Source organism: Megasphaera stantonii, from assembly GCF_025567065.1.
Lineage (GTDB): Bacteria > Bacillota > Negativicutes > Veillonellales > Megasphaeraceae > Megasphaera > Megasphaera stantonii.
The window spans coordinates 1-53,486 of sequence record NZ_JAOQKD010000015.1 but is presented as its reverse complement, the minus strand read 5'-3'; the positions used below and the strand labels follow the sequence as shown (position 1 = coordinate 53,486).

Here is a 53,486-nt window from a genome sequence, read left to right as displayed (position 1 = left end):
CTCCTTTGTTGATGATTTCTCGCAAAACCATTTTAACATGAAGCTTCACTATGGATTTTTGTTTTTTGATTACCTGTTCAAATTCATTTTACAATTAACCGTATTTTCTTATTCTCATTATTTCTAAATTTATTGACAATATGACAATTTTTATAGGCCTCATCCCCCCTTTTTTATCCACTCTACAGTGGGCAAAACAACTAGTGCAAAATGGGCAAGAGTATCCGTTGCCTTTATCCTTTACCACTGCTTTTTGCGGTGTCGCGAATGACATTGGATCTGGGACAAGACTACTAGGCGTTGAACTTCGCACATCTACTTTTATCATTTACATAAAAGATAATCCCAGCGGAACTATCCAACTTATAGCTATCGGCCGATAACAATATATTCTGCTGCCGGGCCTCCAGTTTCAGAGGCTCTAAACAGGCAGCTGACAATAGTTTTATGATTACGCAAGATACCTCGTACAAATGCTTGGGAATCATCCTCCAAAATGCCAGTAGCTACCCCAATATAGTCGGTATTTGAAAAGGCAATCGCAAACGTTGCCGTTGCTACGAGATTTTCGTATGGTGCTTTTCCCCACTGTGTCTACCATCCTATAGTAATATACCAGGTAGTGGCGTTGGCATCATAGCTACCGTCAAGTGAAAATGTGCTAAATCCGATTTGAGTTAAACTATTAAAATAATTTTGTAATTCAATTACAACCACCGGTGCAGCACCAACATGAATGCCAATACCAATTTTAAAATTTGTATACGATATCGGCAAATTAACGACAGTTATATTATTGCCTAAGTATCCCCACTGTCTACCGGCCAATGATTAACACAAATGCGTCTATGTGGTTTGCAGGGGAATTGGCCGAAGCTGATGCCCATATCGTTAATGTTGTTTTATCGATTGCCGAGATAGATATCGTCTCGCTTGAGCTTTGTGCAACATCACTATTGCCTGTAACAAACAAATATACCTCCGTAAGAAATGAAATCGGGGTACTTATCGTTGCCTCTCCTGAATAAATCGGATTACTATATTCTGACGAATCGTAATTCTCTGACAATTCAATGGATTGTTTTATCCACTGTTCGGTACAGTGGGGAAGTTTATTGGGAGTTAAAACATTACAAACAATTACATATCAAATTTCATTCACAAATTTTGCCCGTGCCATTGGTGTAAGTTCAGATTTAACTATTATAGCAGCAATTCAAAATGAATCTGTTCTTAAGTTTGATGCTGTTTTCCCGTCGCAAAGCCAGATCACATCGTTTCGTTGGGTCGCTATCGGTAAGTAAACAGTGGACAATGCAGTACTGCACAACCGCAAACACCAGTTATCTTATAACTTTCCCGCTAACTGTAAGCTCAATTTTATGGGCTAATTCCACGGCATTTCAAGAAGCAAACGCGCCTGCAATTGCCTGGATAACCATATTAAATAGCAATAATTGCCATGCCGCGTGCAGTTTAGGTCAAACCAATATATTTGTTTGGAGCATTTGCCGATAAGCACAGTGGAAATAGTGCTACGCCGTGGGGTTTCAACTGGATAGCTATCTGCCGATAACGACAACTCTGTAAGTACCTGTATACTCAGCTGGAGTGCTGTCTATTGTGCATGATGTTGTTCCAATTTCTGTAACTACGGCATCATTTGTCGGCATGCCAGCTGTCCCTAATTTTGTTGTCCCGACTAAAGCAATAAAAGGATTGCAAGTGACGGGATAGTAAAAAGTAGCTCCGCCCATGCCGGGGTCGTTCGTAGATAATCCCCACTGTAGCGTACAGTGGGGAAACGAGACTATACCGACTGTGTTAAGTGCGGCAATTAATCTACCGGTATCTGTAACTACGATATATTCGGCACTTGCGATAGATGGCGGCGCAGGAGCATATAGCTTAGGCGTCACTATTAATGGCGCCACGGCAACAGTCTACCAAAATGCCAGACAAAATCCGGATAATTTAATCGCCGAAATTTATTTTCGTTACATCATGATTTGCAAATAGCTACCCACGATAGTTTAAAATTATTACCGGCCGAAGAATACGTCTTGAAACTCGTTACTGATGGATTAACGCCAATTGCTTGCAGCTGATCGCTCGCAGTCGCCCCCGCATCGATAGCTACAAGAGCGAGTATCGTAGCAACCGTTATCGGATAATACACGTCCCAGTTATTGCCGGCAGCTTGCATTCCCCACTGTACAATTAAGCCGCCGAAATTCGGTCCGAATTGGATATACCCGTTTTGCGCCATCAGTCCACTGATACCGAGCTTTGCATTCGTGAATTTAGTGCCGCTCCATTGCACATCGGATCCGCTCGCGAGATTACTAACCAGTGTGGCCAGTGTTGCAAGGCTTATATCCGGGGCATCATACCAGTTCCCTTTCCCAGTCACATCCCGAAATCTTCTCCCGAGCCCCGATAAGAGATTGACAAGCATATCCGTATCTTTGGTCGGGATGAGCGAATCGTTCATCGTCAGAGTTAAATTCGAGTGCGCTGAAGAATCTGAATTATGTTCAGATAGGGATTCACTCGATGCTGAGTTATCGAATAAGTACTTTAATTTTTTATCAGCCAGATTCATCCAAGCATCAAACATGCCTCTGTCTGGTGGTTGAGCGCCGATGAAGTTCCACCCTCTTAAATAATTGTCGTCTGAAAATACATACGGATCCAAAGGCGAATTTTGCGCCCATATTTTAGAGAAGTCCAATACTTCAGCCATAATAATTACTCCTTTTTTTTATTGATCAAGACAAATTAATCGCATCAGCAAAGCTTCCTTGTTCAAATCCTTTTGCATTGCGTTGACCTAAAAAACCAAAATAACTATCGTAATTAAACATAATCGACCGATTCAACCCAACGCCTCCTGCTCGGATAACCAAATCAACGGCACGGGCGAAGGCAATGTCATTTACATTTAATATTTTACCGATACCGACCATGATTTTAGCATTGCCGATTTCTGTCAGCGTTACATATGGTGCATCCATAATTCTTTGTATACTATTTATGGTATCGTCTGCGGTTCCTTTTGAAATATCTTTAAAAACTTTTAGCCATAATATTTTTCTATATTCGGGATCGGTTAAATTGACACTTTGCAGCCAAGGCTCCCCTCTGTCGTAAAAACGACCTTCTTCAAATCCTAAAGAATTTTCTTGCCCCATAAATCCAAAAAATGATATTTGAATGGCTTCTGTAATTTGACGAGACTGATTAATAATTGTTCCTATGCCATCTAATTGCACGCCTTCTGCCGTGTCAATCCATCGTTTCTCCAGCAGGTCAGAAAAGGCCTGGTCCAGCTCGTTCAGCTCTTCGCCCAAGGCCTCAATGATTACCTGCAATATCTGCTTTCCTTGAAATTGTCCAATCAGGTGGTTTTCCATGCTTTCCGTACGGTTACTACTCATCTTGTTTGGACACCTCGATTCTGGACTCGTCAAAAACAGCTATTTGACGCTCGTTAATTTCTATGTTGTTTGTTGTGTAGGACGTAGCTTCGTCTCCCGTACAAGCCGTCAGGTTGATGTATCCAATACCGGTGGTTGCGGAAAAAATAGCCGCAAAATACCGTTGCAGGATAACATCTTGCCCCACTTCCTGTAGGTTTCCTTTATCAAGAACGGCTTGCGCAATTTCAGTAATGCCGCCAGAAGGAAATATTTCATCCGGATTTGTTCCTACGACAATCTTCATCCAGACTTTGACCTGCTGCGGGCGGTTGAAGTATATTGTATGCTGCACGCCCTGCGAATCCGTAGCGACGCCGCTGCTGTCGCCGAAAGTGTCAATCCCCCCGGCTTTGCGGTTCCAAATCTGCTGCGCAATGTCGTTTTCCAGTCCGCCGTCAACGACGGCCTCAATGGAATGCGGCGGGCGGCCTTCCTCGTCTTCCGTATCCGTATTGTTTTCGTACACTCGGCAGGTCGTGACGCCCTCGACGTTGGAATAAACTGCCGCGGCAATCGAATCTGTCATGGCCGAAGCACGGTCATATAAGGACGAGCTCCACCGCTGCCGCAGGCTGATGTCGGATTCCGCATCCCGGCCGACGGTCGTCGCGACATTATTCGACACGCTACGCCATCCGGCATACGTCGTCAAAATCTGGGTAATCGTGCCGAGGGCCGGGTCAATGGCTCCGGCCGTGGTGCACCGGAAATTCACCGGCGAGCCAATTTCAATGATAGATACGCCGGTCGCGGCAATCGTAAAGGTGTTCTTCTGGTTGGCTGTTGCCAGCGTCATCGTATCGTTGGTCACGGTAAAGGATTTATCCGTAAAACTAAACTGCGACGATAGGCCGACCAATACCACCGCCTTATCGTCGCCGCTTTTTGCCGTATAGGATTTTTGCACGCCGTCGATGGCCAGCGTGTACTGCGCGCCCTCAGACACGTCAGAAGCTATCTGTATGGACGCATACGACGCTTTCCCGGCGTCTATGTATGAATCATTGTCCATACATGTCCAAACCGTTGCATCGGCGTCTGCGGACGAAATTTGCGAACCGTACGGAACCGGTGTCCCGTTGTCACCGTAGCAGGTCGCTACGAGCGAGCTTCGCTCCGCATCAATGAGCGTAATTCCGGCCAAGGCGGCCGCATTGGAGAGGGAAACGCCTTCCGCCGTATTGGGGTACATGGCATTGTAGACATTTTGGGCCAATTCCCATAGGTCAGACAGCTCATAAGCATAAACGCCGTGAAGCTGCCCGAAAATGGAATTGCTCCCCGTCTGGATTTCCATGCCCAGCTTGTCCGCGACACGCTTATTCAGGCTGTCGAGTATTTCCGGCAGCCGTTTCCGCTTGAACCCGTCCCGGGTTAGGCCGTATTTAATTTCTGGCATAGCCGAGCAGCTCCTTTCGTTTTATCAGTCCGTACGTTGTTTCCGCCTCATACTCCACGGCCAGCGTGCGGGAAAAATTGTTCATAGCCAGCGTCATCGATGTGACGGACGACACCCCTTCGACGCTGCCGATTTTTTCCATGAGAATTTGCCGGATATGGTTTTCGTTCGGATTTTTGACCAGTATGTACTCTAAATAAGGCACGCCGTCCCGCGTATCCAAAAACCATTCCCCGAGCCACTCCCGCAGCGTAATCAATATCTGCTGCGCGACCCGTTCGGCGTGATCGATGAGCACGAGGTCGCCGTTCTGGATGACCAAGTCGCCGGTACTTACGTTCATTGCAATATCATAGGCCATGATGTGATACCTCCCTTTATTCCGGCGGCCCGGTCTTGCTGCCGCCCGACATAACGCCGCCGTGTGGATGCTTTGTCAACGAAATGCCGTTCACGACTAAATCGCCGCCGGAAAACGAAAAATTCGTTCCGTCGGCCAACGTGCCGGAAAATCCGCCGCTTCCCAGCAGCACCAGCGATCCGCCGTTAAACAGGCAGACGTCGGACGCATGGGACACATTCGACGGGGCCGCCCCGCTGTACAGCCCAGGAATACACATCGCGTCATTCATGTCGTGTTTCCGGGTATCGTCGCTGTCGCCGCCGCTCAGGTAGTCATCCAGCTGCGATTCCGCAAAAATGAGCAGGCAGCCGTCACCCGCCCGCAGGGGGAAGGTCACGCCGGAGCTGCCGCCGCAGCCCATCGGGAACTGTACCGGCACGTTATGAATAACGGGATAGTCGAAGGAACGACCGTCGTCGAGCTTGTACTTGCCGAAGGGCTGCACCTGCGCCCGATTTGTCGCCGGGCTGTAGGAAACAATCTTGCCAGGAAGCGCCGTATGAACGGCCGCCAGCTTGTTGTCTGTCCATCCTTCGACAATTTCCTTGATTTGATTCGGTCCTTGATTACTGTTGTTCATCGGTATACGTCAGCCTTTCTATAAGATTCATTTCGCTGATCCAGTCGCCGCCGTAAGAATCGCCTTGATGCTTGACGGATTCGACGCGGAACCATCCCGTAATGATGCGGCTTTCGACCTTCACCGCATCGCCCGGCGTAACCGTCGGGGCCAGCAGCGTTTTGATTTTCCAGCCGGACTGTTTTTCCGGCTTTTCTTTTCGTGCCTTCTGCCGGCGCCGCCGCTTCGGCGTATCCTTATCCGTCTTTGGATTGGCCCGAATAATCCGCTCCGGCGAGCCGATCAGGCCGCTTCCTGCGGAAAAGACAAGGCCGCGGTTTGCAAAAACGCCGCCGTTCATGATGACCTGTAAGGCGTCGTTCTGCACGCTCCACGAACAGCCGGAATGATAGCAAACACCGTCCAGAGCTTCGCGCGCCGTGCCGACGAAGGAATACCCGTTGACGAACGTCCCGAACTGCACGCCTTCACCCAGCACCAGCGGCAGCCCCATGGCGTTGGCGATTGTCTGTAATACCCGGTTCCCGGATGTTCCCGGTGCAAAGGACAAGGAGAAAGCCGTGTCCCGGATCGCCACGTTCCCGTCGGCCAGCGTGAGCTTCGTTTCTACGTCCTTGTCGTTTTCTTTCGTCTCGCTCTGTGTGACCGTGCCGACAAACAGCCGGACAGGGCCAGTATTATCCTTGTACCCCGCCCAAATCTCGACTTTGCGGTCGGCAACTTCTATTCGGTTACGAGAATCTTCCGACAGATTGTACAAGGACAGAGCGCTTTTATTGGTTTCTTTCGTGAGGTCTTTTTCCACGGCAAATTGGACGCGGATCGTGTTCGCATATTCCAGATTGATTTCCGGGAAGATGACTTTATACTGTCGATGCCATAATGTCATTGAGTTCCGCCTCCGGGATGTAGACCATAGACGCCTTGCCGGTGATAAAATCCGTCCGGCCGATTTTCTCGTTCCCCGTAACCGGCGACGTAATGACGGCCACGAACTCCCCGCCGGGAAGGCCGACATGACGGCGGTACTGGTGCAGGAGCGGAAAATTCGGCACGAGCGCGATGCCGCGAACAATATCCGTGTTTTTGCTGTCGCGAACATCCATGGCCCAGGACTGGGCATGGTCGTTCCAAGCAAAATGCAAATTGTATTGGACAGTATCGATGATCACCGTCTCGTAAAAATCGTTGGCGTCGGTCATTGAAATCGTAATCATTAGAAAAATGTCCCTGCCTTTCCAATCGACTGATAGACGGAATAGGCGGCCATGTATGCCGTCGCTTCCGAGCCGGTCGCCATGGCCCCGAGCTGGCCGAAATCGATATTGTCCGTATTGATTCCCAGAATCCCGCCGCCCGCGCTTCCGGCCGAGGCGTCGACCGTTTGTAGGCCCGTCCCGATTTTCGTCTGGGCCGCGGCTCCGCCGTCTTTTTCCGTCGTTCCGGCTTTCCCGGCTGCGTCGTTGGCGGCATATTCTTCCGGCACGTCTTCCGTCCGCTGCACCACACGGCGCACATGCGTAAATTCGAGTTGGCAGCGGTAGCAATAGCCGTTTTCGACGTTCCGGGGCAGCGGCGCCGACGTCATGACCATGTCGGTATAGATGGCGTCCACTAGTGTAATTTTTACCGGTTCGCCTTTCTGGTAAATCTGCATCAGCATGTTCGTAACGGCATTCAGCGTTCGCCCGCCTAAGAAACTATTGCCCCAAGTAACCGGCGTTGGCGTAAATACGACATCCATAGACAGCCGCATAGGCTTTCTGACGACATGGTCAGCGATGGGGAAGCCGTCTTCGACCGGATATTCCGTGACTTCGCTGTCGAAATTCGTTTCCCGGGACATGACGACGTCGACGGTCAGGTAGTCGCCGATTTTTGCCGGTTGCGTCGGCTTCGGCATTACCCCGGCGGCGCGGGACACGAAGCCGCTGCCGCCCAGTAAGCTGCTAAGGCTCGGCATATATAACCCTCCTTTCTGTTATCAGTAGCTTAATTGAAACGGTTCTAGTCCATACGAAGTGGACTGCATAGCTGGTGCGAGCTCGTCGGAAGAGGCTAAATTGAATTGATTGCTCTGCTGCGTATTTACGTTGATTACCCGCTGCGAGAAGGATTCTGCCGCACTACCGGCAGCATCGAACTGAGCTTTTAAGCCGATAAATTCCAGTACCTTATTGACGACGGCAGAAAGCCAATCGTACAGGGTGCGGACGGCACTGGCAACGGTATTGACCAAGTCGCCCAAATCACGGAAGACCCGCGAGCCAATCGTAAAGAGTGAGGTAATCGCTGCCACCAAAGCCGACCCGATAATCGTTGCAATTCCTTGCAATACCGGCTTGAGCGTCTCGAATGCTTCCGTCCATTCTGCAACGCCCTGTTTCAGCATCTGTAGGCCCGGCTCGAACGCCTGCATGATCGGCTCCCAGTGTTCTTTAATCATATCGATAGCAGGAGCAAAAACATCGCTGATGTATTGGCCCGCAACGCCCAATGCTTCAACGATTTTATTCAGCCCAGCCGCCACCTGCGCCAATGCCGGATTTTCGGTGACGGTCTGCTCATATTCAATTTTATTTTTAGCCGTTTCTTCCGGCGTCCGTCCTTCCATAGGGCCGCTCATGATGGTAAGCAAGGCGTCGCCTTTATCGACGGCGTCGCTGATTTGCTTACCTACCCAAGAAAATACCTTTGACTTGGTTTCGATATACCAAATAAAGCGCCGCCATAGGTTTGTAGATTTTTGCATGGCTTGCCCGATAGTTGTCGGCATTTTAGAAAATTCCGCATCTACGGCTTTACCACTATCCAGAATAGCTTGAATAATGACTTCACTGGTAAGCTCACCATTCTTGCCCATTTCTTTCAAGTCGCCGATATTCTTACCCATAGATTCCGCAATATGCTGCATGAGAAGCGATGCGTTTTCATCCAAAGAATGTAATTCATCGCCTTGAAGAACGCCGGAACCCAATGCTTGCCCCAACTGTAGAATAGTAGAGGAAGCCTCTGCGGCAGATGCGCCGCCGACGGTCAAGGACTTTGAAACAATATCCGTAACACGGGAAACATCTTCCATCGTAATTCCGTATCGTTTCCCGGCCCGGGCAACTTTAAAATACAAGTCACCCATTTCAGTAAGCCCTTGCCGGTTTCGTTGGCTCATCGTGTAGAGTTCAGTTTCAACCGCGGCGCGTTCTTTTTCATCGTCGTATAGGGTCCGCAACCGCCCGTCAAGATTCATCAGTTCATCCGCAGTTTGCACCGCACTATGAATAGTAAACGCCCCGGCAATAGCCGCTCCTAATGCGTTAAACTTACCGATTAAAGCCGCAGCTTGATTATTGACGGCACTTAATCCCTGCCCGAAGCCCCGCATATTAAAATTGACGTTGCTGTTCCGGCGCAGCCGGGCCAAGGCATAATTGACGTTGTTCACGGCCCGGGCGGCCATTTGCGAGGCAGGGCCCGCCCGCAGGAAAGCCCGGCTCAGAGAATCCCCGGCAAAGGTGGCGCTTTGGGCCATTCGCCGCATATTCGCCTTCGTCCCGTTGATTGCAGCTTCTGCCCGGTGCTGGCTGCCCCGGTTAAGCTCATATGAAATTCTGATAAGTAATTCTCTTACCGCCGACGCGGCCATGGCTGCCCACCTCCTTTCGGCATTTTCTTCGTCATATTCCAGTATTCAATATCGGATACCATCGTCAGATAGTCATTCATACGGACGAGTTCGGCCAGTGTGACCCGGCCTTCTTTCACGTCCCGGAATGTCGTCATTCCTTCTCGGATCGCTCTCCAGATAAAGAGGGTTGACTCGAAATAGCGTTCAACGCGTCCTGGAACATCGATCGGATCGCGCCCCAAATCTCGAGGAACCCATCCGGGATGCTGGAGAGCTTCGAAAAATCCGCGAAGTTCACCGCGGCGACCTGACACATCAGCACGAGCATGTCAATAGGCCGACCAGAAAAGACCTCATTGGCAACGGATTCCGTAAATTTCACAAAATCGCCGTTTCCTTTCTTCACGTACACGTATTCCGGGTCAAGCAGCAATTTTGCAATCCGGAGCAATTCGTCCCCGTTCAGCTGACGCGCAAGGGCCGTAAACCCGCCGGTCGCAATGTTGGCCAATAGTGCAAAATCCGACGTATGCTTATCGTTCGCCGGTGATTTTCTTATTGCATCAAAGCCACCATCCAGAAGAGGAGCGACCACTTTCAGCAGGTCGCCCCATACCTTCATGGCGTAAAACGGGTCAAATTGCCGGATATTGAAGGTATACGCGCCCTGCTTATACTCTTTGATTTCTCCACCGCTATACATTAGTCATTACCTCCGATAATCGGGTCCGTTACGGCCCCTGTGTTCAGCGTCCAGTTTTGGGCCCCGATTTGCCGCCCTTTTCCGGCTTCGGGGAAATTCTGAACCCACGCATCATTTGCGAAGAACAATGTCGATCCGGACAAGTCTTTTATCATAAGTGGCTTCTTGCCGCCGCCGTTGTCGCGGTCTTGGTTATAGGCATTGGATAAATAGTCGTTGCTCTTACTCGTAGATGCAAGGTTTATTTCTACCTCAAAACACGAATTAGGGTCGATGCTGCGCCCGACTTCGCCGTCCGCGCCGACGTAAATGGTCATGCCGTCGCCTAGCGGCCGAATCGTAATCATGTCGTCTTCGGAAAAGCCCGTAAGCTGCTGACCGCCAAAAATGACTAAAAGCTTTTTCGGGTCATAGGTTAATACGCTCATTTGCCATTATCTCCTTTCCTTATGCCGCAACAATCAAGTTTTCATAGGTCAAGTTGCCCGTAATATTGACGACGTGGATAGCGCCGGCCAGACGAGCCGTAAACTTAACATCATTCAAGATGCGCAGCGCTTTTTGATTCGGCGAAATACTCGAGGATAACGGCACAGATATGGTAAAGCCCAAGTTTTGGTTTCCGTTTTCGTCGTACTCTGTCGGCGCAATACCGCCGCGAGTCTGCCCGAGCGTCAAAGCGGCGCGAATTTGGGATTCGATGGCGGCTATCCCCGCGTCGGTATACGGCACTTTGTCGCGGTTAATCAGCAGATTAAAGACATTGACCTTAATCTCTTCGGCCAGCCAGTCCCGGAAGCGGATAACATCAATCCATTCGCCGGCCGCCACTTTGCCATTCTGCGTAATAGAAATATTACGGAACGGTTCAAACGTGTTGCCGTTCTTTCCTTGTACGGCCAGCGCTTCCGTTTCGCTCAAGCTGTCCGTCGTAATGCTGGATAACTGCTTATTCGCCCACGTTTCGCCGCCCGGGTTGATGGAAAAACAGCGAGCCATGATAGCACATTCCGGATATTCTTCAGCAGCCAATGCGTGGTAGAACCAAAATGTGCGGTAATAATTTTTATCCTGAAGCTTGCTGCCGATGTCCGTCGCAATTTCACTATTTTTGGCACCGTCCGCGTCCGTGGCTGTGCCAAATAATTTTTCGTTTGCCTCAGCCCATTCTGCCATGTCGAGAATATCATCATCTGTTCGGCTTGCGAGAGCAATACCGTAAAAATCACTGTCCGACGCAGAAACAGCGGCCATTGTATTAGCGATGTCTTCCGTAGTTGCATCCATAGACGTTTGCAAGTTGCTAGTGACTTTTACTGAAAAAGCCGTTCCCGTGTTTTTAGCTTCAAGATGCAATTCGGTTAACATTGGTTCAGAAGATTGTTCCTCGTTATCAGTAATAACGGCTTCTTCGTCATTTGTAATTTCTTGCAAAATGCCCTTTAGGATGTCAGAGGTAGTTCCAGAACTATTTGTATATGTGTAAGCCTTTTCTCTTATTGTCCCGTCAGTAAGCACATTAGATACTGTCAATGTATAAGTGCTTGTCGCTCCTACTTGCCCAACAGTTAAAGTGAACCCGTCTACCTGCTGTCGGCCGACCTTAACCTGTGCCGGGGACGGAGTCTGTGCAAATGCAGCAGAAACCATTCGATATAACGCATCGTCTGAAGAAAATCCGTCGTCAATCATCTGGTTGGCATCTGTATACGTGCTGACTCGCGTCAATCCGTACATGTGTGGACCAACACAAAGCAATGTACTAAATCCTAATGTCGATATACCAGTTGTATTTAACGCAATTTGAACGTTTACAATGCGATCTAAACTCGCCATGTTTACTAATCCCCTTTCACATTAATATTCGTTTGATGTTCCCCTTCTGCGGAATTTATCATAATTCCGGTTGCATTGACTTCGTTGATATAGCCGACGTCGTCCGTCATTTCCGACATATACCGGATGCTCAGGTCAACCGCGGCCCGGTGTTCCCAGGCGACGGCGCCGAGCGTAAAGGATACGTCCTGAACCGGCCCGGCATTAAAAAAGGCCACCCGGGCAGCCTGACATCGGTCTGCCACGGTTGGCTTTTCAAGGCCTCGAACCATTCGTTCCAGCGTTTCAAGGGGGTTCTGCTTCTGGTTGTCGGTGTACTGGACTTCAAGCATTGCCGAGGTCGGTACGACGATGTTCATGATGCCGGGCGTGTCCGTCGGCCGCAGCTCTTCGGCCGCTTCCCGCTGCGCATTGTACAGGCGCAGCGTAGCATACGCTTTCATGGGCCGCGGCATGTTGTTTTGATTGGCCCAGATGACGGACGGCTTGGGAATGTTCAGCAGTTCGGCGATAAGGTCATGAACAAATCGTCTCTGGTCATTTGTCATCCGGCATCACCTCCTGCGCGATGGCCTTGTAGTGGCTGATAACGCCGCTCTGGTACGGGTCGCACTGGATGACCTGAAACCGGCTGCCCTGCCAGAGTATCGTATCGGCCTCCCATGGCCCGGAATCTTCCGTATTTGCCCATCCTGCCTCTTTCGCAGGGTGTAGAGGGGTGTTGGTATAGGCCTTGATGTAACGGACGTTTCTGGCCCCGTCTGCGGCAATTTGCGTGTATTCGTTGGCATTGAGCGGCTGCACGGAGGCAAAAATCGTCAATTCCTGCTCCGTTCCCGGGACATAATAGCCGTCGTCGCCGACGGAGCCCACGGCCCGGCGCAAAATCTTGACAGGTTTGCGGAATCCCATCGTGGTATCATCCTCTCTTGATACGAAAATCAACACTGTTCCGCAGGCGGCCGGTGTCGATGAGCGGGCGACTGGATTTTTTCCGGGCGATCGTCGCCGGTGAGTTGGGGGCAAAGTCGCCGCGCGTGAAGATAGCTTGAATATCCCCCTTGGCCTGAGTTCCGAGCAGTTCGAGTGCCTGCTCAGCGGACATGCCGTTAAGAATGAGCGTGACAAGCCGTTCCGCTGTGTCGCCCCATTTATCCATATTGGCGTCGGCCGCCTGATGCATGAACGGCCGGGCCGGAATATGAATCGTCGTCTTATTGGGACTCAGATGAATGCCGATGGTGTGCAGATACCCCCGCATCCGCGGCGTAACCGGAATATCGACGCCGTACTCATTCCAATAGGCCACATCAGCCACTTTGGTCTTGCCGTCCTTTTCGGTTCCAGCGTTGGCAAATACGCCGGCTTCTACGCTCTTCCCGTCCAGCTGTTCCAGATCGCCGATGATCTCTTTGTACCCCAGGTCAACGTCAATGACTTTTGTCATGCTTCATCACCCCATCCGCGTCATGACCGGCACGATGCACATGCTGCGAAGCGTTAAAAATTGCAGACCATACACGGTCTTTTTGAGCAGGGAATCCATGTCGTCGCCCGAAGAAGACGACGCCATTCCGCCATAAGAGCGCTGCAAATCGCCCTCCCGTTCCGAGACAAGAGCGCCGGATGTCAGCGACGTCGCCGCCCCGGCGTTTTCGTCGTTGGCAATCAGGGTCTGTAAGGTAAACTGATGGGCCGCCAACAAAGCGACGGCCCGATCATACATCTTGCCAAACCGTTTCTTGCTCAGAATATCGCCGACAAGATCCAGCATTCCCTGCACTTCGTCGTCGGAAATTTGCTGAAATTCCGGGGCGATTTTTCGGAATATCTCAAGCTGCGTCATGACTACTCATCCGCTTCAGCGGCCTTGATAAGATCGAGAATGTCGGCTTTTTTCAAGCCGTTGGGAATCTCAATGCCTTTCTGCGCAGCATATTCTTTGAGGTGCTCTACCGTCATATCTTCCAACGCTTCGGCAGCTTTCTTTGCTTCTTCCCCGCTGATGATGTGAATGTCGCCCTTGTCAATCAAGGACTTGATGCGGGGATAGAGCTTCAGAAACGCGTCTTTATCCGACTCGACTTCTTGCGGCACCTCCGGCACCAGCCGATACTCCCCGGCGAAGATGACGCGGGCCGTTTTGTTCATAAGAATCATCATGATAGTTTCCCCCTTTCCTTAGCAGCCTTCGGCCTTAACAAAAGCGAACGGCATCGTTACCGTAACGCCGGCCGTGGATGCAACGCAGTTAATGACATATTCCAAATTGCGGTATTCGACAGGCAACTGGTCGAAGCGAATCGGAATTTCGAACTTGATGTACGTCGGGTCAAAGTATCCGGCAATCATGACGTCTTTGCCGCTTTCGCCTGCGCCTTTCAGCTCGCCGACGCGCATGATGCGGGTGATTTCCGGATGCGCCTGTCGGAAGAAATTAAGGTACGTCGTTTCGGTGTAGCTCAGGCGCGTTGTGGCCAGATACGAGTATACGGACGGCGGAAGCAGCAGCGTATTCGCCTGTTCGACGTCGTTCGTCGCTTCCGGGATAGATTCGATAAAATCGTTCAGGTCGCGGAAGACCTGCTCTTCGGTCTTATCCTTTAATTTCGTAGAGCTGCTATCGCCGCCGTCGGCCGGAAGGGTAAATTCCGAAATATTCGGGTTATCCAAAAAGCCGACAATCTTATGGGCGGCGTCGCCGTGCCATGCGATCGAGTTCAGCTTGTAATCTACGGCATATCTGGCAATCCGTCCTCTTTCAGCGGACAAGCTGATACCGGCAAACTGCGCATTCTGTACTTCGCGGTAATTGTAGCCGTAGGCGTCGCCGAGCATTTTGACCGTAACGGCTGATTCCTGGGCGAGCAAGTCAACGCGCGGAAGGTCGTCCGCCCAGTTGCTAATGATTTCGGCCACGCCGACGCTGTCATAGACGCGCTGCAATGCCGTTTCTGCGCCAACGGGAATATCCGTCGTAACGGGAAATACATCAAAGGAATTCAGCGCGGCCTTCTTGACGCGCAAGACCTGCGCACGAATATGCGTAAGCTGTCGAGCCAGAAAGACGCTACCGTCAGCATCGAAGTTGCCCGTATGCACGATAGCGTTATAATCGCGGTCATCGTAGCGAATGTTGTTGTCTGTAGGCATGTTGGTATCCTCCTGTAAAAAAAATTAAGCGCCTGCCGTGTATGTTCCGGTAATAGGCGCTGTCGTCGTATCGTCAGACATCGTTGCCGTGCCCGAGATCGTCGTTCCTGTAATATTGAGTTCGATTGTTTTGATGGTCAGGCCGTCCTTTCCGGCAGCCCCAGGCGAACCTGTGGCCCCCTTCGGCCCCTGAGGGCCTTGATCGCCGGTGTCTCCTTTGTCACCTTTTGCCCCGTCGGTTCCGTCGGTCCCTGCGGGCCCTTGCGCGCCCGTAGCGCCCTTCAAGTTCTTAAAGGCAAAAGCAAATGTCCGGGCCTGCTCCGTGCCGCCCATCGTAACCTCTACGGTCGGCGTTCCGACGTTGGCGTCTACCGTTGCCGTCACGTCGGTAATGGTAGCGGCGGCTCCAGCGGGCCCTTGCGCTCCGGGATCCCCCTTCGGCCCAGGTGTCAATTCAATATCTGCAATCCCGTCCTCAATATGATTCATGTCGGCAGCGGTGATTGTGTTGCCAGTTTCCCATTTCTTTGGTTCGTATGCCATGCGTTAACACCCCCATTTCAACCTACTATCGCCGAACCAACGACGGCTGTACCGACGATATTGTTGGTATCCGGCGTTACTCCCCCGCCGTAACGGTAATGGCAGCAGCGTTACGAATACGGACACGCACGACGTCGTTTGCTGCGCCGGACGTCAGGAACATGTTGCCCGACGGCGTCGTTTCCGTGCCCTTGACAAATCCTTTCGTCGTGTCGTAGGCTACGGCGTCGCCTGCGGCCACATCACCGCCAGCCGTTACCCATACGTCGCCACTGGTCAGAATCGACAGAGAATAGCCATCTGGGAAATACGCTTCCGCATCGCTTTCGGGCGGCTCTTTGTGGATGTGAAGGGCAATGCCAATCGGCTTACCCGATGCAGCGGCCTTCTTGGCCTGATGTTCCGGGTCTGTGCCGCGGACTACGGGCTCGCCAGGATTGACGCCGCCTTCGCAGGCAAACGAATCGACGACGTCGGCCGTCGTATTGGCCTTCATGCCGGGGAATCCCGGCGCCATGCCCTGCTGATACCACGTAAAGGGTTTCTGTTGTGCCATGATAAATTACCTCCTGTCCTTTCCTATACCGGTTTGCTCCATGCGTTCGCTTCGTCTTCGCGGAGCTTGGCCATAGCAGCATTGACGTCGTACTCGTCTACATGGTCCTCTTTCTGCTTGCCCTGGCTGCCATCCCCACGAAGAACCGTCTGTCTCTGCCGGGCCATGCCGTCCTGCCGTTTCTGCTGGCTCTGTTTGGCCATGTCGAACATTGCGTCGATGTAATCGTCGCTCTTGCCGTCCATGTTGACGTAATCGCCGTGAACGGCCTTGATGACGGCCTTTTTGATGTCGGCGTTGCTCATCGTGTCGGCCTTATCGATGTTGTGATTCTTGGCAACCTCCAGCATGTCGACGCGTTCCTTTACGGCGGCGGTGAATTCCTTGTCTTTCTGCTCCATGGCGTCCTTGTGGGCTTTCTTTTCCTTATCTAAGTCGCTGATGGCCGCGTCATACTTGGCCTGGAGCTTATCCATTGCGGTTTTCGAATCATTTCGTTCCTGCAACAGCTTTTCAATGTATACTTTGACTTCCGGGGCGGCGTCGTATTCAATGCCGCTGTCGGTTCTTACTTTTGTCATGCTCATCTGGGTGTCTCCTCCTTCATCTTCTTCGTCGATTTGGTCGCCGTCCATGTTAAGCCGGGCTACTCCGGCCCTGCCTTTGTCTACGACGGCGACGTGATTGTAGCGGATATTGCGCTGCACGGCGTCGTAATGCTGGCCGTCGGGCGTCGTGCCGGGCGTCTCGTCGAGATCTAGCTTGTAGCCGCAGGACAGTTCCCGGGCATTCGTCGGCAGGTTGTAGATGACCATGTCGGCCACGATGTTGTTGCCATCCTGCCGACCGGCCGACAACACGGAACCGATCGGCTGTACGGCGGCCGCATTGGCTGCGGACACCATGGCTTTATGGCCTACTGTGACCGGCTTACCCAACAGGCTATTTAGGCTGTCGGCATTAAACGCCTCTTCCGGCGGCCGGTATTCTATCCGCTTCGTGCCGTCGTGGTTGTAGTACGTCATGAGGCCAGTACGGCCAATCACAGGCGTATCGCGGATAAAGCCCTCGTCGGTTTTTGTTGCTCTCAATTCGAATCTGTCGTACCTTAGCACCTGTTCTCACCCCCTTTCATGGCATAAAAAAAGAGCAATATGAATTTTCTTCACATTGCTCAAATGCGGTATTTAATTATTCATCGGTTCCGAGAACCTCATCCATATACTGGAAGGTTTCCTCTGTCGTAGAGATTCGTATTGTATCTCCTTGTACCAGCGCTACGAAGGGAAGGCCAGTGCAGCTATCCGGCTCGTCTTTGCTGTAAATCAAGGTGTACACGTCGTACCCCCGCCATTTACAGCGGAATTCTACGTCTTCATATCCCTGTTCTTTGGCAAATTCAAGAATCTTATTCAGCGTCATTTCGTTTCACCATCCTCCGCAGCCTTCATGATTTCGTTGACTACTTTTAGGTTAAACTCTTTATCATCCACACGCAAGAGCTCCGGCCCATACCATTCCCCGGCGCTGCGCCAGCGAACGCGGCCAAACCACCATGCAAGGCCGTCGTCTTTTGCGGTCTTCCCTGCCCGGGTATTGGTTACGGTCGTTTTGGTATATTTCCACGCCGTTTGCGGATCATATATTTCAAGCTCCCCGGCAGCGTTACGGCCTATCGAAACGATATGTCCGCCGCCGCGCTTCCAAAAGACCTGTAAGGTATACCGCCGCCCGCTTTGAATGGTCTTTTCCAGCCAGGCGATATATGACTTGCCGGTTTTGCTGTTTGGATGCGGAATGAAGGAAGGAATTTCTTTCGTTTTCGGGTCAATCCATGCCAGACGTGTATTGCAAGACAGCTGAAACAGCATGGAGCCGACTGTATTCGGCAGGGTTTCCACGTTATACCCCCGCAGCCGCGCCTCATAGGTAACAACGCAGCTCTGGCAGTTAATGCGGTACCGCTGACTTTCTTCGAAATGCGGGTTCGGCCGTCCGAAGTCGGCTTCATCCGGCGTCATCGGCTCGCCCCGTGATACTCCGGCCAGCTGTTCCGGGAACATGGCGCTGACCTCTGCGGCTGTCGTTGCGGCTGCGGCCGCTGCCGCCGGGGCCGGTTTCGGTGCCGGAGCCTTCGGCCAATCTACGTATTTAAAGGTGCCGTCTTTCAGCCGAACAGGTATCTCATCCAGATTGATGACCGGAAGGGCTACGCACCGACACCGGATAGGATAGCCTGGGTGCCCGTCTGGCGGCGGGTTCGACCATTTGTATATCTTTCCCTGCCGTGGCCGGTGTGAAGGCCGTACGCGGGAATCTAGGGCCGTTTCCCATTGGTATTCGGAAATCCCGGCATGTTCTTGCCGGTACTGTGTCAGTCTGCCGTTGAGTTTCCCTACTTGGTCAACGCCGATCAGCGTCGCCCGGTTTACTTCTACGCCGGCAATATCCCGAATATCTTTGATGAGGTACTTTGTCAAGTCGCCCATGCTGACGTTGGCAATGATGCGTTCCATCATCTTGTCCTCAATGCGACGCATGGTATCGGCGTCAATGCTCTTGATAAGGGCCAGATTCTGGCGTACCCATGCCATTTTTAGAGTTGAGATGTCATCATCAAGCGTTGCGTCCGTGCGGTACCGACCCGCGCTGTCAGTATGCGATATTTGCGATACCGGCACGCGCAGCGGAAACCCGAACAAGCTTTTCGTTAGGGCATCGAATTCGCTGGCGTTGTAGCGGTTCACGGCGTCGAACATGTTGTTCATGGCCCGCGTGAGGTCGTCGGCGCTCTCCATGTCCCGCTCGATACGGTCGAGAAGTACGGAAATCTGCGCGCTGACGCTTTCCATCAGGCTGTCGTCGTCCGTTCTGACGGCGTACTGGGACACAGTGTCGATGATTTCCTGCCGGTGCTCGTCAATAACAGCAAATTTGCGCTTGACGTAGGTGACAAGCTGCTTTGCGTACTGCCGTTCTAAGCTCATGGGATAGCGCCATTTCCGTTTCGCTACGACTTTCATTATTCGTCATTCCCTTCCGTGTTGGGCTGCGGCTGTCCCGGTTCAAGGCCCAGCCGGGAATTTTGAATCGTATCGTCAAGGCTGCGGTCGAGCTCATAGTCGCCGTTCTTTTCCAGCGTGTCGCGCATTTCCGAGCCATCCAGCGCGTTCATGTCGTAGTAGGTCTTGGCCGTTGCGGCTTCGCGCTCTTTGGTCTGGGCCTTCACATATTCCGTGTCGGCCTGTTCCTTTTCGGTCAGCTGCCAGAGCGGATTAAATTCAAGCGTGTATTTATCCGGCAAAGCAATACCATAGTCGCTACATTGGCCTAGCAAATCAATAAGCCGCGACAGCTGCGGCTTGAGTGTCCGTTTTTGGATACGGCGAACCATGTTGTAATAATTTTCAAAATCGGCTTTGCCTGTCGCATTTAACCCGCCCGGGGAGATGCCAAATAATACCGTAATGGGAATATCCGTCGCCGCCGAAATAGCTGTCTGGAAGCGGTCGATAATATCCGTAATACCGTTGATTGTCATGTTTTTCTGGTCATAGGTGTCCGATTCGTCAAGAGCCATCGTATTCATCATATGGCGCGCCATATCAATAAGCTGCAACCGCCGCATAACCATCTTTTCGCCTTCGGCGTATGATAATTTATCGGCCAGGCCGGCCAATTTAAGTATGCCCTGGGATAACCGTGACAACGCCATGAGAGCTAACGACAAACCGCTATCATATCGCATGATGTCGTTGAACATTTTTTCGTAGATTTTCGCGCCCCAATCATTGCGACGCCGACGCTCTTCTTTCGGCAATACTCCGCCACGAAACATAATCAACCGGCTTTCATGAACGGTAAGGCGTCCGCCGTAGTAGCCGGTTATCTCGTAAAATTCGGGCCGGCCGTATAGCTGACTTTGCGGGTCGCTGTACAGCATGGCGTCGTTTGTCGTAATATCCGGGGCCTCGACAACAACAAGCCGTTCAATATTTCGCAAATTTGCTTCGTTAAGCGGCGTATCTAATGCCGCCGTCCCGTCATCTGCCAGCATTAAAATAGCGCTGCCGCCGTACAGTCTGTCCCACGAAAGAGCTTCTGAAAACCGCTGCTCCCATTCCAGATCTTCCATTACCGACAGTACCGATTTTGTTTGCTCTTCCATCGTTTCCTCGCCGTCTTTCAGCGTAAACCCTTCTTTTACGGCCTCATCGGCAGGCGCTGTAATAATTTTCTGCGCAATGCCGTTGTACGTGAAAAGCTCCATACATTCTTGGTCAGTCATTCTGCGGCTCGGCGTATAAATATAACTGGCAAACGGGTCGCGCCGGCCAGTGCCATGTCCTAAAAACGCATTGATAAAGCCGTCGGCATGTGATGCTCCCATCTGTAATTATCCCCTTTCTATCATGAAATTAAAGCCGACCAATCGGCCGCGTTGGCTACGGCCTTAAACGCGTCGCCAACGGCGTCTATTTGGTCGTCATGCTGGGCGTCTGGGAATCCTTCCGCTTCATCAAAAAAAGCTTCGTTCCAATCGCCGGCCAATACTAATATGCCCCCATGTTGCGCTTGCGCCGCGAAGGGTTCAGCTCTCGTAATTTTATTTCCCGTGACGGTATGTGTTTTTATAGAAAAGCCGCTCATCATTTTTGCATAGCTTTGCGCCTGTTCCTTGCCGGCCTGCCCCGGGTCTTGTGGAATCAATATCGTATTGCACCGGTATACTGCCCGGTCAGTAATAGCAGTCTGCCTGACGAGTTCCCGTACAGACGCCGCATTGATTGCCCGACGCCGAACGTCTAAAATAATGAACTGTCCGTTTCTCAGCCTTGCCACTAAACCGCCGGCGGTGCGGTCTGGATTCGGAGTTTCCGGCGTAATCGCCGTTGCCGCCAAGTCCCAAGCTCGCGCTACGCTGACAATCTTATCCGGTATTTCGTGGACGACTTGGAACATATCTCGCTTGAAATATAACCCGGCCGCCGGCCTTATTTTCCAGTTACCGGAAAGAAGCCGCTCGCGCTCTACAAGGCTCAACGAGTTCAATGTCGCTAAATAGCCGGGGTCCGCAGCAAGAAGAATCTTATTGTCAAAGACGCTTGAGCTGATAAACGTCACGCTCTTGCAAAGTTCCGGTTGTATGCCGTACTTTTCCGCCAGTTCCCGCCGCGAATCGCCCCAGATAATGTTGTTGTCAATACGGATAAAATAGCGAATTACGCCTGACCGCTCAGGAATCGCATATCCTGTTTTCTCGTCGATCCACCATGCGATGAAGCGGGCCACCCAAGAATCCGAATCGGAATTGCACGTAGCCCGTACATATGGTTTGACGCCGCACGTTGTACGATTACGCGACAACATATAGAAAAACTGTTTTTCCGTAAAATGGGTCAGCTCGTCAAACCCAATAAGCGGGATCTGCGCCCCTTGATAGCCGTGCACGCTTTTTTCTTCGTGTAGATGATTCAACGTCAATTTGGCCCCGGAACGGAATATGACGCGCTGCGGCGAGCTTTCCCGGAAAATAGGACGCAATCCAGCGTATACTTGTTTGGCGTTATCCCATAATCCGCCTTCATTCGTTATTTGGCCGCTATCGCGACGGAAAATAACTGCCCCAAAGCGGGGATTATCAATATGGCGCAACGGTTCTAGTAACAAAGCGTAGGTCTTGCCTAGCCGCCCCCGGCGGCGCCGCCGTATATCACAATATCTGCCGAACTGGATAGGAACTTTTCCTGCGGCCCCTGCTGGGGTCTTAATATTGACATATCATCACCGCCTTAGCCTCTGCCGTTATCCGGCAAATAAATCTGTACTATCTCTTCGCCTTGCGATTCGTCCGGCGTTTCCGCCTTCAATGCTTTAAGCTCGGCTTCGAGTTTTTGTATTCGTAGCTCCTGTTCGCGTTTTGATTCTGTCGACGTATACGCATAGCGTTTGAGCAATAGCTCGGCGGCCTTTAGCCGGTCTTTTTCGCCGATCTTCTTCGTAATGACCTTGGCTTTAGAAAACCCTTTGCCCGTGCCTTCCACAACGACTACATCTTCATTTAACTCGCCGCGCACGGCCGCAGATAGATGTTGCATAACTTCCTCCGGCGTTGCCGTTTTTTGCGCTTCGATTTCTTTTAGCCGTTTTTCGATAGCTTTTTTCACATTAGGTTTTGATAGGTTTTCAACGCCTGTCACATGAGCCGTTTTCTTGCTGTACCCGGCCCGTCTCGCCGCCTCTGCGGCATTTCCCGTTTCAATAAACGCTTCTACAAACCGCCGCTGCCGTTCCGTTAATTTCATTACATGCTCACCACCGCCTCATGTATTATTGATAAAAAGCAATAAAAAAAAGCCCATCACATCGATGAGCTGATAACTATTAAACTTGGCAGGACGGGCCCGATTCGAACGAGCATTCACGGTTTTGGAGACCGTTGTTCTACCATTGAACTACCCCCCTGTATGGCGGATGGTGCAGGATTCGAACCTGCGGCGCGTGCTGCTTGGCACGTGCTTCATTTTAGCAAAATGCTGCCTTTAACCTCTCGGCCAACCATCCAAATTTCCACGCTCTTAGTATAGCACAAGTTTTGCGTCATGTCCTGCCGAAAAGTGATACAAAATCGTACAAAAACGCCGAAATCTGTCGAAAACTGCTCATATTCTGCCGATTTCTGTCGAAAATCGCCGCTCAAGCATTGTTATTCACAAATTATCCACAAATTCAGTACTAAAGTACGGTTTTACTACTGCCATAAAAATCCCATATATGTCCAATGAACTTTATTTTCCAATAATAAAAAAAGAGCAATATGAGAAATCCTCACATTGCTCTAATGAGTATGCAGTTACTTCATGCCCGGTATAATCCCGTACTTTGACCACGCCGGCGTAGCCTTTTCAAAATAATTCGGCGCTTCTTCGCTAAATACCCCGAACATGGTTTCCAGCTGTTGTTCCGACGGTATCGGCGCATTAAATAATCGATGCATGTTACGAACGACCGTGCCGTCCGTCAGTACGATATAGTCAATGAACCCAAGATTAAAGCCTAACCGAGCCCCGACTTCCTTCATCGTTCGCCACCTGCCTTCGCCAGCTTTGCGCTTTCCAGAAACTTATTGATAAAGTATATCTGGCCTTTTCCAGTGACTTTCGGCGTCTTGCTGATAGACGTATGCCCGTCTGAATGGCTGACAACGGTTTCCTTGACCTCGAATAAGCCCATTTCCATGGCCCGCTGCGTCGGCATGTTGTAGTCCGTCCCTTTGCGGCGAATCAGATAGCTTTTTTCCCTCAGCCATTGGAATAACCGATTCTGTCCCATAGGTACGCCGTTTTGCTGCAACAGCTTTGCCAGCTCACCGATGAGTATACTCGTATGGCTTACGCTGACTGAATCAGCGAATAATACTTTCGGCTTGTCCTGTTCGATTTGCTTTTCAGCCCGCTGCCGCGCATCGAACTGGTCTGCCCACGCTCTAGCCGCTTCTGCCGGATTGGCAAAATTAGGAAGATGATACCCTCCTGTCTTTCTGATGGACGGCAGCACTTCAGACGTCACCCAGCGTTTGAATTTCTTCGCCGTCGGTAGTCTGGAAGATAGAACTAAGCTATATAAGCCGCTTTCGTTGATAACGGTCAATCCTCGTGGACTTTCAAAACTGTCATTTTGGCAGTTTTGCTTATCTTCAAGATCTACATGTTTCTTCAATGCACCAAAAGTGTCTGCGTATCCAAGAATGCTTGCTACATCTTTCCCAACAAACCATGGCTCATTATTAATAACTACCGTTCTGAATTCGCCAAATTCAGTGCTTTTGAAAACCTGCAACGTGTTTTCCATGTTTGTAACCTGCCTTTCCTAAAATTTGCACATACTTCTGCAAAATAAGCAACGCAAATTCATTTACTTTTCGGTAAAAGTAGGCTACAATAAAGTTGTTTCTAGGTTCTTTATTGTAGCCTTTGGCCGTCTGCTTCTGCAAAAGCAGGCGGCTTTTTACTTTGCCGGAATGAAGATTTCCGATTTTGGAATATTCTTCATCAGTTCTGGATACCGCTTTTTCAAGTCATCGTAGACCAGTTCCCCGATGTAAATAGCGGCGGTAGTGCGGTTCGCTGTCGTATGGTATCTCATAACGGCTCCCAGACTGCACCCCAAACGTAAATTAGGCCTTACAATACTCTGTGTTTGTCTCATATGTATCACCCCTAATATATCCAAAAAGGATTTTTAACAATTAAATTATATCCTGATAAAATAACTTTGTCAATATCCATTCAACTATTTACGTTTGACGTATATATTCTAATAGGATATATTATAAACAAAGGAGGCGTTTACATGAATTTTCAAGAACGACTAAAAATGTGTCGTAAACAAGCAGGCTACTCGTCTGCAAAAGATTTTGCTAAAGCGTTGGGAGTACCCTATCCTTCATACATGGCATATGAAAATAAAGGCAGAGAACCAAAATATGAAATCTTATGTAAAATAGCAGATACACTCAATGTATCTATTGACTATCTCATAGGTCATGAACCTTCTGAATTTAATCGTCTGTGTAGCATTTTAACCACATTAGGATTTCAGATTGAAAAATTGAAAGACAATAGAATAAAAATTAAAAGCAAAAATGGATTTCCATATGCCGAAATGGAACAGGAAGACTTTATCAAATCTGTACAAACCATCGTAGATCAAATAATATCTTTATCTAATCCCCTAAATTCTATAACGTTATCAAATAAAATTATAAACTGGTTACACGATTGTTGGAAAAAATCACGTAATGAAGGGGCAACGGCTACATCAGCTATCCACTTTACCCCTGAAGAGAAAGAGACATTGCGGAAATATGAAGAGATGTTGAAACAACATCCTAATAGTCAAGCATATTTAGAATACTTTGGCCGCCCCGCAAATGAAGATACAAATGATGAAGAATAACCCTCCACCGCAGAAGCCCCCGCTTCTGCGGCATTTTAATGATAGCGTACCTATATAGTAAATCCCTTCACCCTAAATCATACATCCGCCTCTAAAAATACTAGCTCCGTTTGTACCGGCATAGCCTTAGGGCCAAACATCATGCTCGCCAGCGTTTCGATGATCTTCGGCAGCCGACGGCGGCAGTAGCCTTCACTCACGGCGTTGTCGCTTGCGATCATTCGCCACGATTCATTGTAAATCATGCGCCGGGTTACGATGTCCCGGTCGGTTTCGTCCAGCGCCTCCAGCGACCGGCTCAAACGTTTTAAAACGGGCTCTATCTTCGCGATGTCCTTCTTGAGCCGCTGAATTTTCGCCACGATTTCTTCCTTCTTCATGTATTCCCGTTCTTCTTGGCTGATATTTTCCCCGCCTCCTCCTCCGCCGGAAGGGGATAATACGGGAACCTTGGGCGCGGCCGTCATGGCAAGCTGCTGTTCATAGTCGGCAATATCCGCCTTGACGTTTTCGACGTAGGTTTTAAAACGGTTATATCGTGCTAAATACTGCCGAACGACGACCGTATAATCATTGTGATGCATAGCTATCCCCTCCGTATGTTTCAAAATAAAAATCCGTTGCCCTGGCTAATGGTGCGATTCGATAAAATGCTTTAGCTCATCCCCGTTCGTAAGTACCGGAATTCTTTCCGTTATGGCCGTTTTGCGCTCTTCGGTGCATCCCCGGCTATATTGATATGCCCCGGCCATATACACGGCGTCACAAGCGCAAAGAAGGCACTTGCATTGCTCCAATATCTGTTCATAGCTGAGTGCGGCATATTCGGCGTACCGCATCGCATCCAGCGGGTTGATGAACAGGGTATCCGGGTATTTCATCGTCAGCGCCCAGGCGATGTTATTCGCCCGCCTGCGGTTTTCTTTCTCGTCCCCTGAAAATGGGTGCGAAATATAAATTCTGAGCATGTTATGATATGGTTTCATGTTCTTTCCAACGTCCTTTCCCTTTATGATTCCGCCGCAGCGCTTCCCGGAAGGCTTCTTCGGCAGTCTTCCGCCGCTGACTGTAGCAAATTTGTTCGTTGTTGCACTTCTTCACGCGTTGGCCAAACTCGTCATACATCCAGTGCCATTCGTAAGCGTCCAAAAGCCGCCCGCAAAATGCGCAGCGGCTCCGGGCGCTTTTTTGATAGTGTCGGCCCTGATCTGTATTCTCTTGTTCCGGCTTCATCCATGAAGGAAATGTCTTCGGCCTACGCCGGCGGTTCTTCCTCATCGTTTAGCCATTCCTTCGGCGGCTTCGGGATGGGCGCCCAGCAAGTTACTTCTTCAACATCCACCTCCACGCCGTGGGGCTCCAAATCATGTGTAATAAAAAGAGAGTATCCGCCGGGTTGGTAAGATTCTAAATGTGCAATATAAAACGCCCCATCTTGACAAATCAACACATTATCAGAATACTTTCCGCCCGGAAATGGATATTTCGCCTCTGGCAACTCATCTTGCGGTCGAATCCATTTCATCACTTATCTCCTCCACTTCAATTTCAATCCGCGGCCGGTCACTGTAAAACTTCCCGGCCTCAATCTGTACGATACAGCTGTCATCTTTGACGACAAATCCATTTAATGCGTCGAGAACGCCCTTTACGTAGTTGTCCGTATCGGGCCTGCTCGTCGGCCGAAGGATATTGCCCAGGGCAGCCTCTTTCTTTTTCCGGCTCCACGACTGGGGTATGCCCCGGAAGATGTGAAGCTTTAACCGGCTGGCCGCTTCTATCGCTGTAAAGCCTTTGTAGAATAAGGGCTGCGCCTCCAGCTGGATCAGCTGCTTGTAGTTTCTCGACTTCTTCGGGTCGATGGCCTGCACATGGCCGTTGATAGTCGAGAAGCGGGGCCGACCCTGCGGGACGGGCTCGCCGAATACCGTCATTTTGACGATGGTTTTGCCGTTGACCTGCTCCCATGTAGCACTCATTTTTCTTTACCCCTCCATTGCTCAATCGGTTTCATTGGTTTCGTCCTCCTTCTCACGCTCTTTCTTGCCCACGTTAATCACCTTCTATTTCTTTTAGACGTTCTCCAATAGCTCTCGCAACATTTACCGTTACAGCGTTTCCCGCTTGTTTGTATAGTTGCGTATCGCTTACGCCTGCCGCCTTTGCCCTGTCGAAATACTCGTCCGGGAATCCTTGCAGACGCCAACATTCGCGGGGCGTTAATTTTCGGATTCGTATGCCATCGGTAATCCCGGCGTCATGTTTTCCGGCTTTTAACGTCCGGCTTAAATCAACCAACGGCGGATGGTGAAACTCTTTGCTAACGCCCGTATATAGTCCGCGGATCCCGTTCGGGACTTTATCCAGCCGCGCCGCTTGTTGCGTCCCCGTTTCATTTATTTTTACCGTCGTTGTTTTGCCGTGTGTTTTTTGTATGCATACGACGGCATTACAACTATTTGCCGACAATCCTTTGTAATACCTTGCTGTCACGGTCCCGGCGTAGTCTATGCCTACGTTTTTTATTTTCAGCGCACCAGTTCCGCCCCTTGTCCCGACCGGCTTGTCTATGACGCATAATTCCTGCGATGTATACAAGCCTGTTTTTCCTCCCAGTCCGCCGCCTTCGCTTTTCAGCGTCTGGGCTAGTCCTTTATGGTCGTATACACGGTATGCGTCTGCTACGCCGTGCGTTATTTCCTGCAATTTGCAAGGATTTTCTCCGTTTGTTCCGTCGAGAGGAAAAACTTTTCTGGTACCTCCGTCTCCAAAATGTCCGACAAGGAACACTCGCTCCCGGTTTTGGGGTACGCCGTAATCTTTGCTGTTAAGTATCTGCCATTCGACGCTATACCCCAATTCCGCCAGGGTTTGGAGGATAATTCCGAAAGTTCGCCCGTTTTCATGAGACAAAAGTCCTTTGACGTTTTCACAGACAAAATACCGCGGGCGGATAATTTTAATAAATCGGCAAATCTCAAAGAAGATATTGCCTCGCGGGTCATTAAAACCTTGTTTTTTCCCTGCGACACTAAAGGCCTGGCAAGGGAATCCTCCGCAAATAATGTCAATTGTTCGAGTTGCGGCAAGTTGCCGGATTTCTTCGTCTGTAACTTTCGTAATATCATGCGCTCCCCATTCCCCTTCTGTGTTGTGAATTGCTTTATAGCTTTGCAATGCGAATTTATCAAACTCGCAAAAGCCGACGCACGTATGCCCGGCTTGTTCAAGCCCAAGCCGTATACCACCAATACCAGCGCAGAGGTCTATAAAATTCACGTCAATCACCCCCAAGACTCGCGCTTAGTATCACCTTTTCAGCAATTTGAATGGCTTGCTCGCCGAAAACAGTTATTTTAACAATCTGTACCGCGGAGCCATCAGATCCTCCCGCTTGATTCTGGCATTTTGCTGGTATAAGGTGGTCAGCAACTTGTAACACTCGCCGTCACAGCTTGCTTTCTTTAGTCCGGCGCCGCGGGTTCGCTTCGGCAGCGGAGCCCCGCAAATGACGCAATGCGTCTTGATGGGGTATCCTGCTTTTGCCCACTCGTCTAAGAATTTGAAATACTTGTCCCGGCACGTATTGCAGTATTTTTGAGCGTACGAAGATCCGTAGACCTCGAAGTCGTTCCCGCAAATTGCACAGGTCTTTTTCCAAAGTTTGCCCATTGTAATTCTCTCCTTCCTTTAACCTAATGTATGGCATAATACACACCGGCTATGATTGTAATCCAGAAGATAAGCAGCCCGGTAAAAATAATTCTCCAAACCCATGCTCTTGACATGTTGCTCATCTCATTTCATTTTGCGGATGCCCGCAATATGTTCCTATCGGTACACTTTCCCCGTCCTGACGTTCTTCAGGACAATGCGTTCCACCAGTTCAAACCCTGCCGCCGCGAAGGCCATTTTTGCAATGCGAAGGGCGTCGTCCATTCGCCGGGCGTCCGCTGCGTCGGCCTCAGCCTGCAATTTCTTGATGGCGTCGTACGGCGTCGGGTCTTTATAGTGCTCATGATTTCGCTTGTTCATGGAGTATTACCCCCTGTCAGCCGGGGCGGCGTGGTACCGCCCGGCTGGTTCATGTTCATTTTTTCTTTCAGCATCCGCACGGCCCCGGCAATTTTCTTCTGGTTCCCGCCCTGTATAATGGCCCGGCGAAATTCCTTTTTCTCAGCCCGGCGGGCTAAATTCTGCTCGTAGGCCCGGCGGAACTGGGCCCGCAGGATCGGCGTATCTTCGACGGGCGTCTGGCAGATCTCCTGCCATCCCAGGCTGTCGACGGTTTCCATAAGCGCCTCGCTGTCAAACTCCGGCCGGGCATAGTAGCCCACGCTACGTATGGCCCGCTGCACCTGCCCCCATGCCTCGTCAGCGTCCAGCTCCGCCGTACCGCACGCCAGCCCTTCCAGTGTGGCCGCTGCGCTGCGTATTTCTGCGATCGTCGGCAGGAATTTCGAGGTCTGAATGAGCTTGCGGACGGCTGTTTCCAAGATAGCCGGGTCGATGTCGCGCAGCATTTCTACATAAAAATCAAGTTGTTCCTCGCTCAAATCTCTGGTATAGGCCAACTGCAAAAAAGCCAATGCCTGCAAGGTCTTAATTTCCGCCATCGTCTTCTTCCTCGTCATATTCTTGCGCCTCCTGTTCGTATCGTGCCATTAAATTCTGTACAGCAGAAATAGCCTGCTGCTTACCTGCCTTTCGCTGGTTATGTTGGGGATTCCGGGAGTTATAAGCGGTGTCGTCGTCATATCCTTCGGTCTCCCAACGCCGCAGAATGCCGATAATGTAGCCCAGATTCCGCTTGTTCCGCATGACCGCTCTTTCGATGGCCTTGCATACCCACTCGTCCCCATAATGGTCTATCAAGTCCAGAAGCCTATCTTTCTCAATCTCTGAACTGATGGGATGAATATTATTAGCGTAGATTCGGAAGGCCTCATATGGCGTTGTCGCCGGATCCTTTACTACGTCTACTTTCCTTTCCTTTCCTCTACTTTCTTCTACTTTACTTTGTTTCGAAATGTCTGCATTTTGGTTCGAAATGTCTGCATTTTGGTTCGAAATGTCTGCATGATGTCGGCATTTTTTCTCGGAATGGTAGCACGAAGTAGACCGGCGAATTTGCAAATTTTTGAAGTCCGATGGATCGACCAATAATAGGCGTTCATCAATCTCTATTTTTTTGCGCCGTTCGCAGGCTTTAAAGTATCTTTGCTGTATGCCGTGCGATGTCAAAACGCCGAACGAGTTAAGAAGGGCCTTATCAAAAAAGCCGCGCTTAGCCAATTCATCCACAATTCCGTTCACTAAGTCAGGGGTAAATCCGTTGCCCGCAACTTTCGCAAATAGATATGGTGCGTCTTCATCCCACTTTAAGAAGTACCCGTTACGATAAATTCGCGTCAGCAAACGTATCGCACATACTTCGCCTTTAATTCCAAATCGAGCGGATACATACTGTATCTTCTCGTCATCGAAAAAGTCGACATCAAAAGAGAAAAAATCAAGCCCTCTTTTCATGGCGCTTTCCTTTCATTGCAATAGCAACATAGTGTTTGTAAATTATCTTCCGTGTTAAGCAGCTCTACGGGATATTTCCCATGAGCTGCCTCATATACGGAATGGATGTGGTCAATCGTAAGATTTTCTTTTCTGCCGCAAATTTGGCAAGAATACCCGTCTCGTCGAAAAATAATGCTTCGAACATCTATCCTTTTGATAAAACTTGATGATGAATTTCTCAGCGCCTTATAACGGACGGATAAAATAGAGGAATTTATTTTCTGCTTAGTTGCCCTTTGCGGTTTCCACTCAGGGAATTTCAAGGTCTTATATCCCTCAAATTAATTAAAAACCGCTTTATTTTCTGTAGAGGCGGCCGCGATCCGTTCGCTGCGTGCCGTTTCCGTGTGCACGCCGGAAGCAGGAGCCATATTGTCGGCGCCGCCAGAAAGGTCATCGTCTTCCTCATCCTCAAACAGGCTCATCTGGGCCCGCTTGCCGGTAATATACATATACGCCTCGGACAATACTTTGCGGATCTTATCGGCCGTGCCCGCAGGGAAGGCGTTGGTAACGATGTCAGAATTTTCGTCGGTCATTTCAACCAGCATCGGCGTATTCAGGGCTGAATAGCTGTTGTAATGGCTGATGTAGAGCTTGACTGAAATAATCGCTTGCAGCGCGCCGTCCTTCGTCGTTCTGACCGACGAGACAGAATACAGAATAATTTTTGATTTCATAACATCATCAAATTCAAAGATTTCCGCACAATCCGATCGCAAGGCTTCGAAAGCTTCGGCAAACTCCGGCCGGGGCGGCTCGGAATAGGTCGCCTTGATTTCGGCTGTGTTGCCGTTGACGTTCTTTTCAAAACTGACAACTATCTTATCCTTATCCGACGAATGCAGGTATTTGACCGATTTGATATTCATTCCTTGTAATACTTCACTCATGATTTATTCCTCCTCTTGCGTCTTTTCATCCCAATACGTTGCCTGCATGTCTGCAAAGTGCAGGAGCAGGGCCAGCGGATACTTTTCAAAGGCGGCGCTCACGGCGTTCATGCCGGCGTAGCCTTGCGCCCGGGCGTCGGAGAATCCCATATGCCAGTTGATGGCCATGATTTCCTCGTTTGTCAACGGCATGAACCGCTGGATCAGCATGACCGACTTTTCGCCGTGGCCTGCCGGGAATTGGTCTTGAATCGTGTAAAAAGGTACCTTTTCCCAACGTCCCGTTTCTTCATTCTTTCGGTTCCGCATTTCGACGCCGTAAAAATTGGCCTTGCACACGTCATGAAACAGTGACACGATGGCAATAGATACCTTGTTTCCAATGTTGTATGTCCGGCACAACTGAATGAGGCGCTGGCATACGTGAATGCTATGCATCGCCAGGCCGCCCGCATACGCCCCATGAAAGCGCGTGCTTGCCGGAGCTGTAAAGAAATCCGTTTCGTTTTCCAGCCAGAACAGCAAGTCTGAAATACCCTTACGTTCAATGCGCTGATCTACAATCTGCCCAAAAGCATCCTTAATGTTTTCCCAAGATTCTTTTTCTGTCATGTCAATTCTCTCCTTTTCCAAATAGTGCCAGTGCCGGAAGGCGGCTCCCTTCCGGCGGCCTCCTAAATGTTCAGCGAGTCTTCCAGAATTCGATCGTCCTCGCTCATCGGCTGCTCCGGTAATACTTCGCCGGTCGTCATATCAACGGCCGGGGTTTTGGGCATCGGCTGCTGTAACTTTTCTGTATTTTCTGGAACAGGTTCAGCATTCGTATCGATATAGTCCATTTCATTATTGACTTCCAGCATATTTTTAGAAATAATACTTTTAATACTTTCATCCGCAGTAAGGGACCTTACAAATTCAGTAGAAAGCGGCGCATATTTCAGGCATTTTTTAAGTACGGTCTTCTTGGCCATTTCGTCAAAGTTAGTTTTCCACGGCGTTTGCTTATCATTTTTATAAGCCTCGCTGTATTGCCGAGCATGTTCTTCAACGTCCTCTTTACTCATGATTTCAAATCCATATCCACCGTCTTTAGTATGGAATACCGCATAATACCCAATAATCTTCTTTGTTCTTCCTCCGATAAGTGCAGGTTTATGACAAAGTTTAGGATTTAATCCCAGCTCGTAAGTAAATTCATCTTGTTCATATACTTCATGAGCCTGAATATCTCGAACTTGCCCGCTGCGATATGCTAAATCTATTAGCCCTTTATATCCAATTTGGAACTGGCATTCATAGCATTTCTTTTTTGAGCTCCAATAAGGAATTAAATACGCTTGCCCTAAGGGCGTGTTCGGCTCCAGTCCTAACTGGGCGGCCTGCATCATCGCACCGACGAATGAATTTGGGGTACATTGCGTTAGTCTAGGATTATTACTTAATGCCGTCATAACCATTCTCGTAAACCGTTCCGGGGTTAATATCGATGGTAGCGCCTTATCTATTTGGCTTTTCATCGACAATACAAATTTCTGCATTTGCGTTACTTCAGCTGGATTTTTCAATTCCTGCTGTTCCTGTTGCTTTGCGGCCAGCCCGCCCTTTGTTGTTGCCATGTCTATTCCTCCTTATAGGCCGACCATTTTCGTGACCTCACGAAAATGATCAGCCAGCATCCTTATTAAGCCCGGAGCCTGCGCGACGGCTTGCCCTGTTTTGTGACCTGCGCATAGATTTCCGGGAAATCCTTTTTCAATTTCTTACTGTCAACGGTAATACGGCCGTCCTGCCATTTCCAAGTTATTTTCTGGTCGCCGATGAAGCCGATTTCATAGTCGCCCATCATGGCGCACAGCTTATTCTCTTGCTCCTGAATGGCAGCTTTGACATCTTTTTCCTGTTGCTTGAAATTATGAAGGAGCTGCAAGATGTCCGCCGCTTCGCTCGGCAATTCGATCGGGTCGGATTTGTTTCCGGCAAACTGCTTTTCAATGGCCTTTGCCGTCGATTCGCTGCCGTCAATATCCGGCATGACACCCTCTTTGACGTTCTTCAGCCAGAATTCCGCCTCGGCCTCGTACAAGGCCTTGATGTCGTCGTCATGGCGGGGAACGGCCTTATAGTCGAAGCTGTTGCCGCCGATCAGGACGGCGATGTACCAGACAGGAAGGCCCGTCGTCATCATGTAGTGCTGGCACTGCCAGTAATAGCTATCCGGCAAGTTGTCCTCTTTCCAGTCCTTGACCGAAAAGGCGTTCGTGCACTTGCATTCGAGCCCGGCCTTTTCGCCGACGATCAGCCGGTCGACGTTGGCCAACATCCACGGGTCTTTGACGTTCTGCATCATGCCCGCCCGGCGAATCTTCTTCCCGGTGAGTTCGGCGAAGCGGTCGGCGACGGGAGCCTCTAAGACCGTGCCCCAGTAGACCGATTCTTTCCCGGAAATGTCCTCCGGCTCCGCCTGGCCGGTCTTTTCCAGCCAGAGCTGATATTTGCTTTTCCACGGGTTCATGCCCATGATAGCGCCGGCGTCGGAGCCGCCGATCCCAAGGTTTCTCGTCTGACGCCAGACGTCGCGGTCTTTCATCTGTTCGACCGTCATGATCAATTTAGCATCCACCGTTAATTCTCCTCTCTCTTGATAATTTCCATAATCCGGCGTAATACCGTGTCCTCATCGAGCCCGGACTCTTTTGTCTCGAGATCGACCTTGCCGTTACTCATCATTGCAAGCGACCACGTCGGAGTTTCGCCCTTTTTCACTGGGTCTTGATTTACGTAAAACTGAAATTTTGATTTCGTCAGCCGCGGCAGCGGATGAAGGTAGAAGGCTCTCCGGCCATAGCTACCGTCAAAAGCGACCGTTGTCATCCGGCTGACGACGTCACCCAGTTTCCGGCTCGTATTAAATGCTTTCACAAATTCTTTCAAATCTCTTGTTTGTGTGACCATTCGAAAAATTCTCTCCTTTCGTCGTCTTCGCAGTTGTGATATAATGACTACGAAAACGTTTTCAAAAGTTAATTCTCTCTGAAAGCCCTGCGGTTGCCCCCGCGGGGCTTTTTCCTTTTCTCGGACTAAATTTCATGGCCGTAACGCTGGCCATGAGATTGTCGAGTTCCGACCAGCAACGTTCATAGTCCCGTTGTTCGTCTCGGCTGATGACGTCGTCGCAGCAGATTTCTTCCAAGCGGTCATACATCTTGACCGCTTTTTTGATGGCTACGCGGATCTGCATGGCCCCGGAAGCGATACCGCTGACGTTCGTAATCTGCGGCAATAATGCCCGGCCGACTTCCGATTCCTGCGACAAATACGCATACCCTAGGTATGGCGCCCGGTACACCTGCATCATGCGGGCAACGATGTCGTCGGCCGGAATGCGGCCCGCTTCATAGTGGGCGATCGTCCGAAGGGCGACGCCGATTCGTTCGGCCGCGGCCTCCTGCGTCAGCCCTGCGTTATGCCGGGCCTGAATGGCCAATCGTGTGAATACTGAACTCATAGACTTTCACCCCCTTTTCCGTAAACTAAAATTGTGGCCGCCGTTTTTAGTAACGGTAAATGACGAGCTGCTGCCCCGGCTGTATCACGCCGTCGGTATTCAGGCCGTTGTCCTGCATGATCTGCCAGTACGCTTCGCGCAGATCGACGTCTTCGGCAGCGAACCGCTCGGCAATGCTCCAAAGCGTGTCTCCGGCCTGCACCGTGTAGACCGCGGGCGGCGTCGTAACTTGCTGCGTTGCCGCCCAACCGGCCAGTATACCGACGGCCAAGGTGGCCGCCAACGTGACAGCCATGCGCTTTTTCCAGCTTACCGGCTTAACTTGCCGGTAACTTGCTGCATCGTGGCAAGTAATGCCCTGCCAGTCGTGCCGTTCATGCGCTTTCATTTTCAGGCTCCTTTCTTTTAGGATTTACCATCAAATCATCTGTAATCCATTGCTTAATCCGCCAGCCAGCAAACCGTATCTGACTGTTTTCTGTTGCCCGGAAATACGGAATCCGGTTTTGCTCGACCATTTTGTACACGGTACGAAGCCGAACCCGTAAAACCTTGGCAATCTCTCGGGCCGAATAAATCCGGCAATCCTCAATCATATATTCCGCCTCCTAAAACAACCACGCCCGGCCCTGCTTGAGCACGTCATACAGCATCGCGGGAAGGTTGTCCCCGGCAACGTTGCACAGAAGGAAATTATTTTCCTCGTCGTTTCCGGCTTCCGTAATCTTGACCGTGTTGCCGTCATTGATGAGCTGGAACTTAAAGAACTTTTCATCGAAAGTCAGGGCAACGGTCAAAAGATTCAATGCTTCCTGTTTGTGGGCGTTATCCCGTTCTCGCATTTCCTCTAATTCCTGCAAGCTTATCATGTTATCAGACCTCCTTTTCTTTTAAATCCAAGCTAGGCCAATATGGCCCAACAATATGGCGATATTTACCGCTGTGACGATGATTGCCCAGCGGATATACTTCTTGCCTTTGGCAATATTTTTTCTGCCTCTAGCCCCTATAAGCTGTACGTGACGGTTCCCCAGCGGCGGTTTACCTTAAAGGGAACGCCCATTTTCTCCAGAATCTTATCCGCTTCGCAACTCGCTTCATTGCCGGAGCCTAATGTAATGGCTCCTCTTTTCAGCAAGCCGAACAGCTTCCAAGCTATTTCGTACTTGCCAGCCTTCACGAGCTCGGCGTGTTTCATTTTGAGTTTTAGCCGCTTCGACGTTTTCATTTTCTCGCCTCCTCTTATGCAAACTTAAACTCACTCATCATTGCATAATAAATAATCAATACTACAATTAAAAACGGTAGCCAACGCAATTAATTTATCTGTCTTCGGCATACACTCCCCAGTTTCCCATTTAGTAACGGCAGTCCTGCTTACAGCCACTTTTTTAGCCAGCTCTTCTTGTGTCAAATTATTGGCTTCCCGAAGTTCACGAATACGCTTCATTTTCTCACCTCCCTTTTTCTTGTGTGAGTTTACCTCACCTATCTAACGTTATTATATAAAACTTTAGCTCACATGTCAATGTTTTATGGTAGTTAAATTCACATATTCCAATGTGAGTACTTTTCACATATACTATTGTTAGAGGTGAATTATATGAACCAAACAGGTAAAAGGTTGCGAGAACTGCGAGAGGCAAAAGGATTGTCACAAAATGAAGTAGCCAAACATCTAGGCATAAGCCGAACAGCTTATGTTAAATACGAAACAGGTGAAAGCCAACCAGTTAGGAAAATAAAAGAATTATCCCAATTATTTAATGTTTCAGCCGATTATATTTTGGCGAATGATTCGCCCACGACTCCAACTACGCAACAACCAAACAGCAAATACGTCCGTATCCCTGTTTTGGGCCGTATCGTTGCCGGTATTCCTATGGATGCCGTCGAGGAAGTGATTGACTGGGAGGAAATCCCGCGGGAAATGGCCGCAACGGGCGAATTTTTCGGTCTTAAAGTCAAGGGCCATTCAATGGAACCGCGCATATTGGAAGGCGATGTCGTCATCGTAAAGCGGCAGGCAGATGTAGAATCCGGCAAAGTTGCGGTTGTCCTCATCAATGGCAACGAGGCCACGCTCAAGCGTGTAAAAAAGCAGGAAAACGGTATTACGCTTATTGCCAACAACATCAGCGTATACGAACCCCACTTCTACACGAACGATGAAATAGAAAAACTACCTGTCCAGATACTGGGCGAGGTAGTCGAGTTGAGAGGGAAAAATAAATTTTAAATAAAGGCGGCGGATATTATGACATTCGAGGAAAAAATAACTTCATTTAAAAGCAGAATTGAAAGCTTGAAAGATAATATTTCAACCGAGGAAGCAACAAAAACCTCTTTAATTATGCCCTTCTTCCAAGCTATGGGCTATGACATTTTTAATCCCAATGAATTTGTACCGGAATTTACTGCCGATGTTGGAATAAAAAAAGGCGAAAAGGTGGACTATGCAATCTTAATCAACAATAGTCCTATGATACTTGTTGAGTGCAAAAGCATTTCTGAAAACTTAGATAAGCATGATTCCCAACTCTTCAGATATTTCGGAACAACTGACGCTAAATTCGCTATTTTAACCAATGGTATCATATATCGTTTTTATACGGATATTGAAGAAACCAACAAAATGGACGAAGCGCCTTTCCTTGAAATCAACTTGTTGAACTTAAAGGACTACCAAATCCAAGAGCTACAAAAATTCACAAAGGAAAACTTTGATAAAGACGAAATTTTTGATTCTGCCGCAGAATTGAAATATATGGGTCAAATACGACAAATTCTTAAAGATGAATTTGCAAATCCAAGTGACGATCTCGTCCGCCTGATTCTAAATCGAGGTGTATATGAAGGAGTAAAAACACAAAGCATTGTAGAAAAATATCAGCCGCTTGTAAAACGCTCCATCAGTTTGGTCATAACAGAAATGATTAATGATCGTTTAAAAAATGCCTTAGCTAAAAATGAGGATTCCGAAACGGATACTACACCAGCGACATCTCAATCAAATTCTATCACCTCTGATTCCGATACAGATGATGCCCCTGTATCTAAGATCATAACAACTCAAGAAGAACTTGATTCCTTCTATGTAGTTAAATCTATTTTGAGAACTCAAGTACCGCCAGATAGAATAACATATACCGATAAAGAAACATATTTCGCTATAAATTTGGATAATAAAACAACAAAATGGATTTGCCGTATCTATATTAAAGAACGCGCTAAATATGTAATCATAAAAAATGGAGAGGAAAGTACACGATATGACTTTGAAACGGTCGACGACATCTATAACTTATCTGATGCTTTAATTGCTCGTTTAAATTCGTTATTGCCAAAAGATAACTAGCAATAAAAAACTTTACCTGCGCTGGTAGATGCGAAAAAGATAGGATGATGATAATGATTAAGCGAATTCTCTTTATTTTATGTGCTGTTTTCATGTTTCTTAACATATCAGTGGCCCAAGACTTTAGTAAAAACCCTAACCTGTATTGGGTTACTTCCAACAGTACCGTTACAATGTACATTAACACAAAATCTTTAGAATATAATCCGTCTACTGATACAGCAATGTTTTACGTGACATCAGCATACCCGGCTGATAGGTGCTATTACGTATCAAAGGTTTCCATAAACTATGCTCGTAATACCCTTTGCCATTCTAACACTATAAAATATTTTTATGATAATGATTCTACATACATAGAAATACCAGAAACCAAAACCATAGAAATTCGTCCCGATACATTGGGAGAAGCTGTGAAAAATACTTCTGCTATCCTTGCTGGTCGTGACGCCAAACTTGCCGAGTATAAAGCCCAGCAAGAAGAACAGCTGAAAGAACAAGAAAAGAAAAAGAAGGAAGCCGAAGAAAAAGCAGAATCGGAAAAACGCAGAGAGCGGAATAATCGAATTGCCGGGGCTGTCCTCAGCGGTTTAGGTGGCTTATTCTAAAAAGGTGATAAAATATGATTTTCTCAAACGAATCCAAATTTACAGGTTCTATCTTCGGCTTTATTGGGTACGGCCTGCTTGCGTTCTTAATAACCGTATTTACCCTAGGCCTCGCCTACCCGTGGGGATCAGTCATATTCCAACGCTGGATATGCCGGAATACCTTCATTGACGGCAGACAACTATACTTCGATGGAACAGGACTGCAACTATTCGGCAGCTATATCAAATGGTGGTTCTTCACCATCATTACCTTTGGCATCTATGGCTTTTGGCTGTTCAACAAAATGACCGGCTGGAGAGTAAAACATACTCATTTTGTGGAATCTTCGGATATGACGAATACCGAAGATGAACCTAAAAAGCTGCCGGAACCTTCCGATGAGCCGGAGATATAAAAAGTGGTTGTTGCAAAAAATGCAACAACTGCCGGGAACCGCAACTATTTCCAATTTGGAAGCTGTTCAAAGCGCGCTTTATCGTTCCATTTATCGTTCACTTTAAGACGATAAATGCAGAATAATCCCATTATCTGCATTTAATTCTATATTTTTCTGCATTTGCAACCATTAAAAAATTCTTACAGGTTCAGATGGTAAAAATGGCCGTTTTTACCATCTCAGGCATGTAATTATGTAAAAATCAGCATTTTTTACATATGATACGCAAAAATCCCCTGCCCGTTTTGCAGGCAGGGGAAAATTTAGACGCAATGAGTCGAACATGTGTTTTGTGAATCTATGAATAAGGGGGAATGAGACGTGATCGTAGGGCGAAATGGTCACTATTATGTGGTCATCAAATATAAGACCATAGACGGCAAGACGAAAAAGAAATGGATCTCTGCTGGGAAAAACCGCCGCGAAGCGCAACGGACAGAACGGCAGCTTTTCACAGCCAGGGACAACGGAGAACCGATTTTCTCGCGGACAGAAACGCCGACCGTAGAGCAGTATTTAAAAGAATGGTTAGAAACCTCCATTAAACCGCCATCGCGATCTCTTGGAACCTATGAGAATTATCTGTTCTGTGTAGATAAAATTTTACCTCTAATCGGCCATGTGCGTCTCGATAAACTGTCAGCTATACAAATTACCAAGGCATACAAGGTATTATCGACGAACGGCCTTTCTGCTACTTCTATCCGAATGATTCATCGGGCACTCCGGGCAGCATTAAATAAGGCTGTTACCTGGGATATACTTTCAAAAAATCCCTGTCTTGCCGCCGACCTTCCAGCTCCGCCAGCATCTCCATCAAAAGTATTAGATAAAGGCCAAGCCATGGCCCTACTCCGCCAAAGCGAAGCTATGGGGGTTTACGAGAATGCGATTATTGCGCTGGGCCTTTTGTGCGGCCTGCGTGATGCGGAATCCTGCGGCCTGCGATGGAGTGACTACCAAAAAGAGGACGGCAAATTGTATATCCGGCATAATCTATCAGAACGGTATGCTAAAGACGTAAATCCTAAATTATACGAATACTTTCATCGTACTCCATCAGGAAAGAAAGCGTTCGTCTTAGATAAACCCAAAACCGAATCATCCAATAATTTTATTATGCTACCCGTGTACGTACAAAATTGTTTGAATAAATTGCACCTTGAATATAACATAAAAAAAATGGCCCTCGGGCGGGCCTTTCATGACGATAACTTTATCCTGTGCAATGACGCCGGCATTCCCTACTCGCCCCACAAAATTTATTATGTAGTGCAAAAGGCAATTCGGCAATACAATGAAACACATCCCAAATTGCCGCCACTTCCCAAAATCCGCGCGCACGACCTGCGCCATACAGCTGCCACCTTGCTTTTAGAGGAAAACATAGATATCAAATATGTAAGCCGACAACTCCGGCACTCCAATACAGCCATCACGCAGAATTTATACCAGCATGTCACGGAAAAGATGGCCAACAAGACCGCCGCAGCTATGGATAATATCTTCTCTGACAGGACAGGAACGAAATAATAGATTTTACCCCATGCAGCTTTTCCGTGTTTGGGGTAGATAATGGGGTAGAAAAACAGCTGGAAAAGGTTCTTAAACGCAAAAAAGAACCGCACTGCCAAGCCTTACAGATGGCTTAACAGCGCGGTTCTTGTCTGGCGGAGCGGGTGGGATTCGAACCCACGAGACCTTTCGGCCTAACTGATTTCGAGTCAGCCCCGTTATGACCACTTCGATACCGCTCCACGCAAATACTTTATTATAATATCATTTCAGGGGCTATTCGTCAATGATTTTTTCAAAAAAATCTCAGCAAATTGTATGGCCTGCCGCCTACAGCTGCCCGTCTGGACGCAGCGATCCATAACCCTCACCTTCTCCACCGCCGTGACAGCCTATGGCCTCATGAAACTTTGCCATGGCCGCCTTCGTCAGCTTATGGGCCTGCGACAGGGACAGGCCGCAGCGTTTGGCGACGTCGCCGTAGGTCAGGTCGGCGAGATAGCGCAGGCGGAGAAATCGCCGTTCTTCCTCCGTCAGGCTGTTCAGACACTTCCGCACCATATCCTTCACCTCGGATACTACGGCTTGCCGGTGCGGGTCCTGCTCGTCGCCAACGGATAGTTCCAATGCCTCGGCAATCTCGTCGATATGAAGGGCCGTCTCCACCGACTCCATATAGGCCTTAAACCGCCGGCTCTCCCTTTTAAAAACCCGGTCTACAGCCCGGCGGAAGGCCTTGTGAGCTTCGTCGCCGCAAGTTACGTCGAAGGCATGGACGCATTCTAAAATCGCCAGCTGAGCCACCGACACGGCTTCGTCCAGCGAATCATAACAGTACCGATGCCGCCGGGCGTACTTACAAATCAAGGGCCGGAACTGCTGTAAGATCAGCAATACCGCCTCTTCCTCGCCCTGCTGGGCACGAGCTATCCAGTGGCGTATGGTTTGGTTCACGGGAAGTTCCTCCTTTAAATGAATAAAATGATAAAAAAAACGAGCCGAGGTTTCCCCCGATTCGTTTCCCCAACCTCATATTAGCTATGAGCTGCGCAAAAATTTCTTTTATTCGTAATCGTGTATCAGAAAATTATATACGATTGTGCAAAATCTATATTTTCATCGTATCTTCCAATCATCCTAATTGATATTGTAATTTGCCAATTTTTAGAGGTTAATTTTATATCTATATGAAATAATAAACTCTATGTGCGACTTATTGATCCCCATTTAAAAAATTTATAATTTCATCTTCATGATTTTCAAAAGCATCTCTCATCCCCTTATAATAAATATGGACATACTTATTTTCTATTTTGTCAATAACTTTATCCTCAAAAAGATTTTTATTCTTTTCTAAAACCTGCATGTAGCTCTCATTCATCAATTTAGTTATTACTTCGTTTTCATTTTCTGACAAAATACTATCCTTTTCTTTAATATATTGAAATATATTACATAATTTAGATCTTATTTCCTTTCGCTCTTCGGGTGATAAAAGACTATCGCTCGATTCAGTGTTATCAATCATTGTTATAATTTTTGTTAATTCATCAACAATAGCAATATCGCTATCCGAAAGAATACTTCCGAATCGCTTAAAATGATTAATAAAATTGTTAATTTTCTCCTCATTATACTTCGTAATTATAACTATACGTCTTTTTTCACCATGCAATTGCAACATCCGTTTTAATAAATAATTTAAATATAGATCTCCAAATGAATATCCGATGATTAAGAGACTCTCATTATTCAAAATAGATTTCTCGAATTCATATAAATACGAGCTATATGGATATATAGTAATTTTATCTACTTTTCTTAATCCAGTTATGATAGGACCAGCAAAAAGACTTTGCCAATCTTGGGTACTAAAATTCTTAGAGTCAAGATAATCAGAAGCATCATCATACGTATTAAATTTATACATATCATGTATATCTGTACCTAACTCATCATTTTTTTTAGAAGGTGTTCCAAATAAAATACACCCATGTAAATGCATAATTCGTGATTTTTCAGTAACAGCTAGTATTTGAGGATCAAAACGTTGTGCACGTATTTCGCCTAGTGAAAACTTCTTAATTTCAGGTATTTTTTCCTTTTCATTCTCATTATAGCCATCCGTCCATGCCTCTTTACTCAAACATTGTTCTACACATGTATCATAATTTAATGTTGTAATATCTAGTCGTCTTCTTTGACTTATTTCTTTCCAAAAATTCACAAAAAATTTAGTATTTTCATTATTAATATCAAACTTTTCATCATATTCATGTATACATGCTGCTATTATAGCGATAATTTTAAAAATTAAATTTTTTATAAGATCTGGATTAATATTTTTCCACGGTTCATATAATGTTATAATTTTACTTAACTTACTGTTTTCATGATTTATCGAATAAATATGTTCTAAAATATTGAAAATATCTTCGAAATTTAATTTTTCATTCTCATTCATATACATATAAGTAAGAATGTTATAAATTTTTGTATATTCTTCTGATGTATCTAATTTCTCACTGATCTTTTTTGTTAATTCATAACTTGTTATTCCCCCAATTTCTACAGAAGATCCTGCTCCTAATAATACGGTTATTCTTGAAGCTTTATTTTCCATTTTAATATCTTTTCCCATTACCATTTTCTCTAAACATTCTACAATATTAATCAAATATTATAACTCCTAGACTAAAGAATCTTTATATTTTCTAATTTTCCATCTCTTACAATTTTCTGAAATAATCCTATCTGTTTCATCTTACATATCTCAATAACTTTATTAAGTAATTCACGGTAATTATCAAGCTTTGTAAAATTTTCGCCCAAATATATAGCACTAACTGCATTCGTCAAATTAATATTATAATTGGTATCTAAATATGCTGAGTCTTTAAGAAGTCCTTTTCTTGTATTTCTATGATGCAATAGAAACATACGATATTCTCTTTCAAACTCCCAATATTTTTGCTTTATAAAAAGAGGGATATAAACCATTTTAAGGAGCCGTCTATATATCAGCTCGAAAGTTTTTATGCTATTTTCTAAACTTTCCTTCTTTTCTTGCTTATTACATTCTAAAATTAATAAGGTTGCAAGCGTTTTCGAACAGTCGTAGAAATGCGTACTGTATAGTACAGGCAATGTAGATATTTGAAATAGTTCATTTTTCGATGTGTCGTATTCAATACAATATCCCGTCTTATCATATGCATACTTTTTCCACATTTGTTCATTATCGTTTAAGTCTGTAAAACAGCCTATTCGTATCTCGCTTTGATATTTTGATGCCACAGAATCAAAATAGTTGTTATCTAATCTGTACACAAGTTTCACTAATATTTTAAGCTTAGTTCCAACATCACCATTAAGTAAAGTAGAAGAATCATACAAATGATGAATTACAGAGTTTTTATTAAAGTAAGGCTTACAATCATTTATATCTTCAAATTCGCAACCCAAACTCATATGGAATTGCCCTTCCATATTGCTCATCCAATGTGTATTGTCTGTTCCATCCATTTTAATAAAACTTTGGTACTTGTACAATTTTAGGGGTATTTTTATACATTCAGTTAAACTATCCCAAGATATCATGGGAGATAATAATGCTTCCTCATAATTCATAAACAATGTACCTCCTCGATGATATATTTATTGTAATTACACAATAAATATATCAAAATAGACACAAACGAGTCGGGGAACGATCTTCCCCAACTCGTTTGCCCACTACCTACTTACTGTACGTCTTAATTAACACAATATTAAATTATGCGTTTTGACTTGCCGCAACCTGTTCCATTTCCGGTTTGAATTCATTTACCAGTTTCTGGTCGACCTGTACACCACGGTTCATGGCTTTGTAAATGATTTCGGCCATTTCGTAACGGGTCATGGTGCGGTCGCCGTGGAATTCGCCGTCGGGATAGCCTGCTACGACGTCGTTGCCAGCCAGTTTCGTTACAGCTTCATAAGCCCAATGGTTAGCCGGTACATCGGGGAATTCCTTGCTCAGGGACGTATCGATAGCGCCTAATACGTTCTTCAGGTCTTTGTTTTCCTGTTCGAGAGCAGCGATCTTCTGATCCATTGCTTCGAGACGGGCCATGACGTCGTCCGATACGGCTTTACCGGAAGCGCCTTCACCAATGCGGAAGGTTACGCCCAAGTTGCCGGCTGTCTTGTGGTCGCCGTCGAAGGAGGTCGCGCCGCCCAAGGAAATCATGACGTCGCGGTTGAAGTGATAGAACGCGCCGATAGCAGCTGCCTGCGAGCTGTCATAGGAACCCATAGCAGCCGAAAGCTGGAACTTGGAACCCGTGCCATCATAATCGAGGGGATGCAAGCCTGCTAACGCAGCGGAAACGGCACCAACCTGATCGATTTCGCCGCCCAAGTCGTCTATACGGCTGTCAAGGGAATTAATAGCATTGGTATTCTGCTGAATTTGTGCATAGTTTTGCTGAATCTGTGCATAGTTTTGGTTAATGCCAGTCGTCAAATCAGCTGCACCACTGGTTAATACGCCACTGCCAACAGTTGTTTTAACACTGTTAATCGCGGCAGTATTTGTATTAATTCCCTGCTGCAGTTGCTGATCTGCCGTTTCACGATCTTTTACTTCCTGTTCAATAGCCGATGTATTCAAATTAATGCCTGTCGTAAGATCGGTACCATGATTATACAGTACACCATTGCCCTGCACCTTCAAAGCTCCATCTGCTTTAGCTTCTACATCGCCTAATTCATCGACAATCCCATCTTTTCCATTGATCTGGTTGTCCAAATTACCAATGTTGGTCTTGTTGGTATCAATTTGCGACTGAAGGTCTCCATCAGCAGCTTCACGGTCATTTGCTTCCTGTTCAATAGCAGATGTATTCAAATTAATACCTGTTGTAAGATCGGTACCATGATTATACAATACACCATTGCCCTGCACCTTCAAAGCTCCATCTGCTTTAGCTTCTACATCGCCTAATTCATCAACAATTCCATCTTTACCATTGATCTGATTGTCCAGATTATTAATGTCCTGCGTATTTTGCGTCATACCGTTATACGCTGCATCTGCCATTCCGGCTGCATTATTAATTTGTGTCTGATGGTCTGCAACTGTGCTTTGGAGGCCTCCGATATCTATTGTATTCTTTTCTACCTGTGTCTGCAAATCACCAATATTCTTCGCATTTTCTGTCATACCGTTTAATGCGGTATTTGCCTGAATTGCTACATTCGATAAACCTTCACTCGTAGCATAACCATCAATGATCACATTTTTTAGAGTTTGACCATCTAATGAAGCAGCAACATCTTCTCCAGTAGCCGTGACAGATACATCTGCCAAAGGATAATCACCAATGCTGGCACTTCCCTTTGATGTCAAATCTGCCGCCATCGTGCTACCAGCCGTTAAAGCCATGACTGCCAAAACAGCTGCCATACTTCTTGCTTTTTTAATTTTCTTCATGATAACAATAACCTCCTATCAGCCAGCCATTCCGGCAGCATGTCTTGTAGACAACATAAAACGTATCTGCCAAGACACGGTATGCCGGATGTACTGCTGAAAAATTTTATATAATACGGCTATATATTGTCAGCCGTATTTACCTAATCAACGCCTAACCGGCGCTGTCATGGGGAGGCGCAATCCCGACCATCTTCTGACTGACAGGGTATGCGCTCTTCCCATGTCAGTTAGGACTTAGTTTGCCCGTACGCGTTCAATCGTCGGGTTACCGTCTTTGTCCTTCGCTACCGTCGCGATGTGGAAGTATTCCAGTTCCGGCTTAAATTCCTGAACGAGACGAGCGTCTACTTCCGCACCTTTCTGGATAGCGTTCTGGATGATCTGGGCAAATTCATACCGGGTCATCGTACGGTCGCCCTTGAATTCTCCGTCAGGATAGCCTTCGACCAGGCCGCTCTTCGCCATGGAAGCCACGGCTTCATAGGCCCAATGGTTTTCCGGTACGTCCGGGAACATAGTCGTCGTATCCGGTTCCGCCTGCACGCCGACAAGAGCATTGACCATGGCCGTCAATTTCTGGATCTGTGCGTCCTGTTTAGCAACGACATCGCGCATAGCCTTGATTTCCTTGGCCATAGCGACGCGGGACGTAGTAACGCCGCTGCTGCCGGAGCCAATCTTGATGGACACGCCGGCGTTGACCATGTTGTCGTCATTGCCGACAGTGCCGCCGACACTGAACATGGTGTCTTCGTTCGGACGGTAGAAGGCTCCGAAGGCGACGGCGCTTTCGCCGCGGTAATTACCGTAGCCAGCCGAGAAGTCCCACTTGTTGTCCGGGTCGAAATCGAGCGGATGGAGAGCTGCCAAGGCCGCTGCGCCAGCGCCGACTTCGTCAATGCGGTTGCCAAGCTTATTGACTGCGCCGCCGAGGGTGCTGATGTTCTGCGAGTTGGCGTCGACCTGCTGCTGTACGCCGTAGAGCTGGCTGCCGTTGACGGCGTCCGTCGAATCAGCGGAAACCTTGCCGTCAGCCACGCCGGTGATCTTGTTGTTGTTCATGTTCAGATCGCCTTTGATGCTGACGTTATCGTTGAACGTAGCTTCGCCGTCGACTTCCAAATCGCCTTTCAGATGGGTGTCGCCCGTAACGGTCAGATTATTATTAATGGTCGACATATCTTCGGTCGTTACATTGTTGCCCCATGCATTTGGATCCGGATCACGCATCCCTTTCGAAGCTTCCTGTGGTGCCGACAATACGCTGTTCGTCATCATCGGTACATCCAGGCTCATCGGAGCAATTTGCGACAAGGCGCTCAGAGCGGACAAGTTCGCTCCATCCAGCTGATTAGCAACAGAAACCACTTTTGCAAGGCTGTTCGTGTCAACTTTGCCAAATTTATCAGACAATTCATTTATATCAGCAGTAACTTGTTGTTGAAGCCCTGCCAGCTGGCCTTCCGTTGCCGCACGGGATGCATTATCCGTCGAGCCATTCCACGTCGTATTAGTCAGGCCTGTGATGGTTCTATCATTTACGCCGTTATTTGTGATTCGCAGTGCAGTCGCGCCAATTTGAGTCAAATCTCCGCCAATTGTAATTTCCTTGGCCGTAATGTGAGTCTGTGCCGCTCCGCTTTCAGCGCTGCCAACCATAATACTTGCACCGTCAATATAGGTCCTGTCTTCATTGCTTTCGCTCCTCTTTATACTAAGGCTGCCTGCAGCAATGTTAGTCTCAGCATTTCGCGTTCCTGACACTCCATCATCAAGCTGATTTTTAAATACAATTGTACTGCTATCCATCGTAACGCCTTTCGTATCGTCTCCCATTGTGATGGTATCGCTGAGGGAGATATCATAAGTGGTCTGACCATTATTGACCGCCGACGTCACTTTCAAGTTACCAGTTTCGCTGCCATTATTTGCCGTCACAATCGTATGCTTGCCTGCTTCGTTTGCTACAGCCTGCAGCTGCGCTTCTGTCGCAGCAAGAGTGGAACCGCTATAATTATGCGTAGCATTCCATTCCCTGTTCGTAAGGCCCGTAACCAAAGGAGTCGTTACTGAACCGTCTGCAGCATGAACTTTAAATTTCCCATTGGCGGCGGAGAAACCACCTTCGCTGAAAACTCTGAATGCACCACTACTAGCAACAATACTGCCATTTTCATTAATTCTGAACACATTGTCGCCGCCAATAGTAAGAATCGCATCGCTATCACTAGCAGGATCATTGTTAACGACAAATTTACCATCAGCTGCCGTGATAGTACCTTCTGATAACGTTACGCCTCTCAGCGTACCTTCCAGATAGGAATCATCAGCAGCCTGATCCCATCTTACCATGCCTTTAATTTGAGAAACATTTACGGCATCGGTATCTGCCGTACCAGCAGCTACGTTGATAATGCGGCGCTGTGTTCCCGGTGCATAACCGCCAACAGATACCACATGATCTTCTCTAGCTTGACTATTAAAGCCAATGGCTACAGAATCATTGCCTGTAACTGTGGCATGCGCACCAACGGCTACACTTCCAAGACTATTTGTATTTGCATCCTTGCCAATAGCTACACCGTATTGATCAAGGTTTGCTGAGCCTTCACCAATAGCTACGCCATATTCGCCGTTTGTCGTACCAGCTGCAATACCAGAAGCTTCATACCCAGCCAATGCGTCACTATTTGCATTAACCCGTTCATCAACAGCTGCCAACTGACCTTCCGTAGCCGCACGGTCATCGACAATATTACCAGCATCCCACGTCGTATTGTTCAGGCCAGTCACTTCACCGTCTTTCAGCTCTACTCCGCCGATACTTCCGCCTTTAACAGCCGTCACCGTACCATCAGCACCCACCTTAAAGGCGCTATTTGCGGCAATCAACTCACCTTCAGGCGTTACCTTGAATTTTTCACCAACCAAAAGCGTACCATCAATATGGGCATTTCTGGCTTCAAAATCACCATCGCTGTTAGCAATAAATCCATCTTCACCAGTACTGAAGGTATTGGCCGTTACAGTCCCTTTGGCTTCAGCATTGCCATCCGCATTAGCTACAAAACCGCCTGTACTCAATACATTGCCAGTGATAGTGCCTTTGGAATTCAAATCGCCATTCGTACCGATCACAAGGTTGCCATCATTGAGTTTCACAACACCACTTTCATAAACAATGAAGTTGCCGTCAGCAGCCGTAATCATGCCATTGTCCAACGTTACACCGTGAATTGTTTTAGTAGCTTCATCGCTGGCAGCCTGCAGCTGACCAACCGTTACAACATCGTGAGCATCCGTACCAGCCGCTGCGTTCGTAATCTGCCGATACAATCCAGTCTGGCTATCGCCAACAGATACGACGTTATCTTCCGTAGCTTTGCTGCCAACACCAAGAGCAACAGAGTTTTGACCAGCAGCAACAGCTTCTGCACCAAAAGCAACGGCATTCTTTGCTTGAGCATCAGCGCCTTTGCCGAGTGCGATCGCATTATCAGCATCCGAGTTAGCTCCTCTGCCTATAGCAACCGCATTAGCTCCATTCGTCGCTGCACCGGCACCAAATGCCAGAGACTGAGAACCATTAGCCGTTGCGCTTGGCCCTATCGCTACAGCACTTGCACTATTAGCTTTCGCTTTACTGCCAATGGCCAATGCATTGTCGCTGTCGCCACGTACTTCTGCGCCTTCACCGAGAGCCATCGCGCCTTCCGCTTCTTCCGGCAATGCCGTACCCGGAACGACGCCGGCCGCTTTATACGCTGCAAGGTCGTCGCCTACAATGGAAACAGAAGATTTCACTTCATCAAGCTGTCCTACGTTGACAGCATCATGTTCGTTCACACCGTCAGCTACGTTGATGATGCGGCGCTGGGTTCCCGGCGTATAGCCGCCCACAGAAACAACATGATCTTCTGCTGCCTGACTGTTAAAGCCAATGGCTACGGAGTCATTGCCTGTAACTGCAGCATGCGCACCAATGGCTACACTGCCAAAACCATCTGTATTAGCATCTTTACCAATAGCTACGCCGTATTGATCAAGATTTGCCGAACCTTCGCCAATAGCTACGCCATTTTCGCCGTTAGTCATACCAGCCACGATTCCGGAAACTTCATATGAATCTAACGCGTCGCTGTTGCTCTTTACCTGCGCATCAACCGCTTTAACAGCATCGGTTACATTTCCAGCTTCCGATGCATAGTTCGTATCGCTGAAATCAGCATCGCCAACGACATTCGTCATATCGCCTACGGTAACAACGGCGTTGTCGTCATCCTTAGATCCTACGTACATGTCTTTTGCAACAATATCTCCCTGGGTCTTAACATCGCCATTGTATCCATTTACAGCAAACAACGGATTGGCTGTATCTTCTCCAATGGCTATACCGCCAGTTCCCCATACATGGAACTTGTCGTTAGCTGCCGTAATTTGACCAGCTGTCGTAATATCACCGGTCGCGCCGTTGACTTCAAACTTTTCATTGGCTGCCGTAATCTTTCCTTCAAATACGCCATAGGCAGCTTCCATACCGCCGGAATTCCATACGTTGAAGTTGTCGTTAGCCGCTGTGATTCCACCGTTTGCCTCAATGCCGCCTGCTGTCGTAATACCGCCAGTCGTGCCGTTAACCTTGAAATTCCCGCCAGCAGCTTCAATATTTCCATCAAACTTACCATAGGTTGCTTCCATACCGCCGGAAGACCATACCTTGAATTTACCATCAGCTGCCGAAATAGTACCGCCATTCAAGGTTACGCCATGGATGGTATCTTTTGTGCCTTCATCCCATTCTACCATATTGGCAGTCCGGTCTGTCAGCTGTTGCACATTGACAGCATCAGTAGGATCTATACCATCAGCAACATTAGTAATCCGGCGTTTCAGCCAATCATTACCTACAGAAACGACTTTCTCGTCAGAAGTCGTACTCCACTGGCCTAAGGCAACCGAATTCGTACCGCTTTCGTATACATGGGCACCGTTGCCAATGGCAACCGAACCGGCTACTTCCGCCGAATTGTTAAAGCCAATCGAAACTGCGCCTTCTCCTACAGCTTCTGAATTAGCGCCTAAGGAAACAGCTCCATGACCTAAGGCATTCGAATTCTGCCCTAAGGCCGTAGCCTGAGCTCCATCTGCAGTGCTGCCTGCACCGATTGCAATGCTGTTCGTACCATCGACAGTCGCATTGTTTCCTAACGCAATAGAGTTAGAGTACTGGCCCACTTCATTTCCTGCAACAATACCAGCGGCTTTATATGCTGCAAGGTCATCGCTGTTGACTTTTACCTGCGCATCGACATGTTTGACAGCGTCTGTCACATTGTCTGCCGTTTTAGCATAATTCGTCTTGCTGAAGTCAGCGTCACCAACTTTATCCTGTACGCCTTTCAACTGAGCAACATTTACAGCATCTGTATCTTCCTTGCCAGCTGCAACATTGGTAATCTGCCGTTCGTTTCCAACGCTGCCAACGGAAACCGTATTAGCCCGGTTAGCTACGCTGTTTGCACCGAGAGCTACCGAATCATCAGCCATTGCAGAGGCTAACCGACCAAGGGCTACAGAATCCGTCCCGTGAGCACCGCTCTGCATACCGAGGGCAACGGAATAGCTGCCAGATGCTGCGGCATTATAACCAACAGCTACAGCCTGTGTACTAAGTGCCTGGGCACCAGTGCCGATTGCCATAGAATTTACACCCGATGCTTTACCCGGTACAATACCAGCTTTATAAAGCTGACCTGCCGTGACGAGTTCCCGCGAATCTTTTGCAAAGGTTGCATCAGCCGCTTGTACCGTGCCTTGCGCTTCGACGTTGCCGTCCTTGTGAACAATAAAGTTGTCATTCGCAGCTCTAAATGCGCCATCCTGATATACGATGAAGTTGCCGTTACCAACGTTAATTCTTTCAGAACCAGTCGAATTGATCTTTACATCGCCAGCAGTAATAGTTCCTTCTTCAGTTGTAATACTGCCTTCCTTAATCCATACGCCGTCGATATCGGCTTTTTGAGCTGTAATCTTGCTCTTACCGTCTTCTGCTGTCGTTTTTAAAATGACGCCGCCAATATTAGCTTTTTCAGCTGTAATTTCACCATCAGCCGAAACTTTAAATGTGTCGTTGTGGTTGACAATGCTGCCGTCACTATTGAACTTGGTTCCTTCTACCGTCGTATAGTGAGTGCCGTCAGTATTTTCCATATGGGAAATGTGCTGTACATCACTCTGTACCATCATCAACTGGCCTTCCGTTGCTGCCCTGTCTTCTACTATAGAATCAGGATTCCATGTTGTATTAGAAAGACCTGTCACTTGGTTATTATCAATGACAACATTATCCACCGTTGCCGCTGCAGCAGTCATTTCACCTTGATTATTAACTAAGAATTTACGTCCTGCCGCTTGGAATGCTCCATCATTATAAACGATAAAGTTATCATCGCTGACCTTAATAGCAGCAGATGGGTCTTCACCGCCAATCGTTACATTGTCTATTTGCGCTTTCGTTGCTGTTACAAGGCCAGTTTCATCAGCTGTAAACGTGCCATTAGCGTTACGATACGAATTAGCCGTTACATCGCCGTTCGCCAACACTTGGAATGTCGTATTGCCGTCTTCATCGACGACCGACATCCCTTCTGATTTCACCGTTTCCGCATCTACATTGCCGTTGGCGTCTACACTGAAGCTGCCATCAGCATTCTGAATCGTGCCGCCCGTTACTGTCGTCGCTGTCACGGCATGCGCCGTTACGTCGCCGTTCGACAAGACTTGGAACGTCGTATTGCCGTCTTCGTCAACCACAGACATACCTTCGGATTTCACCGTTTCAGCGTCTACATTGCCGTTGGCATCTACGCTGAAGCT

At 48.0% G+C, this 53,486-nt stretch carries 61 protein-coding genes and 3 tRNA genes; 6 read left to right on the top strand and 58 right to left on the bottom strand.

All coding sequences use genetic code 11. The annotated features are described in order from the left end of the window. Positions 1-2,002 precede the first annotated feature (2,002 nt). The 32 genes from OCV58_RS08660 to OCV58_RS08505 all read right to left on the bottom strand — a co-directional run bounded on the left by OCV58_RS08660 (position 2,003) and on the right by OCV58_RS08505 (position 24,425). Positions 2,003-2,746: a hypothetical protein gene (locus OCV58_RS08660; RefSeq protein ID WP_154877592.1), complete on the bottom strand. Its 744-nt coding sequence runs from the start codon at positions 2,744-2,746 to the stop codon at positions 2,003-2,005. 25 nt (positions 2,747-2,771) lie between these two features. Next, positions 2,772-3,440: a baseplate wedge 1 family protein gene (locus OCV58_RS08655; protein WP_154877591.1), complete on the bottom strand. Its 669-nt coding sequence runs from the start codon at positions 3,438-3,440 to the stop codon at positions 2,772-2,774. Further along, positions 3,433-4,881 carry a baseplate J/gp47 family protein gene (locus OCV58_RS08650; protein ID WP_154877590.1) on the bottom strand — a complete coding sequence of 483 codons (1,449 nt, stop codon included), beginning with the start codon at positions 4,879-4,881 and terminating at the stop codon, positions 3,433-3,435. The genes OCV58_RS08655 and OCV58_RS08650 overlap by 8 nt, the downstream gene beginning before the upstream one ends. Then, a complete protein-coding gene (locus OCV58_RS08645) occupies positions 4,868-5,242 on the bottom strand; it encodes a contractile injection system sheath initiator (protein ID WP_154877589.1) in 375 nt (124 codons plus the stop codon). The genes OCV58_RS08650 and OCV58_RS08645 overlap by 14 nt, the downstream gene beginning before the upstream one ends. 16 nt (positions 5,243-5,258) lie before the next feature. Continuing rightward, positions 5,259-5,864, bottom strand: coding sequence for a Gp138 family membrane-puncturing spike protein (locus tag OCV58_RS08640; protein WP_154877588.1), 606 nt, complete (start codon positions 5,862-5,864; stop codon positions 5,259-5,261). Then, the gene (locus OCV58_RS08635) at positions 5,851-6,753 is read right to left on the bottom strand and encodes a phage protein (RefSeq protein ID WP_154877587.1); all 903 of its coding nucleotides are present in this window, start codon (positions 6,751-6,753) and stop codon (positions 5,851-5,853) included. The genes OCV58_RS08640 and OCV58_RS08635 overlap by 14 nt, the downstream gene beginning before the upstream one ends. Further along, entirely contained in the window at positions 6,728-7,081 is a 354-nt protein-coding gene (locus OCV58_RS08630; protein WP_154877586.1) for a phage baseplate plug family protein, read from the bottom strand. The genes OCV58_RS08635 and OCV58_RS08630 overlap by 26 nt, the downstream gene beginning before the upstream one ends. Continuing rightward, positions 7,081-7,827 carry a phage baseplate protein gene (locus OCV58_RS08625; RefSeq protein ID WP_154877585.1) on the bottom strand — a complete coding sequence of 249 codons (747 nt, stop codon included), beginning with the start codon at positions 7,825-7,827 and terminating at the stop codon, positions 7,081-7,083. Before OCV58_RS08625 ends, OCV58_RS08630 begins: the two co-directional genes overlap by 1 nt. A gap of 21 nt (positions 7,828-7,848) precedes the next feature. Next, positions 7,849-9,507, bottom strand: a complete 1,659-nt coding sequence (locus OCV58_RS08620; RefSeq protein ID WP_154877584.1) for a tape measure protein — start codon at positions 9,505-9,507, stop codon at positions 7,849-7,851. Continuing rightward, a complete protein-coding gene (locus OCV58_RS08615; protein ID WP_267312862.1) occupies positions 9,489-9,644 on the bottom strand; it encodes a hypothetical protein in 156 nt (51 codons plus the stop codon). The genes OCV58_RS08620 and OCV58_RS08615 overlap by 19 nt, the downstream gene beginning before the upstream one ends. Next, positions 9,641-10,192: a phage tail assembly chaperone gene (locus OCV58_RS08610; RefSeq protein WP_154877583.1), complete on the bottom strand. Its 552-nt coding sequence runs from the start codon at positions 10,190-10,192 to the stop codon at positions 9,641-9,643. The genes OCV58_RS08615 and OCV58_RS08610 overlap by 4 nt, the downstream gene beginning before the upstream one ends. Further along, entirely contained in the window at positions 10,192-10,620 is a 429-nt protein-coding gene (locus OCV58_RS08605) for a phage structural protein (RefSeq protein WP_154877582.1), read from the bottom strand. The genes OCV58_RS08610 and OCV58_RS08605 overlap by 1 nt, the downstream gene beginning before the upstream one ends. A gap of 19 nt (positions 10,621-10,639) precedes the next feature. Further along, positions 10,640-12,028 (bottom strand): DUF3383 family protein, encoded by a 1,389-nt coding sequence (locus tag OCV58_RS08600; protein WP_154877581.1) that lies wholly within the window; start codon positions 12,026-12,028, stop codon positions 10,640-10,642. A gap of 5 nt (positions 12,029-12,033) precedes the next feature. Then, complete coding sequence (locus OCV58_RS08595; RefSeq protein ID WP_154877580.1) at positions 12,034-12,576, bottom strand: phage neck terminator protein; 543 nt, start codon at positions 12,574-12,576, stop codon at positions 12,034-12,036. After that, positions 12,566-12,940 (bottom strand): hypothetical protein, encoded by a 375-nt coding sequence (locus OCV58_RS08590; protein ID WP_107196325.1) that lies wholly within the window; start codon positions 12,938-12,940, stop codon positions 12,566-12,568. Before OCV58_RS08590 ends, OCV58_RS08595 begins: the two co-directional genes overlap by 11 nt. 7 nt (positions 12,941-12,947) lie before the next feature. Then, a complete protein-coding gene (locus OCV58_RS08585) occupies positions 12,948-13,475 on the bottom strand; it encodes a hypothetical protein (protein WP_107196326.1) in 528 nt (175 codons plus the stop codon). 6 nt (positions 13,476-13,481) lie between these two features. Continuing rightward, entirely contained in the window at positions 13,482-13,874 is a 393-nt protein-coding gene (locus tag OCV58_RS08580; RefSeq protein ID WP_107196327.1) for a DUF4054 domain-containing protein, read from the bottom strand. Between the two features lie 2 nt (positions 13,875-13,876). Continuing rightward, the gene (locus OCV58_RS08575) at positions 13,877-14,191 is read right to left on the bottom strand and encodes a Rho termination factor N-terminal domain-containing protein (protein WP_154877579.1); all 315 of its coding nucleotides are present in this window, start codon (positions 14,189-14,191) and stop codon (positions 13,877-13,879) included. Between the two features lie 18 nt (positions 14,192-14,209). After that, positions 14,210-15,181, bottom strand: a complete 972-nt coding sequence (locus OCV58_RS08570) for a DUF2184 domain-containing protein (RefSeq protein ID WP_107196329.1) — start codon at positions 15,179-15,181, stop codon at positions 14,210-14,212. Positions 15,182-15,205: 24 nt separating this feature from the next. Further along, the gene (locus tag OCV58_RS08565) at positions 15,206-15,724 is read right to left on the bottom strand and encodes a collagen-like protein (RefSeq protein ID WP_154877578.1); all 519 of its coding nucleotides are present in this window, start codon (positions 15,722-15,724) and stop codon (positions 15,206-15,208) included. 76 nt (positions 15,725-15,800) lie between these two features. Continuing rightward, a complete protein-coding gene (locus tag OCV58_RS08560) occupies positions 15,801-16,280 on the bottom strand; it encodes a structural cement protein Gp24 (protein WP_154877577.1) in 480 nt (159 codons plus the stop codon). Positions 16,281-16,303: 23 nt separating this feature from the next. Continuing rightward, positions 16,304-17,371 carry a DUF2213 domain-containing protein gene (locus OCV58_RS08555; protein ID WP_267312861.1) on the bottom strand — a complete coding sequence of 356 codons (1,068 nt, stop codon included), beginning with the start codon at positions 17,369-17,371 and terminating at the stop codon, positions 16,304-16,306. 100 nt (positions 17,372-17,471) lie between these two features. Further along, positions 17,472-17,702: a hypothetical protein gene (locus OCV58_RS08550; protein ID WP_154877575.1), complete on the bottom strand. Its 231-nt coding sequence runs from the start codon at positions 17,700-17,702 to the stop codon at positions 17,472-17,474. Further along, the gene (locus OCV58_RS08545) at positions 17,699-19,303 is read right to left on the bottom strand and encodes a minor capsid protein (protein ID WP_154877574.1); all 1,605 of its coding nucleotides are present in this window, start codon (positions 19,301-19,303) and stop codon (positions 17,699-17,701) included. The genes OCV58_RS08550 and OCV58_RS08545 overlap by 4 nt, the downstream gene beginning before the upstream one ends. Then, positions 19,303-20,670, bottom strand: a complete 1,368-nt coding sequence (locus OCV58_RS08540; protein WP_154877573.1) for a phage portal protein — start codon at positions 20,668-20,670, stop codon at positions 19,303-19,305. The genes OCV58_RS08545 and OCV58_RS08540 overlap by 1 nt, the downstream gene beginning before the upstream one ends. Positions 20,671-20,690: 20 nt before the next feature. Then, positions 20,691-21,950: a phage terminase large subunit gene (gene terL, locus OCV58_RS08535; RefSeq protein ID WP_267312860.1), complete on the bottom strand. Its 1,260-nt coding sequence runs from the start codon at positions 21,948-21,950 to the stop codon at positions 20,691-20,693. A gap of 122 nt (positions 21,951-22,072) precedes the next feature. Beyond that, positions 22,073-22,585, bottom strand: coding sequence for a terminase small subunit (locus OCV58_RS08530; protein ID WP_154877572.1), 513 nt, complete (start codon positions 22,583-22,585; stop codon positions 22,073-22,075). Positions 22,586-22,671: 86 nt separating this feature from the next. Next, positions 22,672-22,745, bottom strand: a tRNA-Trp gene (locus OCV58_RS08525). 3 nt (positions 22,746-22,748) lie between these two features. Further along, positions 22,749-22,844 (bottom strand) — tRNA-Ser (locus OCV58_RS08520). 289 nt (positions 22,845-23,133) lie between these two features. Continuing rightward, positions 23,134-23,361, bottom strand: coding sequence for a hypothetical protein (locus OCV58_RS08515; protein ID WP_154877571.1), 228 nt, complete (start codon positions 23,359-23,361; stop codon positions 23,134-23,136). Then, positions 23,358-24,131, bottom strand: coding sequence for a phage antirepressor (locus OCV58_RS08510; RefSeq protein ID WP_154877570.1), 774 nt, complete (start codon positions 24,129-24,131; stop codon positions 23,358-23,360). The genes OCV58_RS08515 and OCV58_RS08510 overlap by 4 nt, the downstream gene beginning before the upstream one ends. A gap of 156 nt (positions 24,132-24,287) precedes the next feature. Continuing rightward, positions 24,288-24,425: a hypothetical protein gene (locus OCV58_RS08505; protein WP_267312859.1), complete on the bottom strand. Its 138-nt coding sequence runs from the start codon at positions 24,423-24,425 to the stop codon at positions 24,288-24,290. 207 nt (positions 24,426-24,632) lie between these two features. Here OCV58_RS08505 and OCV58_RS08500 point away from each other — a divergent pair, with 207 nt between their 5' ends. After that, complete coding sequence (locus OCV58_RS08500) at positions 24,633-25,238, top strand: helix-turn-helix domain-containing protein (RefSeq protein ID WP_154877569.1); 606 nt, start codon at positions 24,633-24,635, stop codon at positions 25,236-25,238. 77 nt (positions 25,239-25,315) lie between these two features. Here OCV58_RS08500 and OCV58_RS08495 read toward each other — a convergent pair whose 3' ends face one another. The 20 genes from OCV58_RS08495 to OCV58_RS08405 all read right to left on the bottom strand — a co-directional run bounded on the left by OCV58_RS08495 (position 25,316) and on the right by OCV58_RS08405 (position 36,657). Beyond that, positions 25,316-25,822 (bottom strand): RNA polymerase subunit sigma-70, encoded by a 507-nt coding sequence (locus tag OCV58_RS08495; RefSeq protein WP_154877568.1) that lies wholly within the window; start codon positions 25,820-25,822, stop codon positions 25,316-25,318. A gap of 45 nt (positions 25,823-25,867) precedes the next feature. Further along, positions 25,868-26,224 carry a DUF4406 domain-containing protein gene (locus tag OCV58_RS08490; protein WP_154877567.1) on the bottom strand — a complete coding sequence of 119 codons (357 nt, stop codon included), beginning with the start codon at positions 26,222-26,224 and terminating at the stop codon, positions 25,868-25,870. Positions 26,225-26,493: 269 nt separating this feature from the next. Then, positions 26,494-26,763, bottom strand: coding sequence for a hypothetical protein (locus tag OCV58_RS08485; protein WP_107196339.1), 270 nt, complete (start codon positions 26,761-26,763; stop codon positions 26,494-26,496). Next, positions 26,738-27,217: a RusA family crossover junction endodeoxyribonuclease gene (locus OCV58_RS08480; RefSeq protein WP_154877565.1), complete on the bottom strand. Its 480-nt coding sequence runs from the start codon at positions 27,215-27,217 to the stop codon at positions 26,738-26,740. Before OCV58_RS08480 ends, OCV58_RS08485 begins: the two co-directional genes overlap by 26 nt. A 73-nt stretch (positions 27,218-27,290) precedes the next feature. Further along, a complete protein-coding gene (dcm, locus tag OCV58_RS08475; protein WP_154877564.1) occupies positions 27,291-28,517 on the bottom strand; it encodes a DNA (cytosine-5-)-methyltransferase in 1,227 nt (408 codons plus the stop codon). A 552-nt stretch (positions 28,518-29,069) separates the two neighbouring features. Further along, complete coding sequence (locus tag OCV58_RS08470; RefSeq protein ID WP_154877563.1) at positions 29,070-29,273, bottom strand: hypothetical protein; 204 nt, start codon at positions 29,271-29,273, stop codon at positions 29,070-29,072. Beyond that, on the bottom strand, positions 29,270-29,872 hold the full coding sequence (locus OCV58_RS08465; RefSeq protein ID WP_154877562.1) for a replicative helicase loader/inhibitor: 603 nt from the start codon (positions 29,870-29,872) through the stop codon (positions 29,270-29,272). Before OCV58_RS08465 ends, OCV58_RS08470 begins: the two co-directional genes overlap by 4 nt. Next, complete coding sequence (locus tag OCV58_RS08460; protein WP_154877561.1) at positions 29,841-30,767, bottom strand: Lin1244/Lin1753 domain-containing protein; 927 nt, start codon at positions 30,765-30,767, stop codon at positions 29,841-29,843. Before OCV58_RS08460 ends, OCV58_RS08465 begins: the two co-directional genes overlap by 32 nt. Beyond that, entirely contained in the window at positions 30,764-31,072 is a 309-nt protein-coding gene (locus tag OCV58_RS12235) for an HNH endonuclease (RefSeq protein WP_353866912.1), read from the bottom strand. Before OCV58_RS12235 ends, OCV58_RS08460 begins: the two co-directional genes overlap by 4 nt. A gap of 18 nt (positions 31,073-31,090) precedes the next feature. Beyond that, positions 31,091-31,702 carry a hypothetical protein gene (locus OCV58_RS08455; protein ID WP_154877560.1) on the bottom strand — a complete coding sequence of 204 codons (612 nt, stop codon included), beginning with the start codon at positions 31,700-31,702 and terminating at the stop codon, positions 31,091-31,093. 3 nt (positions 31,703-31,705) lie between these two features. Then, positions 31,706-32,314, bottom strand: a complete 609-nt coding sequence (locus OCV58_RS08450; protein WP_107196350.1) for a 3'-5' exoribonuclease YhaM family protein — start codon at positions 32,312-32,314, stop codon at positions 31,706-31,708. Positions 32,315-32,376: 62 nt separating this feature from the next. After that, a complete protein-coding gene (locus tag OCV58_RS08445; protein ID WP_154877559.1) occupies positions 32,377-33,318 on the bottom strand; it encodes a phage-derived integrase/recombinase RecT in 942 nt (313 codons plus the stop codon). A gap of 65 nt (positions 33,319-33,383) precedes the next feature. Then, complete coding sequence (locus OCV58_RS08440; RefSeq protein WP_267312858.1) at positions 33,384-34,322, bottom strand: YqaJ viral recombinase family nuclease; 939 nt, start codon at positions 34,320-34,322, stop codon at positions 33,384-33,386. 2 nt (positions 34,323-34,324) lie between these two features. Continuing rightward, positions 34,325-34,654 carry a hypothetical protein gene (locus OCV58_RS08435; protein WP_154877558.1) on the bottom strand — a complete coding sequence of 110 codons (330 nt, stop codon included), beginning with the start codon at positions 34,652-34,654 and terminating at the stop codon, positions 34,325-34,327. A gap of 61 nt (positions 34,655-34,715) precedes the next feature. Beyond that, positions 34,716-35,207, bottom strand: coding sequence for a helix-turn-helix domain-containing protein (locus tag OCV58_RS08430; RefSeq protein WP_154877557.1), 492 nt, complete (start codon positions 35,205-35,207; stop codon positions 34,716-34,718). A 46-nt stretch (positions 35,208-35,253) separates the two neighbouring features. After that, complete coding sequence (locus tag OCV58_RS08425) at positions 35,254-35,595, bottom strand: LysM peptidoglycan-binding domain-containing protein (RefSeq protein ID WP_154877556.1); 342 nt, start codon at positions 35,593-35,595, stop codon at positions 35,254-35,256. Continuing rightward, positions 35,582-35,803 (bottom strand): helix-turn-helix domain-containing protein, encoded by a 222-nt coding sequence (locus tag OCV58_RS08420; RefSeq protein WP_154877555.1) that lies wholly within the window; start codon positions 35,801-35,803, stop codon positions 35,582-35,584. The genes OCV58_RS08425 and OCV58_RS08420 overlap by 14 nt, the downstream gene beginning before the upstream one ends. A gap of 12 nt (positions 35,804-35,815) precedes the next feature. Further along, positions 35,816-36,076 carry a hypothetical protein gene (locus tag OCV58_RS08415; RefSeq protein ID WP_154877554.1) on the bottom strand — a complete coding sequence of 87 codons (261 nt, stop codon included), beginning with the start codon at positions 36,074-36,076 and terminating at the stop codon, positions 35,816-35,818. A 137-nt stretch (positions 36,077-36,213) separates the two neighbouring features. Continuing rightward, entirely contained in the window at positions 36,214-36,435 is a 222-nt protein-coding gene (locus OCV58_RS08410; protein WP_154877553.1) for a hypothetical protein, read from the bottom strand. A 30-nt stretch (positions 36,436-36,465) separates the two neighbouring features. Beyond that, positions 36,466-36,657 carry a type II toxin-antitoxin system RelB family anti-toxin gene (locus OCV58_RS08405; RefSeq protein ID WP_154877552.1) on the bottom strand — a complete coding sequence of 64 codons (192 nt, stop codon included), beginning with the start codon at positions 36,655-36,657 and terminating at the stop codon, positions 36,466-36,468. 153 nt (positions 36,658-36,810) lie between these two features. Between OCV58_RS08405 and OCV58_RS08400 the strand changes: the two genes are divergently transcribed. The 5 genes from OCV58_RS08400 to OCV58_RS08380 all read left to right on the top strand — a co-directional run bounded on the left by OCV58_RS08400 (position 36,811) and on the right by OCV58_RS08380 (position 41,146). Next, a complete protein-coding gene (locus OCV58_RS08400) occupies positions 36,811-37,446 on the top strand; it encodes a LexA family protein (protein ID WP_154877551.1) in 636 nt (211 codons plus the stop codon). A gap of 18 nt (positions 37,447-37,464) precedes the next feature. Continuing rightward, positions 37,465-38,565: a type I restriction endonuclease gene (locus OCV58_RS08395; RefSeq protein WP_154877550.1), complete on the top strand. Its 1,101-nt coding sequence runs from the start codon at positions 37,465-37,467 to the stop codon at positions 38,563-38,565. Positions 38,566-38,618: 53 nt separating this feature from the next. Beyond that, positions 38,619-39,173, top strand: coding sequence for a hypothetical protein (locus OCV58_RS08390; protein WP_154877549.1), 555 nt, complete (start codon positions 38,619-38,621; stop codon positions 39,171-39,173). A gap of 14 nt (positions 39,174-39,187) precedes the next feature. Next, complete coding sequence (locus tag OCV58_RS08385; protein WP_267312857.1) at positions 39,188-39,571, top strand: YjgN family protein; 384 nt, start codon at positions 39,188-39,190, stop codon at positions 39,569-39,571. A 363-nt stretch (positions 39,572-39,934) separates the two neighbouring features. Then, positions 39,935-41,146, top strand: a complete 1,212-nt coding sequence (locus OCV58_RS08380; RefSeq protein WP_154877548.1) for a site-specific integrase — start codon at positions 39,935-39,937, stop codon at positions 41,144-41,146. A gap of 135 nt (positions 41,147-41,281) precedes the next feature. On the opposite strand, the gene OCV58_RS08375 is transcribed toward OCV58_RS08380, so the two are convergent. From OCV58_RS08375 to OCV58_RS08350, 6 genes are all read right to left on the bottom strand, one after another. Beyond that, positions 41,282-41,370 (bottom strand) — tRNA-Ser (locus tag OCV58_RS08375). A gap of 88 nt (positions 41,371-41,458) precedes the next feature. Continuing rightward, positions 41,459-42,082, bottom strand: coding sequence for an RNA polymerase sigma factor (locus OCV58_RS08370; RefSeq protein ID WP_267312856.1), 624 nt, complete (start codon positions 42,080-42,082; stop codon positions 41,459-41,461). A gap of 259 nt (positions 42,083-42,341) precedes the next feature. After that, positions 42,342-43,805 carry an SIR2 family protein gene (locus tag OCV58_RS08365; protein WP_154877546.1) on the bottom strand — a complete coding sequence of 488 codons (1,464 nt, stop codon included), beginning with the start codon at positions 43,803-43,805 and terminating at the stop codon, positions 42,342-42,344. 17 nt (positions 43,806-43,822) lie between these two features. After that, positions 43,823-44,758, bottom strand: coding sequence for a DUF2971 domain-containing protein (locus OCV58_RS08360; RefSeq protein ID WP_154877545.1), 936 nt, complete (start codon positions 44,756-44,758; stop codon positions 43,823-43,825). Between the two features lie 145 nt (positions 44,759-44,903). Beyond that, a complete protein-coding gene (locus tag OCV58_RS08355; RefSeq protein ID WP_154877544.1) occupies positions 44,904-46,604 on the bottom strand; it encodes an S-layer homology domain-containing protein in 1,701 nt (566 codons plus the stop codon). A 237-nt stretch (positions 46,605-46,841) separates the two neighbouring features. Then, positions 46,842-53,423 (bottom strand): YadA-like family protein, encoded by a 6,582-nt coding sequence (locus OCV58_RS08350; protein WP_267312855.1) that lies wholly within the window; start codon positions 53,421-53,423, stop codon positions 46,842-46,844. Positions 53,424-53,486: the final 63 nt, after the last annotated feature.

Bases quoted from the DNA above. Each gene is read 5' to 3' on its own strand.
- OCV58_RS08660 (WP_154877592.1), bottom strand. From the start codon at position 2,746: ATGGCTGAAGTATTGGACTTCTCTAAAATATGGGCGCAAAATTCGCCT.
- OCV58_RS08655 (WP_154877591.1), bottom strand. From the start codon at position 3,440: ATGAGTAGTAACCGTACGGAAAGCATGGAAAACCACCTGATTGGACAA.
- OCV58_RS08650 (WP_154877590.1), bottom strand. From the start codon at position 4,881: ATGCCAGAAATTAAATACGGCCTAACCCGGGACGGGTTCAAGCGGAAA.
- OCV58_RS08645 (WP_154877589.1), bottom strand. From the start codon at position 5,242: ATGGCCTATGATATTGCAATGAACGTAAGTACCGGCGACTTGGTCATC.
- OCV58_RS08640 (WP_154877588.1), bottom strand. From the start codon at position 5,864: ATGAACAACAGTAATCAAGGACCGAATCAAATCAAGGAAATTGTCGAA.
- OCV58_RS08635 (WP_154877587.1), bottom strand. From the start codon at position 6,753: ATGACATTATGGCATCGACAGTATAAAGTCATCTTCCCGGAAATCAAT.
- OCV58_RS08630 (WP_154877586.1), bottom strand. From the start codon at position 7,081: ATGATTACGATTTCAATGACCGACGCCAACGATTTTTACGAGACGGTG.
- OCV58_RS08625 (WP_154877585.1), bottom strand. From the start codon at position 7,827: ATGCCGAGCCTTAGCAGCTTACTGGGCGGCAGCGGCTTCGTGTCCCGC.
- OCV58_RS08620 (WP_154877584.1), bottom strand. From the start codon at position 9,507: ATGGCCGCGTCGGCGGTAAGAGAATTACTTATCAGAATTTCATATGAG.
- OCV58_RS08615 (WP_267312862.1), bottom strand. From the start codon at position 9,644: ATGACGACATTCCGGGACGTGAAAGAAGGCCGGGTCACACTGGCCGAA.
- OCV58_RS08610 (WP_154877583.1), bottom strand. From the start codon at position 10,192: ATGTATAGCGGTGGAGAAATCAAAGAGTATAAGCAGGGCGCGTATACC.
- OCV58_RS08605 (WP_154877582.1), bottom strand. From the start codon at position 10,620: ATGAGCGTATTAACCTATGACCCGAAAAAGCTTTTAGTCATTTTTGGC.
- OCV58_RS08600 (WP_154877581.1), bottom strand. From the start codon at position 12,028: ATGGCGAGTTTAGATCGCATTGTAAACGTTCAAATTGCGTTAAATACA.
- OCV58_RS08595 (WP_154877580.1), bottom strand. From the start codon at position 12,576: ATGACAAATGACCAGAGACGATTTGTTCATGACCTTATCGCCGAACTG.
- OCV58_RS08590 (WP_107196325.1), bottom strand. From the start codon at position 12,940: ATGGGATTCCGCAAACCTGTCAAGATTTTGCGCCGGGCCGTGGGCTCC.
- OCV58_RS08585 (WP_107196326.1), bottom strand. From the start codon at position 13,475: ATGACAAAAGTCATTGACGTTGACCTGGGGTACAAAGAGATCATCGGC.
- OCV58_RS08580 (WP_107196327.1), bottom strand. From the start codon at position 13,874: ATGACGCAGCTTGAGATATTCCGAAAAATCGCCCCGGAATTTCAGCAA.
- OCV58_RS08575 (WP_154877579.1), bottom strand. From the start codon at position 14,191: ATGATGATTCTTATGAACAAAACGGCCCGCGTCATCTTCGCCGGGGAG.
- OCV58_RS08570 (WP_107196329.1), bottom strand. From the start codon at position 15,181: ATGCCTACAGACAACAACATTCGCTACGATGACCGCGATTATAACGCT.
- OCV58_RS08565 (WP_154877578.1), bottom strand. From the start codon at position 15,724: ATGGCATACGAACCAAAGAAATGGGAAACTGGCAACACAATCACCGCT.
- OCV58_RS08560 (WP_154877577.1), bottom strand. From the start codon at position 16,280: ATGGCACAACAGAAACCCTTTACGTGGTATCAGCAGGGCATGGCGCCG.
- OCV58_RS08550 (WP_154877575.1), bottom strand. From the start codon at position 17,702: ATGACGCTGAATAAGATTCTTGAATTTGCCAAAGAACAGGGATATGAA.
- OCV58_RS08545 (WP_154877574.1), bottom strand. From the start codon at position 19,303: ATGAAAGTCGTAGCGAAACGGAAATGGCGCTATCCCATGAGCTTAGAA.
- OCV58_RS08540 (WP_154877573.1), bottom strand. From the start codon at position 20,670: ATGGGAGCATCACATGCCGACGGCTTTATCAATGCGTTTTTAGGACAT.
- OCV58_RS08530 (WP_154877572.1), bottom strand. From the start codon at position 22,585: ATGAAATTAACGGAACGGCAGCGGCGGTTTGTAGAAGCGTTTATTGAA.
- OCV58_RS08515 (WP_154877571.1), bottom strand. From the start codon at position 23,361: ATGAAGGAAGTCGGGGCTCGGTTAGGCTTTAATCTTGGGTTCATTGAC.
- OCV58_RS08510 (WP_154877570.1), bottom strand. From the start codon at position 24,131: ATGGAAAACACGTTGCAGGTTTTCAAAAGCACTGAATTTGGCGAATTC.
- OCV58_RS08505 (WP_267312859.1), bottom strand. From the start codon at position 24,425: ATGAGATACCATACGACAGCGAACCGCACTACCGCCGCTATTTACATC.
- OCV58_RS08500 (WP_154877569.1), top strand. From the start codon at position 24,633: ATGAATTTTCAAGAACGACTAAAAATGTGTCGTAAACAAGCAGGCTAC.
- OCV58_RS08495 (WP_154877568.1), bottom strand. From the start codon at position 25,822: ATGCATCACAATGATTATACGGTCGTCGTTCGGCAGTATTTAGCACGA.
- OCV58_RS08490 (WP_154877567.1), bottom strand. From the start codon at position 26,224: ATGAAACCATATCATAACATGCTCAGAATTTATATTTCGCACCCATTT.
- OCV58_RS08485 (WP_107196339.1), bottom strand. From the start codon at position 26,763: ATGAAATGGATTCGACCGCAAGATGAGTTGCCAGAGGCGAAATATCCA.
- OCV58_RS08480 (WP_154877565.1), bottom strand. From the start codon at position 27,217: ATGAGTGCTACATGGGAGCAGGTCAACGGCAAAACCATCGTCAAAATG.
- OCV58_RS08470 (WP_154877563.1), bottom strand. From the start codon at position 29,273: ATGAACAAGCGAAATCATGAGCACTATAAAGACCCGACGCCGTACGAC.
- OCV58_RS08465 (WP_154877562.1), bottom strand. From the start codon at position 29,872: ATGACGAGGAAGAAGACGATGGCGGAAATTAAGACCTTGCAGGCATTG.
- OCV58_RS08460 (WP_154877561.1), bottom strand. From the start codon at position 30,767: ATGAAAAGAGGGCTTGATTTTTTCTCTTTTGATGTCGACTTTTTCGAT.
- OCV58_RS08455 (WP_154877560.1), bottom strand. From the start codon at position 31,702: ATGAGTGAAGTATTACAAGGAATGAATATCAAATCGGTCAAATACCTG.
- OCV58_RS08450 (WP_107196350.1), bottom strand. From the start codon at position 32,314: ATGACAGAAAAAGAATCTTGGGAAAACATTAAGGATGCTTTTGGGCAG.
- OCV58_RS08445 (WP_154877559.1), bottom strand. From the start codon at position 33,318: ATGGCAACAACAAAGGGCGGGCTGGCCGCAAAGCAACAGGAACAGCAG.
- OCV58_RS08435 (WP_154877558.1), bottom strand. From the start codon at position 34,654: ATGGTCACACAAACAAGAGATTTGAAAGAATTTGTGAAAGCATTTAAT.
- OCV58_RS08430 (WP_154877557.1), bottom strand. From the start codon at position 35,207: ATGAGTTCAGTATTCACACGATTGGCCATTCAGGCCCGGCATAACGCA.
- OCV58_RS08425 (WP_154877556.1), bottom strand. From the start codon at position 35,595: ATGAAAGCGCATGAACGGCACGACTGGCAGGGCATTACTTGCCACGAT.
- OCV58_RS08420 (WP_154877555.1), bottom strand. From the start codon at position 35,803: ATGATTGAGGATTGCCGGATTTATTCGGCCCGAGAGATTGCCAAGGTT.
- OCV58_RS08415 (WP_154877554.1), bottom strand. From the start codon at position 36,076: ATGATAAGCTTGCAGGAATTAGAGGAAATGCGAGAACGGGATAACGCC.
- OCV58_RS08410 (WP_154877553.1), bottom strand. From the start codon at position 36,435: ATGAAAACGTCGAAGCGGCTAAAACTCAAAATGAAACACGCCGAGCTC.
- OCV58_RS08405 (WP_154877552.1), bottom strand. From the start codon at position 36,657: ATGAAGCGTATTCGTGAACTTCGGGAAGCCAATAATTTGACACAAGAA.
- OCV58_RS08400 (WP_154877551.1), top strand. From the start codon at position 36,811: ATGAACCAAACAGGTAAAAGGTTGCGAGAACTGCGAGAGGCAAAAGGA.
- OCV58_RS08395 (WP_154877550.1), top strand. From the start codon at position 37,465: ATGACATTCGAGGAAAAAATAACTTCATTTAAAAGCAGAATTGAAAGC.
- OCV58_RS08390 (WP_154877549.1), top strand. From the start codon at position 38,619: ATGATTAAGCGAATTCTCTTTATTTTATGTGCTGTTTTCATGTTTCTT.
- OCV58_RS08385 (WP_267312857.1), top strand. From the start codon at position 39,188: ATGATTTTCTCAAACGAATCCAAATTTACAGGTTCTATCTTCGGCTTT.
- OCV58_RS08360 (WP_154877545.1), bottom strand. From the start codon at position 44,758: ATGAATTATGAGGAAGCATTATTATCTCCCATGATATCTTGGGATAGT.
- OCV58_RS08355 (WP_154877544.1), bottom strand. From the start codon at position 46,604: ATGAAGAAAATTAAAAAAGCAAGAAGTATGGCAGCTGTTTTGGCAGTC.